The sequence below is a fragment of the Nocardioides caldifontis genome, from assembly GCF_008087345.1.
GTDB lineage: Bacteria > Actinomycetota > Actinomycetes > Propionibacteriales > Nocardioidaceae > Marmoricola_A > Marmoricola_A caldifontis.
The window spans coordinates 168615-223434 of sequence record NZ_VHIB01000001.1 but is presented as its reverse complement, the minus strand read 5'-3'; the positions used below and the strand labels follow the sequence as shown (position 1 = coordinate 223434).

Genomic DNA, 54820 nt, shown 5'->3' with positions numbered 1-54820 from the left:
CGCACCCCGACCGCCGGTTGGAGGGTGCGCCGTCACCGGCGCCGTTCCGGATCCGGGTGGTCGACGCCGCCCGGTTCCCCCAAGGGAAGAGCGGTGGAAGGAGCAAGGGCGTCGCGATCGGGGAGCTCCGTGAGCTCGTCGCGGCCGACCTGGCCGCGGACATCAAGGCGCTGCTCGCCTCCGACGCCACCTTCTGCGGCCGGCCGCTGCGGGCCGCCGACGTCGCGGTGCTCTGCGAGACACGCAAACAGTGCGAGGTCGCCCGCGCAGGGCTCGCCGCCGCGGGGATCCAGGCAGTGATCGCCGGGAGCGGCAGCGTCTACTCGACCCAGGGCGCCGACGAGTGGCTCTGCCTGCTCGAGGCGATGGAGCAGCCGCACCGCAGCGGGCGGGTGCGGGCGGCGGCCCTCACCACCTTCTTCGGCCACACCGCGGCGGAGCTCGACGAGGAGGGCGACGCGCTCACCCAGCGGGTCGGCGAGGTCCTGCGCGACTGGGCGGACCTGCTCCGGCTCCGCGGCGTGGCGGCGGTCTTCGAGACCGCGGTCGCCCGTCAGGGGCTGGTCTCGCGCGCCCTCGGCCAGGAGGGCGGCGAACGGCTGATGACCGACCTGCGCCACGTCGGGGAGTCGCTCCACGACGTCGCCTCCCGGGACCGGCTCGGGCTGGTCGCCCTGCTCGCGTGGATGCGCGAGCGGATGGCGCAGGCACGGCTCGACGTCACCGGCGAGCGGACCCGCCGGCTCGACAGCGACGCCGCGGCGGTGCAGATCCTCACCATCCACGGCAGCAAGGGGCTGCAGTTCCCGGTCGTCCACCTGCCGTTCGTCGCCGACCTTTACCCGCGCACCCCGGCCTACCCGCTCTACCACGACGACGACGGCACCCGGTGCCTCGACGTCGGCGGCAGCGGCTCCGGCTCCGAGGCGTGCCACCGCGCCACCGAGGAGGAGGCGGGGGAGGACCTCCGGCTGCTGTACGTCGCCATGACCCGTGCCCAGTCCCAGCTGGTCACCTGGTGGTTCCCGAGCGCGAAGAACACCGCGACCGCACCGCTGCACCGGATGCTCTTCGGACGCCGTCCCGGCCAGGCCGAGGTGCTCCGCTCCGCCCCGGTGCCCGGTGACGAGCGGGCCCTCGAGATCCTCCGCCACTGGGAGGCCGCCGGTGGTCCGAGCGTGGAGCCGGTCGGCGACCGTCCGGCCGTGCCCCCGCCGGCCCGCCCGGGTGCCGAGCGGCTCCAGGTGCGCCGGTGGACCCGCGCGGTCGACCCGGTGTGGCGGCGCACGTCGTACACCGCGCTGAGCAGCGCCGCAGCGGCGGCCGAGCCGGTGGCTGCCTTCGGCAGCGAGCCGGAGGTCGTCCCCAAGCAGGACGAGCCCGACGTGGTGGTGCCGCCGGTGGCGAGCGGTGGCGGGGTGCCGTCGCCGATGGCCGACCTGCCCGTCGGCGCGACCTTCGGGTCGCTGGTCCACGCGGTGCTGGAGACGACTGACCCCGCGGCGCCCGACCACGGCGGCGACCTCCACGCGGCGTTGCTGGAGCAGGTCCGCGCCCATCGGGTCCGGTGGCCCGTCGACGTCGACGAGGAGGCGCTCGCGTCGGCGCTCGTCGCGGTCCACGACTCGCCGCTAGGCCCGCTCGCCGAGGGGCGCACGCTGCGGACCATCGGGCTGCAGGACCGGATGGCCGAGCTCGACTTCGAGCTGCCGCTCGCCGGCGGGGACGTGCTCGACCACCCCGCCACCCGCGCCCGGCTCTCCGACCTCGGGCCGCTGCTGCGGGCGCACCTCCCCGAGGGCGACCCGCTGTTGCCGTACGCCGACGTCCTCGACGGGGAGGGCCACGCCGCCCAGCTGCTGCACGGCTACCTCACCGGCTCGGTCGACGTCGTGCTCCGGCTGGGCGAGCGGTTCCTGGTCGTCGACTACAAGAGCAACTGGCTCGGCGGACCGGACGAGCCGCTGACCTCCGACCACTACCGCCCCGAGCGGCTCGCCGCGGCGATGACGCACTCGAGCTACCCGCTCCAGGCCCTGCTGTACGCCGTGGTGCTGCACCGGTTCCTGCGGTGGCGGGTCCGGGGCTACGAGCCGGAGCGCCACCTCGGCGGCGTGGCGTACCTCTACCTCCGCGGCATGTGCGGTCCCGACACACCGCTGGTGGACGGCCACCCCTGCGGCGTGTTCTCGTGGCGACCGCCGGTCGCGCTCGTCGACGCGGTCTCGGGGCTGCTCGACGGTGTCCGTGGCGGCGCCGGAGCGCCCGGTCGACAGGGAGGGGTGGGCCGATGACCACGACCGAGCTCGCGCCGCCCGAGGACCCCCGCGACCGTCGACTCGCGCTGCGGGCCACGGGGCTGCTCCACGACCACAACGCCGCGGGGGTGCTGACCGCCGCCGACGTCCACGTCGCCCGGCGGCTCGGCCGGCTCGCCGGGGAGGACGACGAGGAGGTGCTGCTCGCGGCCGCGCTCGCCGTGCGGGCGGTCCGCTCCGGCTCGGTCTCCCTCGCGCTCGACCGGGTCGCCGAGGTGGCGCCCGAGCTCCCCTGGCCGGACCCCGACCGATGGGCGGCGACCGTCTCCGCGAGCCCGCTCGCGGGGTCGGCGCTCCGGGTCGAGGACGGGCTGCTCTACCTCGACCGCTACTGGCGGGAGGAGAGCCAGGTCGTCGCGGCCCTCGAGGCGCGGGCGGCCGCGCCACCGCCCGAGCCGGGGACCCGGCTGCCGCAGGGGCTCGAGGCGTACTTCCCCGGCGACTCCTTCACCGACCAGCGGGGCGCGGCCGAGGCGGCCTGCCGGCAGTGGACGACGGTGATGACCGGCGGCCCCGGCACCGGCAAGACCACGACGGTCGCGCGGCTGCTCGGCGTGCTGCTGAGCCAGTCGGACGAGCCGCTGCGGATCGCGCTGGCCGCGCCGACCGGGAAGGCCGCCGCCCGGATGGCGCAGGCGGTCCGCGAGGCGACGCAGCAGCCCACCTTCCCCGGCGCCCGGCCCGACGACGGCGAGCAGGAGCGCGCCCGGGTCGAGCGGATCCGTTCGCTCGAGGCGACCACGCTGCACCGGCTGCTCGGCAGCCGCCCCGACAACCGCACGCGGTTCCGCCACCACCGCGGCAACCGGCTCCCGCACGACGTGGTGGTCGTCGACGAGACCTCGATGGTGTCGCTGTCGCTGATGGCCCGGCTGCTCGAGGCGGTCCGCCCCGACGCGCGGCTGGTGCTCGTCGGCGACGCCGACCAGCTGGCGTCGGTGGAGGCCGGGGCGGTGCTCAAGGACCTGGTCGACGGCTACGCGGCGGCAGCCTCGACAGGCGCCGGCCCGGTCACCCGGCTCACCACCACCCGCCGCTACGGCCACGCGATCGGGGGACTGGCCGAGGCGGTGCGCACCGGGGACGCCGACGAGGTGCTGGCCCGGCTGGGGGCCGGCGATGAGCGCGTCCGGTGGGCCGACGCCGACGAGCTTCCCGGGCTGCTGGGCGAGCACGTCCTCGCGCTCGCGGCGGCGGCCGAGGCGGGGGACCACGCGGAGGCGCTGCTGCGGTTCGACCGCCACCGGCTGCTCTGCGCCCACCGCGAGGGGCCCTACGGCGTCGGCCACTGGAACCGGTTCGTCGAACGGCTCCTCATGGAGGGGACCGGGCGCGACTGGCTCCCCGAGTGGTACGCCGGCCGCCCGCTGATCGTGAGCTCCAACGACTACGGCCTCGGGCTGTTCAACGGCGACACCGGCGTGGTCTGCGCCGACCCGGCCGGCGGGGTGACCGCGGTGCTCGGGGACGGGGCGGTGCCGGGAGCGGTGAAGACCCTGAGCACCGCGCGGCTCGCCGACGTGTCGACCGCCCACGCGATGACGGTGCACCGCAGCCAGGGCAGCCAGTTCGACGAGGTGACGGTCCTCCTCCCCGAGCCCGAGTCACGGATCCTGACCCGGGAGCTCTTCTACACCGCGGTGACCCGCGCCCGCTCCGCCGTGCGCGTGGTGGGGAGCGAGGAGTCGGTCCGCGCCGCCGTCGAGCGCCAGGCCCAGCGGGCGACCGGCCTGGCCCGGCGGCTCGGCGGGTGAGCCGGGTGCGGACCGGTGCGGTGCAGGTGCGGGACCGGCTCCGCCGGGCCGCCGTCGCGAGGATCGCGGAGCTCGACGACGGGGACTACGCCGCCTTCGGGTTCGACCACCGGCCGTTGAAGGAGGCCACCGGCTACGTCGGCTGGCCGGCCTGCGCGCGCTGGCTGCCGGTCCTCAACACCGGGCCGGACCTCGCCGTGCTCGACGACAAGGAGGAGTTCCGCGCCGTGCTCGCGGCTCGCGGGCTCCCGGTCCCCGAGACGGTCGCGGTCTTCGACCCGCGCACCGACGACCCGCACGAGGTCCGGGCGGCGCTGACGGCGTACCGCGACGGGCTGGTGGTCAAGCCGGCCCGCGGCGGCCGGGGTCGCGGGGTGGTGATCTTCACCGACCTCGACGAGGACGCCCGGACCGGCACGACCGTGCGGGGCAAGAAGGTCCGGCTGGTGAAGGCGCTCGAGCGGAGCGCGGCTGCGGTGGAGGGCCCGGTGGTCGTGCAGCGGCGGCTCCGGCAGCACCACGCGATGGACCCGTACGCGCCGCAGGGCCACAGCACCGTCCGGGTCTACACGCTCCGCCGCGTGGACGGCACTCTCCGCCACGTCGGGGCCCACCTCCGGCTCGGGCGGCGCCACTCGATGACCGACCACGTCTGGGGCGGCTCGGTCGGGGCCGACATCGACGTCGACACCGGGCTGGTCGGGCAGGGCGTGCAGGTGAGCAAGGCCGGCTACGAGCCCACCGACCGGCACCCCGAGACCGGGGTGGTGTTCCGGGGCACCACCGTGCCGTGGTGGGGCGAGGTGCGCGCGCTGTGCGAGACGGTGGCGCAGCTGTTCCCCGAGGTCCGGTTCGTCGGCTGGGACGTGATGGTCACCGACGACGGCCCGCGGATGCTCGAGGGCAACCGCGACATCCGGCTCCGCACCCTCCAGGTGCTGCGCGGCGGGGTGCTCGACGACGGGCTCCGCGCCGACCTCGAGGAGCTCGGCGTCACCGTCCCGCGTGGGTGGCTGCAGCGGGCCGTCGGCAACTGACGGGTTGGGTCCGTCGGCCTGCTGGGCATGCTGCCCCCATGACGCACCCCGAGATCCGCTACTACTTCGACCCTGTCTGCCCCTTCGCCTGGATGACCAGCAAGTGGGTGCGGAAGGTGCAGCGGCTCAAGGAGTACGACGTGGAGTGGCGCACGATCTCGCTGCGCATGCTCAACGCCCACGTCGACTACGACGCGCACTTCCCGCCCGAGTACGAAGCCAGCCACACCGCCGGGCTCCGGCTCCTCCGGGTCGCCCACGCCGCCCGCGCCGACCACGGCCCCGAGGTCGTCGGCCGGCTCTACGAGGCGCTCGGCACCCGCATCTGGGACTCGCCCCCGCCGGAGGACGGGTGGGGAGCCACCGAGGACGGGCTCGACCCGCGTGGCACCCCCGCCTTCCTCCTGCCCGTGCTCGAGGAGCTCGGCCTCCCCGCCGGGCTCGCGGACCGGCTCGACGACGAGGCGCTCGACCTCGGCATCCGCGCCGAGACCGACGAGGCGCTCGCCCTGGCCGGCAAGGACGTCGGCACGCCGATCATCCACTTCGAGCCGCCGGAGGGGGTCGCCTTCTTCGGTCCGGTGATCTCCCGGCTGCCGAGCGACGAGGACGCCGTACGGCTGTGGGACCACGTCGTCGGGCTGGCGACCTTCGGCGGCTTCGCCGAGCTCAAGCGCAGCCTGCGCGAGCTGCCGCAGCTGCGGGGCCTGGGCGTGGAGGAGGACGAGACCGGCACCGAGGAGGACTGGCACGGCGGCAGCCGCCGGCAGAAGAAGTAGCCGTCACCCCGCCGTCTCGTGCGGCACCGAGAGCCGCGGGACGCCGCCGAGGCCGAGCCGGTACCGCGTGTGCGCGGCGAACTCGCCGAGGGTGTCCCACAGCGCCTGGTGGGCCGCCCACGGCAGCGGTTCGTCGCCCTCGCGCCAGCTGTCCCCGAACGAGACGAACACCGGCGTCCACTCCGCAGCGTCGTCCCAGGCACCGCGGCGCGCCAACAGCATCCGGCGGCGGATCTGGAACGCCATCCGCGGTCCGTCGGTGTACGTCGGCGCCGTCTCGACCGGCCACACCCACATGTCCCGGCCCATCAGCGCCAGCTCGAGCTCGCGCAGCACCGCGGGATCCACCAGCACCGTGGCGACGTTCTCGTGGGGCTGCCTCCGCACGCACGGCACGGTACGCCCGCCCGCCGACAGCCGTCACCCCTCCGGGGCCGGGGCAGCCCGGTTCACCGCTCGCCCGGGGTCAGCAGCCCGCTCTCGTAGGCGAACGCGATCGCCCGCGGCCGGTCCCGCAGCCCGAGCTTCTCCAGCACCTTGCCGAGGTGGGTCTTCACCGTCGTCTCCCCGAGGTACAGCTCCGCCGCGATCTCGGCGTTGCTCAGCCCCTTCCCGACCAGCGCGAGCACCTGGGTCTCCCGCGGGGTGAGCTGGTCGAGCGCCGGGTGCCGGACGGTCGCCGGCCCGGCACCGAACCGGGAGATCACCCCCGGCACCACCGCGGGGTCGATCACCCCCTGACCGCGGCTGGCCCGGCGGATCGCCTCGACCATGTCCTCCGGCGGTGAGCTCTTCAGCAGGAACCCGGCCACCCCGTGGCGCATCGCCTGGTCGACGACTGCGTCCTCGTCGAAGGTGGTCAGGATCAGCACGCGCGTGCCCGGCGCCGCCTCGACGATCCGCTCCGCGGCCGCGAGCCCGTCGAGCCGCGGCATCCGGACGTCCATCAGCACCACGTCGGGGCGCTGGGCGGTCACCACGCGGACGGCGTCCTCGCCGTCGACGGCCTCGCCGACCACCTCGAGGTCGGGCTCCCCGTCGATGAGCAGCCGGAGCCCGGCGCGGACCATCGCCTCGTCGTCGGCGAGCACCACCCGCAGCGTCGTCACGCCGTCGCCCCCTCGCGAGCAGCGACCGCCCGCGGAGCGGCGAGCGGCAGGACCGCCTCGACCGCGAACCCGTCGCCCCGGGGCTCCGCCGCGAGCGTCCCGCCGAGCACCGCCGCCCGCTCCCGCATCCCCGGCAACCCGTGGCCGCCGGCCGGGTGCGCGACCGCGGGACGGGTCGCGCGGCCGTTGACGACCGCGAGCCGGATCGCCTGCCGGTCGACCTCGACAGCCACCTCCACCGGGGCGCCCGGCGCGTGGCGGAGGGCGTTGGTGAGCGCCTCCTGGAGGATCCGGTACGCCGACATGTCCACCGCCTGCGGCACCTCCTCCAGGGGACCGGTCAGCGTCATGGCCACGGTCGTGCCGGCGGTGCGGACGTTGGCGACGAGCTCGTCGAGCTGGGCCAGGGAGGGGAGCGGGGCGAGGGCCGCCGGCTCGCCCTCGCGCACCAGCCCGACGATCCGCCGCAGCTCGTCGACCGCCTGGCGACCGAGCTCCTCGGCGCCGCGCAGGGCCTCCTCCTCGACGGGACGGTCCTGGAGCCGTCGCCGCACGACCCCGACCTGGAGGGTCATCACGCTCACCGTGTGGGCGACCGCGTCGTGCAGCTCCTGCGAGATCCGGGTGCGCTCGGCGGCGACCGCCACCTCGGCCTGCTTGCTCCGCTCCACACGGAGCGCCTCCGTCAGCCGGTGCAGCTCCGCGGACCGCTCGTGCTCGCGTCGAAGCAGGATCCCCACCACCCACGCCGGCCCGAGGACGAGGACGAAGAACGCGAACTCCCAGACCGTCTCCCCGGCCCAGACCAGCGTCGTCGCGGGGACCAACGCGCCGACCGCGTAGGCCAGCAGCCCCATCCTGGGGCCGAGCCGGTAGGCGGCGTTGCCGACGAGCAGCATCGCGGCGATCAGCTGGGTGCCGCCGGTCGGCGGGAGCTCCTGGAACAGCGGCGGGACGCCGATCGAGGCGACGAGGAGCAGCACGCCCGCGAACGGCGCCCACCGGGCGAGCAGCACGGACGCCCCGACGACCAGGGAGACCGAGACGTTGTGGACGGTGAACCCGGCCTCCGGACCGCCGTACCCGGACTCGAAGAGCGCCGCTGCCGTCATCACGACCGCGGCGCCGGCGTACGGCGCGGGGCCGGTCAGGAGGCGGTTCACCGGGCAAATGTAAGGGGCTCCGGGGCTGCCGAGGCTCCTCCCGGGACACGACGGGACCTCCTACCCCAGGAGGATCCCGGGACCCTCCGGACCGGCTCCGGGTCGCAACCAGGTCGGGCTCGCCGTCCGATCCGCCGGCTGGTCGCCGTCCCTAGCGTTCTGGTCACCGCAACAACAACTCGATCCGAAGGACGCTCACCATGACCAGCACCATCCTCGACCGCCCCGCCACCGGCCACGAGCAGGCGGCGCGCGGCGGCTCCCTCACCACCCTCGGCGGTGCCGCCTTCATCGCGGCCCCGCTGCTCTTCGCGGCCGGCGCGTGGACCTCGCCGCCGCAGGAGAGCGCGAGCGACGCCGACTACATCGCCTCGCTCGCGGAGGACCCGTCGCTCACCACGATCTCGGCGACCTTCTTCCACTACTCCTGGGTGCTCTACGCGTTCGGGGCCTTGGCGGCTCTCGGGCTCGTGCGTGGCCGGCGCGGGCGTGGGCTGACCACGGTCGGCGCGCTGGCCGGGGCGTTCGGCGCCATCCAGTTCACCGGGCTGCTGCTCAACGACTGGTTCCTCGCCGCGATGGGCAACGAGATCTCGATCGAGCAGTCGGTGGAGATCTTCCACGCCATGGGCGACCCGGGCTTCGTCAGCTGGCTCATGACCGCGAAGGTGTTCGGGCTGCTCGGCTTCCCGGTGCTCTACGCCGGACTCGCCCGCGCCGGGGTGATCAGCTGGTGGCTCGTCGTCCCGTCGCTGCTCCCGATGGTGGTCTTCGCGGTGGTTCCAGGCGTCCTCGGGATCGCCCTGGCCACCGGCTGCACCGCGGCGGCGTTCGTCACCGGGTGGCGGCTCGTCCAGCGGGGCCGGCTCGCGGCCTGAGGGGCCACTCGGACGGGCAGCTCGGCCGCCCGGCGCCCCTGGGAGGTGCCGGGAGGGCCGAGCTGCACGTCGTTCCGACCGGGGGATCAGCGCCAGGGGTCCTCGGGGTGCCACACCCGCGGCAGCCACAGCTCGACCCCGTCCCGGTCGGCGAGGGCGCCGAGGACCCGCATCGTCACGTCGAGATCGTCGCCGGCGTAGGCAGCGCGCGGAGCGGGCGGTCGAGCGGGCGGAAGAAGTCGTCCCAGTGGACCAGGACCGCCCGGCGGGCGCCGACGGTGCCGACGGTGTGGCGCCAGTAGTCGCGGAGGTACGCCTCGTCCTGGATCCCGAGCTGGCCGACCCCGAGGTACGCGACCTCCGCCGACCGCCCCTCCAGCGCGCCGGCCACGAACCCGGCGCTGCCCTGCACCAGCAGGCTCCGCCCGGTCGGCCGGTGCTCGACCAGCAGCGACCACGCCTCGCCGCACCGGTAGGCCGTCGCCTTCGCCGGCGGCACCACCGGCGCGGTGATCTCGCCGGGGTACCGGTCCGGCGGGCAGTGATCCGACTCCAGGAACGCCACGTCGAACGCGCCCAGCCGCACCTCGTCGCCCGACGAGACCTGGCGGAGCCGCTCCTCCGGCAGCCCGCCGCCCCGCCCCAGGTTCACCGCCGAGCGGCCGCCGACCAGCAGCGCACCGGTCCGCTGGGCCACCACCGCCGAGTCCAGCGCGTGGTCGAAGTGCGTGTGCACCGGCACCACCGCGTCGAGCCGGTCGATCCCCGCGCCGCGGAGGCACCCCGCCACGCGGCGGGTGTCCGGCGCGAGGCGGCGCAGCGCCACGGTGGCCAGCGACGGCCGGCTGAAGTAGCCGTCGGTGAGCAGCGCCGACTCCCCGTCGCTCACGTGCAGCGTCGCCACCCCGAGGAACGTCACGGTCAGCGGCGAGCCCGGTGTCACGGGCGGCACCGCGAACCGGTCGGCGTACGCGTCGATGTCGGGACGGCCGAGCCTCGCTCTCACGGCCACACCCTAGGAGCCTCGGGGTCCGGTGCCCTGCCGTCTCCTAGAGTCGCGCCCATGACCCAGATGCGGGAGCTCGTCGAGGAGCTGCGCGAGAAGACCGCCGCCGCCCGCCGCGGTGGCAGCGAGGCCGCACGGGCCAAGCACACCGCCCGCGGGAAGCTCCTGGTCCGCGACCGTGTCGACCGGCTGCTCGATCCCGGCAGCCCGTTCCTCGAGCTGAGCCCGCTCGCCGCCCACGACATGTACGGCGGCGACATCAACAGCGCCGGCATCGTCACCGGCATCGGTCGCGTCGACGGCCGGCTCTGCGTGGTCGTCGCCAACGACGCCACCGTCAAGGGCGGCACCTACTACCCGATGACGGTCAAGAAGCACCTCCGCGCGCAGGAGGTCGCCCGGGCCAACAAGCTGCCCTGCCTCTACCTCGTCGACTCCGGCGGCGCCTACCTCCCGATGCAGGACGAGGTCTTCCCCGACCGCGAGCACTTCGGCCGGATCTTCTTCAACCAGGCCAACATGAGCGCCGAGGGGATCCCGCAGATCGCCTCGGTGATGGGCTCCTGCACCGCCGGCGGCGCCTACGTCCCTGCGATGAGCGACGAGACCGTCATCGTGCGCGACCAGGGCACGATCTTCCTCGGCGGCCCGCCCCTCGTGAAGGCCGCGACCGGCGAGGTCGTCACGGCAGAGGAGCTCGGCGGCGGCGAGGTGCACGCCCGCCGCTCCGGCGTCGTCGACCACCTGGCCGAGGACGACGCCCACGCGCTGGAGATCGTCCGGTCGATCGTCGGGACGCTCCCGCGGGAGGAGGTCTCGGCGAGATCGACCACCCCGGTCCCCGAGGAGCCGCTCCTCGACCCGGAGGAGCTCGACACCGTCGTCCCGACCGACCCGCGGACGCCGTACGACGTGCGCGAGGTGATCCGGCGGGTCGTCGACGGCAGCCGGTTCCACGAGTTCAAGGAGCTGTACGGCGAGACGCTGGTGACCGGGTTCGCGACGATCTGGGGCCACCCGGTGGGGATCGTGGCGAACAACGGGATCCTCTTCTCGGAGTCGGCGCTCAAGGGTGCGCACTTCGTCGAGCTGTGCAACCAGCGGCGCATCCCGCTGGTCTTCCTGCAGAACATCAGCGGCTTCATGGTCGGCCGCGACTACGAGAACCGCGGGATCGCCCGGGACGGCGCCAAGCTCGTCACCGCCGTGTCCTGCTCGGTCGTCCCGAAGTTCACCGTGGTGATCGGGGGTTCCTTCGGGGCGGGGAACTACGGGATGTGCGGCCGCGCGTACGACCCGCGTTTCCTGTGGATGTGGCCCAACGCGCGGATCTCGGTGATGGGCGGCGAGCAGGCGGCCGCGGTGCTGGCGACCGTGCGTCGCGACGGGATCGAGGCGCGCGGGGAGAGCTGGAGCGCCGAGGAGGAGGCCGAGTTCAAGGCCCCGATCCTCGAGCAGTACGAGCGGCAGGGGTCGCCGTACTACTCCACGGCCCGGCTGTGGGACGACGGGATCATCGAGCCGGCCGAGACCCGGCGGGTCCTCGGGATGGGGCTCGCGGCCGCGGCGCACGCGCCGGTGGCCGAGCCCTCCTACGGCATCTTCCGGATGTGACCGTGGAGCCGACGAGGAAGGAGCCGGGCGTGCAGGTGACGTCGAGCAGTGCGGCGCGACCGGTCGGGACGTTGCTGGTCGCCAACCGTGGCGAGATCGCGCTGCGGGTGATCCGCACCGCGCACCGGATGGGGATCCGGACGGTGGCGGTGTACTCCGACGCCGACCGCGACGCGCCGCACGTGCGGGCCGCGGACGAGGCGGTGCACCTCGGTCCGACGCCGGCCAACGCGTCGTACCTGCGGGTCGAGGGGCTGCTGGACGCGGCCCGCCGCACCGGCGCCGACGCGGTGCACCCGGGCTACGGCTTCCTCTCCGAGCGCGCCGAGTTCGCCGCCGCGGTCGTCGACGCGGGGCTGACCTTCGTCGGCCCGTCCGCGCGGGTGATGGAGCAGATGGGGCGCAAGGACCGGGCGCGGGAGATCGCGGTGGCCGCCGGCGTGCCGGTGGTGCCGCGTGCCGAGCCCGGCGAGGCGGTCGACTTCCCGCTGCTGGTCAAGGCCGCGGCCGGCGGGGGCGGCAAGGGGATGCGGATCGTCCGCACCCCCGGCGAGCTCGACGCCGCCGTGGCGGCGGCCCGGCGGGAGGCGGCGTCGGCGTTCGGCGACGACACCCTCCTCCTCGAGCGGTACGTCGAGCGCGGCCGCCACGTCGAGGTGCAGGTGCTCGCGGACGCGCACGGCCACGTGGTCCACCTCTTCGAGCGGGACTGCTCCGCGCAGCGCCGTCACCAGAAGGTCCTCGAGGAGGCACCGGCCCCGGGGCTCGGCGAGGCGGCGCGCGAGCTGCTGCTCTCCTCGGCGGTGGCGCTGGCCCGCGAGGTGGGCTACGAGAACGCCGGGACCGTGGAGTTCCTGGTGGCCGGCGAGACCGGGGCCGAGGAGGTCTTCTTCCTCGAGATGAACACCCGGCTGCAGGTCGAGCACCCGGTCACCGAGTCGGTGGTGACCGTGGCCGGCGCCCCCCTCGACCTGGTCGAGCTGCAGCTCCGGGTCGCCGCGGGGGAGGAGCTGCCGTTCACCCAGGAGCAGGTGCGGTGCGAGGGGCACGCGATCGAGGCGCGGGTCTACGCCGAGGACGCCTTCGGCGGCTTCCTGCCGCAGGCTGGGCGGGCCACCGTCGTGCGCTGGTCACCGCGGGCCCGGATCGACGCCGCGCTCGAGCCGGGTGCCGAGGTGTCGACCGCCTACGACCCGATGCTCGGCAAGGTCATCGCCGAAGGTCCGGACCGCGAGGCCGCGCGCCGCTCGCTCGTCACGGCGCTCGACGACACCGCGATCCTGGGGCTGACCACCAACGTCGGCTACCTGCGCGCGCTGGCCGCCTCCGACGCCTTCCGCGACCACCAGGTCGACACCGCCTGGCTGGACCGCAACCCCGAAGCCGTCCGGCCGCCGGAGCCCGAGCTGCCGATGGTGCTCGCCGCGTGGGCGCTGGCCCGCGGCGGCGACGAACGCGGGGGCACCGGACCGTTCGACGTCGCCGACGGGTGGCGGCTCGCCGGACCGCCGGCCCCGGTGACCGTCGAGCTCGAGCACGCCGGCGACCGCCACGTGCTGGAGGTCGGCATGGACACCGTGGAGACGCCCACCGGCTCCCACCGGGTCCACGCGGTCGCCACCGACGTGGGGGTGCTCCGGCTCGAAGTCGACGGCCGGGTCCACGAGGCGTGCGTCGCGACGTCACGACGGCAGGTGCAGGTCGCCTACCGCGGCCACGTCCTCACCTTCACCCGGCCCGACGCGTTCGCCGCCGGCCGCCGGACCGCCGTCGGCGACGGGACGGTGACCGCGCCGATGCCGGGCACGCTGCTCGCCGTCGAGGTCACCGCGGGGCAGGTCGTGGAGGAGGGGCAGCTGCTCGGCGTGCTGGAGGCGATGAAGATGGAGCTCGCGCTGCGGGCTCCGTTCGCCGGCACGGTGGTCGAGGTGGGTGCGGCCGCGGGCGGCCAGGTCGCCCTCGGCGCGACGTTGTTCCACGTGGAACCGAGCGGCGAGCCGACCGGCTGACCGCAGGCCGGTGCGCTCGGCAGGGTGCGGCACAATCGCCCGCATGGCCGACGTCGTCTACCTCCACATCGGGGCGCCGAAGACGGGGACGACCTACCTGCAGGACCGGCTGCTCGCCAACCGCTCCTCGCTCGCGGAGCGCGGGATCCACTACCCGGTCGGGTCGGGCAAGGACATGTTCGCCCCGGCGCTCGACCTGATCGACCGGCACTGGGGCGGCATCCGGGACGAGGTCCGCGGGGAGTGGGACGCGCTGGTGCAGCGGGTCGCCGCCGTCCGTGGCACCGCGGTGGTCAGCCACGAGGTGCTCGCCGGGGCCCGCCCGGAGCAGGTCGAGCGTGCCAAGCGCGACCTCGCCGGTGCCGAGCTCCACCTCGTCTACTCCGCCCGCGACATCGCCCGGCAGATCCCCGCCGAGTGGCAGGAGTCGGTCAAGCACCGCGACGAGCGGTCGTTCGCGCAGTACCTCCGCCAGCTCCAGCGCTCCCACCGCCGCAGCGGCTCCCTCTGGTTCTGGCGCGTCCAGGGGCTCCCCGACGTGCTCAACCGGTGGGCCGGCGGCCTGCCGCCGGAGCGCGTCCACCTCGTCACGGTCCCGCGGCCGGGGGCGGCCGCCGACGAGCTGTGGCGCCGCTACTGCCGGGCCTTCGGGATCGACCCCGCCGCGGCTCCGGTCGAGGGCGGGCGGCCGAACGCCTCCCTCGGCATCGAGGAGACCTCCCTCCTCCGCGAGCTGAACCGCCGGCTCAAGGAGGCCGGGCTCGACTCCGCGTCGTACCGCGCCATCGTCCGCCACCTCGTCGCGCACGAGACGCTCGCGCACCGCGACGGGATGCGGAAGGTCACCCTCCCGCCCCGGGCCCGCGAGTGGGCCGCGGAGGTCGCCGACAGCTGGATCGACTGGGTCGAGGGAGCGGGGATCGACGTGGTCGGCGACGTCGACGAGCTCCGCCCGGTGTTCCGCGACGACGAGCCGTGGGTGGACCCGGACAAGCCGCGGAAGCGGGTGCTCGCCGACGCCGCCCTCGACGCGCTGGTCGCCGTCGTGCTCGAGGCCGCGGCACGGCCGGAGCCCAAGCCGCCGCTGGCGCTCCTCGGCCGCGCGGCACGGAAGCTCGCGGGCACGTGAGCGAGGGCGACCCGGAGTACTCGGCGGCCGCGGCCGGCTGGGTCGCCCACCTGCGCAGCGGTGGCACCACGCCGTGGCCGGAGTGGCCCCGCGACCCGGGCCGCCCCGTCGTGCCGGGGACAGCCTCCGGCGACGACCTCCCGGGCGCCGCGCAGCTCGAGCTGCTGCGCCGGCTCAACGCGCTCGGCCCGCAACCGGCGCGCGCCGGCCACGTGCTGCGCCGCTCGGCCACCGGCCGGGGTGCGGTCGACCTGCGGCTGCCGTGGCCGCCGGCCCGGCCGGCCGCCGACCGCGAGCTGCTGCGCGTCGCCGCCGGGGTGCTCGCCGACCTGGTCGCCGTCCTGCCCGACCCCGCCCCGCCCGTACGCCGCTGGCGCCCCCCGCCCCTCCGGCGCCGCGGCCCCGCCTGGGTGCTCGAGGGGCCGCCCTGCTCGGTGGCCGGGATGCGCGAGGGGCTCGCGGCCGCCGGCCGGCCGACGAGCTCCGGGCGCCGGTGGCCCTGGTCCCACCGCCGCGACCCCGACCTCGTCGTGATCGCCGTCGCGCCGCTCGAAGAGGGGCTGCACGAGGCGTGGACGCGACGGGCGGAGAAGGGGCCGGTCGGCACCTGGCTCCGGTTCCTCGCGAGCTGCGTCGAACGGGACCGGCTGCCTCCCGGCCTCGAGGTCGGTGCGCTGGCGCGGCGGTGGGCCGACCGGGTCGGGCCGGAGGCGGTGCACGTCGTCGCACGGTCCGCGGCCGCCGGTGCGTTCGAGCAGCTGCTCGGCGTGCGCGTCCCCGGGGCCCGGCTCGCCCCCGTCGTCCCGCTCGGTCCGGCACACACCGAGCTGCTCCGCCGGGTCAGCAACGTGATGCCCTTCGTCGTGCCCGCCGACGAGCTGCCCCGGCGTCGTGGCGCGTTCGTGGCCCACCTGCGGGAGGACGCGGCGGAGTGGGACCCGACGCTCGGCCCGCGCCGGCTGGCGCTGCCCGACGAGGTCGAGCCGTGGCTGGAGGGCGCCGGGCGCCGCCTGCGCGAGGAGCTCGACGCCGTCGGTTGCCGGGTCCACGGAGACGTCGGCGCGCTCCTGCTGGACCGGACCGGTGCCGCCGCTCCCGAGGCGCCGGCCGGGGCGGATCGGGAGCTGCGGGTGCGCCACGACCGCATCGTGGCCGCCGCCGTCCGTATGATCCACCGGGTCGGGCGGGTGGTCGACAGGGTCGGGGTCGGAAGGCAGGGCTGAGCGTGCGGAAGGTGCTGCTGCACGTCGGGGCGCCCAAGACCGGCACGTCGTTCGTGCAGGACCTGCTGTTCCAGAACCGCGAGCGGCTCGCCGCGGAGGGGGTCCTCTACCCGGCCGAGCGGTTCGACGCCCACTTCCTCGCCGCCCTCGACCTGATGCAGCTGCCGTGGGGCGGGCTCGAGCAGCAGGCGGTCGGCGCCTGGGACCGGCTCGCCGAGCAGGTCCGCGCCTGGCCGGGGACCGTGATCATCTCCCACGAGATCCTCGCGACCGCCTCGAAGGACAACGCCCGCCGGGCCGTGGAGTCGTTCGGCCCGGACGCCGAGGTCCACGTCATCGCCTCGGTGCGCGACCTGGTGCGCCAGATCCCGGCCGAGTGGCAGGAGAACGTCAAGCACCGGCGGACCCTGCGCTACCAGCAGTTCCTCCGCCAGATCATGGACCCGACCGCGACCGGCACCATCCCGACCTGGTTCTGGGGGGTGCAGGACATCCCGGCGATCCTCGACCGGTGGGGCGGCGACCTGCCGCCGCAGCAGGTGCACGTGGTCACCGTGCCCCGCCCGGGGGCGCCCCCGACGCTGCTGTGGGAGCGGTTCGCCTCGGTCTTCGGGCTCGACCCCGCCGCGTACGACACCGAGAGCGTGCAGCGCGCCAACCCCTCCCTCGGGGTCGCGGAGACCGCGATGGTGCGCCGGCTCAACCAGCGGGTCAACGGCCGGCTGGCGAACGAGCACTACCGCGAGTTCGTCCGCGAGCTGCTCGCCCACCGCACGCTGTCGCGGCGACCGGGGAAGGTGCCGCTCCGGCTCCCCGACGAGGTCCGCAGCTGGGCCGTCGACCTCTCGGAGTCCTGGATCCGCGACCTCGCCGCCCGGGAGTACGACGTCGTCGGCTCGCTGGACGACCTGCGGCCCGAGCCGGAGCACCTGCCGTTCTCCGACCCCGACCGCCCGCCGCACCGGCTGGTCGCCGACTCCGCGCTGCACAGCCTGGAGGCGTTGCTGATCCGCACCGCCGAGCTGCGGACGGAGACCGACGAGCTGCACCGCCGGATCCGGGAGCTCGAGGTCGAGCGCGACATCGCCCGCAGCGAGATCGGCTGGAGCCTCAAGGCGCGCCGCAGGGTGATCGCGAAGGCCGACGAGCGGGGCTGGTCCCGTGCGGTGCTCCGCGGCTACCGGGCGGTCAAGCGGGTGGTCCGGCGCTGAGCAGGGTCAGCGGCGGGGCCAGCGGCGCTTCGTGTCGGTGGTGAGCTCGGCGGGCTTGTTGCGGGACCGGAGCTCGCGGGCGGCGTACTTGCCGACCTGCCAGGTGGCGTAGCCGTCGCTGCCCGCGCCGTACACCCCGCCGGCGACCGGGATGCGCCGGGCGACCGTGCCTGCCGCACGCTTCCCGATGACGCGGTTGACGAGGGCGGTGGTCACCTCCGCGGCGACCACCTTGTCGAGCTCGGGGTCGTACGCCGGTGCGGTCGCGACGACCATCGGGGTGCCGGGGACCTTGTGCTGCTTCACGAGCTCCTTGACCGTGTCCTCGCCGAGGGTGCACAGCAGCACCGCGTTGCGGACCCGGCCGTCGGTGAGGTCGTAGCCGCGCAGGTAGGCGATGCCCGCGACCATCCGGCACTGCAGCAGCGCCATCCCGGTGATGTTGACGGGCACGGTCGCGGCCATCGTGACCAGCCCGCCGAGGTTGGTGACGAACCCCTGGGCCGCGGCCAGCGAGGTGTGGTTCTCGATCAGCTCCTGGATGGCCCGGTCGACGTCGCCGCCCTGCTCCTCGAGCTGCTTGTCCGCGGCGGCCGCGGCCGGCGGGAGCGGGCCGACGCCGTGGATCGCGCGCTGCACGGTCTGGTGCACGAAGCCGGCGTTGAGGTCGGGCGCGACGCGGTGCACGTCGGGCATGACCTTCTTGAGGATCGCCTGACGGATCATCGACCCACACCTCCTTCGCGCCGGGTGCGGCCGGCGGCCGCACGGTGACAGTGTGCCCATCCCGTCCAACGCCAGCCGTGAGGTGGGTCGCTCGACGGGTGCGGTGAGAATGGGCCCATGCCCGTGGAGCCGCCAGCGACGCCGTGGCGGTTCCCGGACCTCACCGACCCGGAGGTCGACGCCGCCCTTCCCGAGGACCTGGTGGGTGTCGGCGCGGACCTCGAGCCGGGGACGCTGCTCGCGGCCTACCGCGGCGGGCTGTTCCCGATGCCGGGGGAGCGGCTGGGGTCGCTGACCTGGTGGTCGCCGGTCGAGCGGGGCGTGCTGCCGCTCGACGGGTTGCGGGTCACCCGGTCGTTGCGGAAGTCGGCGCGCCGGATGGAGGTGCGCGTCGACACCGCCTTCGACGCGGTCGTCGAGGCGTGCGCCGACCCGTCGCGGGACGGCGGGTGGATCGACGGAGCGATCGCCGGCGCGTACGCCGAGCTCCACCGGCTCGGCTGGGCGCACTCGGTGGAGTGCTGGGCCGACGGCGAGCTCGTCGGCGGGTTGTACGGCGTCGCGGTCGGTGGGCTCTTCGCCGGCGAGTCGATGTTCCACCGCCGCACCGACGCCTCGAAGGTCGCCCTGCTGGGGCTGGTCGAGCTGCTCGCCGACGAGCACGCGGGGGAGCGGCTGCTCGACGTCCAGTGGCAGACCCCCCACTTGGCGTCCCTCGGGGTCGTCGCCGTCGACCGTCAGGAGTACCTCCACCGGCTCCGGCGGGCGATCGCCCTCCCGCTGCCGGCGCCCTGGCGCTGAGCTACTTCAGCAGCTTCGACAGCCGCCGGTCGGCGAGCGGCTTGCCGCCGGTCTGGCAGGTAGGGCAGTACTGCAACGACGAGTCCGCGAACGACACCTCTCGCACCGTGTCGCCGCAGACCGGGCACGGCTGGCCGGTCCGCCCGTGCACGTTGAGGTGCGACTTCTTCTCGCCCTTGAGCTCCGACATCGCCAGCCCCGAGGAGCGCTCGACCGCGTCCTTCAGGACGGTCCGGATCGCGTCGTACAACGTCCTGAGGTCGTCGGGCGACTCGACCACCGAGGCCGCGGGCTTGAACGGCGACATCCTCGCCGCGTGCAGCAGCTCGTCGGAGTAGGCGTTGCCTATCCCCGCGATCGTCGACTGGGAGCGGAGCACGCCCTTGAGCTGCGCCCGGCCGGCGTCGCGGAGGATCTGCTCGAACGCCTCGATCGTGAACTCGTCGGCGAGCGGGTCGGGGCCGAGCCGGGCGATGCCGGGCACCTCCTCCGGCGACCGCACGACGTAGATCGCGAGCCGCTTCTGGGTGCCGGCCTCGGTGATGTCGATCCCCGAGTCGTCGTCGAGCACGACCCGGGCCGCCATCGGCGACTTGCTGCTCGGCTTCGGCGGGGTGGCCGGGACCTTGTCGCGCCACCGGATCCAGCCGGCGCGCGAGAGGTGGATGACCAGGTGGAGCCCGGAGGCGGAGATGTCGAGGAACTTCCCGTGCCGCTCGACACCGTCGACCATCGTCCCGCTGAGCGCGGTGAGCGGCGGGTCATAGGTCTTCAAGGCGCTGAACGCCGCCAGGTCGACACGGACGAGTGCGCGGTCGGCGAGGCGACCGCGGAGGTCCTGCACGAGGGCCTCGACCTCCGGGAGCTCGGGCATGCGGTCAGTGTAGGGAGGTCGGTCCCTCGACGGAGGTGCGCGAGCGCGCCATCATGGAGCGATGCAGAGCGTCAACCCGGCGCGCGGCGAGGTGTTCCTCGACCCGCGCGGCGGCGACCGGAGCCTCCGGGTGACGTGGCACGGCGAGAAGGGCGTCGTCGTGCTGTCGCTCTGGCGCGACTCGGTGTGCGCCGGCTCGTTCCGGCTCGAGGCCGAGGAGCTGCCGCGGTTCATCCGGGCGCTCGCCGAGGGGCTGCCGGCCGGCCCGGCGCGGGCCGCCAGCTGAGGGTGGTCGAGCTCGTCGGAACCACCGCCCGCCCGAGGTGGGTGAGCTTGTCGAAACCACCGCTACGACACGCTAGGGCTGACTAGCGAAATCTAGGGCGGACGCTAGATACGCGGATACTGTCCTCGCGTGGACCCGATCAGGAACCCGTACGCCCCCGGAGCCGGCCAACGGCCGCCCGAGCTCGCCGGCCGCGACCGGGAGCTCGCGCAGTTCGAGGTGACCCTCGAACGGGTCGCCGCCGGCCGCCCCGAACGCAGCATGGTGGTCTCCGGGCTCCGCGGCGTGGGCAAGACCGTGCTCCTCAACGCGCTCCGCGGCCAGGCGGTGAACCGGGCGTGGGGGACCGGGAAGATCGAGGCCCGCCCCGACCAGTCGGTCCGGCTGCCGATCGCGCAGGCCGTCCACGCCGCCGTACGCGAGCTCGGCCACCGGCACCGCGACCCGGACCGCGTCGACGCGGTGGCCGGCGTGCTGAAGTCGTTCGCGCAGCGCACCGAGCTGAAGGACCGCAAGGGGTTCCGGTGGAACCCACCGTCCGACGTCCCGGCCACCAAAGGACGTGCGGACTCCGGCGACCTCGAGCTCGACCTGATCGAGCTGTTCACCGACGTCGCCGACCTCGCCCGGGACCTCGGCGTCGGGGTCGGGCTCTTCGTCGACGAGATGCAGGACGTCGCCCCGGCCGAGCTCGCCGCGCTGTGCGGGGCGGTCCACGAGATCAGCCAGCAGGGGTCGCCGCTCGTCGTCGTCGGCGCCGGGCTGCCGCACCTGCCGGTCGCGCTGGCCGCGTCGAAGTCGTACGCCGAGCGGCTGTTCCGGTACGTCGCCGTCGACCGGCTGCCGCGGGAGATGGCCGACCGGGCATGGCTGGTGCCGGCCGCCGAGGAGGGGGTCAGCTACGAGCAGGACGCGCTCGACGCGTTGTACGCGCTGACCGACGGCTACCCCTACTTCGTGCAGGCGTACGGCAAGGTCACCTGGGACGCCGCGGTCGGGTCCCCGATCCGGGGCGCCGACGTGGCCGAGGCGGCCCCCGAGGCGGAGGCCGAGCTCGGGGTCGGGTTCTTCGGGGCGCGGTACGAACGGGCCACCCCCGCCGAGCGCGACTACATGCGCACCATGGCCGACCTCGGGGCGAACAACGGCGACGAGTCGGTCACCACCGCCGAGGTCGCCAAGGCGCTGGGCCGCAAGCCGCAGTCGCTGAGCCCGGCCCGCGACGGGCTGATCAAGAAGGGGCTCGTCTACTCCGCCGAACGTGGAGCCGTGGCCTTCACCGTCCCGCACTTCGGCAAGTTCCTCCGCGCCCAGCGCACGTGAGTGTGTCGAGCCGCCCTTCGTGGCGCACGCTTCTGCGTTGAGCCGCCCCTCGTGGCGCACGCTTCCGCGTTGAGCCGCCCTTCGTGGCGCGCGTGGGCGGGCCGACCCTTGCAGGTGAACGAACTTCGGCCCCGACCCGCGCCGTACGACGTCGAAGTCCGCGCACCTGAACGATCCGGAACAGGGCGGACCGGTCACGGGCAAGCAGTCAGCCGATCGGTGTCACCAGGTGACACCAATCGTCGGTCCGCCGCGTCCGGACGCCACGAGGGGCGGCTCAACCCACCCAACGCGCGCCACGAGGGGCGGCTCAACACCAGAACGGACGCCACGAGGGGCGGCTCAACACCACATCGGCCGGGGACAACGGGTCAGCGGCGACGCAGGGCGAGTCCCCGGACGTACGCCGCCTGGCCGACGTGCTGGGTGATGTCGTTGACGACCGACACCAACCGGACGGCGGCGGTCACGGGCGGGTCCCACCGCTCGTCGACGACCCGGTCGAGGTCGTCGAGGTCGCGGACCACGTCGACGGTCATCGCGTGCACCGACTCGTGGTAGCCGGTCAGCAGGGAGGGGTCCGTCAGCCGGAAGGCGCCGACCTCCTCGCTGCTCTGGCCGTACCCGAGGGCGTCGGTCGGGTACGGCAGCCCGAACCGGTCGGCCCACCCGTCGGCGGTGTACCGCTGCTCGACCCCGCCGAGCTCGGCGAGGTGGTCGTCCTGGACCCGGGTCAGGTGCCAGACCAGCCACGCGATCGGGTTCGCGTCCGGGTCGGGTCGCCAGAGCAGCTCGTCGACGGTGAGCTCCTCGATCGCGGCGGGCACGAGGTCGTGCGCGCGGCCGAAGGCGTCCAGCAGGAGGTCGGTAGGGCTCGTCATGGGGCCAGTCTGCTCACCTGCGCCGTGCCGACACACCCTTGACGTGAGCGGGGGGAGTGGTTGGCTGGGCAGGTGGACGCGGTCCGCACGGCGTTCGAGGAGGTGCCTCGCGAGGGGTTCCTCCCTCGTCGAGCCCGCCGCCGCGCCGGTCACGACGGCCCGCTCGACATCGGCCACGGCCAGACGAACTCGCAGCCACGCACGGTCGAGGACATGCTGCGCCTCCTCGACGTACGCCGGGGGCAGCGGGTGCTGGACGTCGGGTCGGGATCGGGGTGGACCACGGCGCTGCTCGCCCACCTCGTCGGCCCCGAGGGGCGGGTGCTCGGCGTCGAGCGGGTCCACGACCTCGCGATGACGGGCGCGGCCAACGTGGCCGCCACCGGCCAGAGCTGGGCGACGGTCCACCTCGCCGGCCCCGGCGTGCTGGGGCTGCCGGACCAGGCGCCCTACGACCGGATCCTCGTGTCCGCCGAGGCCGACGCGCTCCCCGACGCGCTGGTGGAGCAGCTCGCCGAGGGCGGCCGGATGGTCATCCCGGTGCGGGGCCGGATGCTCCTCGTGGAGCGGACCGCCGACGGCGTGACCACCTCGGAGCACGGCCGCTACCGGTTCGTGCCGCTCGTCGAGTAGGAGCGGTCAGTCCGAGGCCTTCAGCGCCTCGCCCCAGCCGATCTTGCCGCCGGTCCGGAGCAGGGTGCGCTCGTACATCCGCGCCCCGATCCGGATGAACAGCACCATCGCGGCGACCGTCACGGCCACGGCGACGCCGATCTGCCACCACGGCACGTCGCCCTCCGCCATCCGTCCCGGCATCAGCATCGTCGAGACGATCGGCAGCATCGAGACCACGGTGCGCACGTCGTCGCTGCCGAAGGCGCCGATGAAGTAGGGCAGGAAGAGGAGCATCTGCCCCGGCAGCGTCGTCGAGCTCAGGTCCTCCTGCCGCGAGGCCAGCGCACCGGCGACCGACCAGAGCGCCGCGAGCGCGACGAAGCCGAGCAGGAAGAAGACGACGTAGGCGACCACGGCGCCGGAGATGCCGGAGAGGAAGTCGGTGCGGCCGGTGGCCACCAGGCCGAGCACGCCGACCACCGTGATCAGCAGGATCTGGCCCATCGCGAGCACGGTGTTGCCGACGACCTTGCCCCACAGCAGCGCCCGGACCGGGACCGCGGCGGCGAGGATCTCCACCACCCGGCTCTCCTTCTCCTGCGCGACACTCTGGGCGATCGTCATCCCGAACCCCATCGCGGTCAGCAGGAAGACCAGCGCGAACGCGAAGGCCACGCCCGAGCGGGCGTCCGCCTCGTCGGCGTTGGGGTCGAGCAGCCGCTGCTGCACCTCGGTGCCCTCCGAGAGCGCCGCGAGGTCGACACCCTGCTCCTCGGCGTTGTCCTGCAGCGCCTGCGACGCCACGGCGGAGGAGAGCCCCGCGGCGAGGCCGGCGTCGATCTCGTCGTCACCGACCAGCGTGTAGCCGCCGTCCGCCGGCAGCAGTGCGACGTCCACGTCGCCGTCGCGGACCAGCTGCTCGGCCGCGTCGGCGTCGTCGACCACCTCGGCGTTCAGCTCGGCGTCGGGCGAGCCGGACTCCCGCATCACCTCCTGCGCGGTGGCCAGCACGGTCTCGTCGGCGTCGGAGGTGACCGCGACGTCGTACTCGTCGGCGCCGCCACCGAGCAGCAGCATCACGACGAAGAACCCGACGACCAGCAGCAGCGAGACGCCGGTGGCGGCGAGGAACGTCTTGTCCCGCACGCGCGTCGTGACCTCCCGCTCGGCGACGACCCGCCAGACCGGGGTGGAGGAGCCGGCGGACCCGGAGCCTCGCCCCGGCGCGGCGGTCTGCGTGGTGGTGCTCATGCGATCACGTCCCGGTAGATCTGCGACAGCGGGCGTACGACGCGGCTGAACTCGCTCACCGGCGCCGCCCGTCGTACGGCGTCGAGGAGCTGGTCGGCGGGCTGACCGTTGCCCTCGACCACCGCCTCGGAGCCGTTGGTGGACAGCAGTGTGAGCCCCGCCGAGCGGAGCTGTTCGACGCCGCCCTCGGCCACCACGACCCGGTAGCGCGGCGCCTCCTGGTCACGGAGCGCCTCGACCGGTCCGGCCGCGACCACGCGCCCGCCGGAGAGGATGACGAGGTCGTCGCAGAGCCGCTCGACGAGCTCGAGCTGGTGGCTCGAGAAGAGCACGGGCAGGTCGGGGGACAGCTCGGAGGAGAGCAGCTCGACCATGGTGTCGACGGCCAGCGGGTCGAGGCCGCTGAACGGCTCGTCGAGGATCAGTGCGGTGGGGTGGTGCACGAGCGCGGCCGCGACCTGCACGCGCTGCTGGTTGCCGAGCGAGAGCGTCTCGAGCACGTCGTCGATCCGCTCGCCGAGCCCCAGCCTGGTGAGGAGGTCGGTGGCGCGGGCGTGCGCCTGCGTCGCGGTCATGCCGTGCAGCCGGCCGAAGAAGGTGAGCTGGTCGCGGAGCCTCATCTTCGGGTAGAGCCCGCGCTCCTCCGGCATGTAGCCGAAGCGGCGGCGCTGCTCCGTCGTGAGCTCCTCACCACCCCACGTGACGGTGCCGGACGTCGGGGCGAGGACGCCGACGATGATCCGCATCGTGGTGGTCTTTCCGGCTCCGTTGGCGCCGACGAACCCGGTCATCCTCCCGGGGCGTACCTCGAAGCTGACGTCGTCCAGGGCGGTCGCGTCGCCGTACCGGCGCGTGAGGTGGTTGACCTGCAACATGCAAGCGACGTTACCGGCCGGGCTAGGGCTCCTCCGCGGCGTCCCCGAGGCTCACCAGCAACCGCCGCAGCAGCCCGGCAAGCTGCTCCCGCTCGCGCCCCGACAGGCCGCTGAGGAGCTCCTCCTCGTTGGCGACGTGCGCCTCCACGGCCCGGTCGACGAGCCGTCGACCCCGAGGGGTGAGCGTCACGAGCACCGACCGGCGGTTGTCCGGGTCGGTCTCGCGGGTCACCAACCCCTTGGCCACGAGCCGGTCCAGCCGAGCGGTCACGGCGCCGGAGGTGACCATCGACGAGCGCACCAGCTGCCCCGGCGTCAGCCGGTACGGCGCTCCCGTCCGGCGCAGCGTCGCGAGGATGTCGAACTCGCCCCCGCCGACGCCACGCTGGTCGAGCACCCGGTCGACGCCGCGTTCGAGCAGCCTGGACGCGCGGGAGAGCCGGCCGATCACGCCCATCGCCGCCACGTCGAGGTCGGGGCGCTCCTGCTCCCACTGGGCCAGCACGGTGTCCACGTGGTCCCGCATGTGCCCAACCTCTCACCATTGAACTGTTTGACGGCAAGTTAGCACGGGCGTAATCTCTCAACATTGAAATATTGAGGAGTGAGAGATGAACCGCTCGAGCGCCGTCGCGACGGCCCTGCTCACGGGGGTCGGCCCCGTCACGTGGGGGACCACCTACGTGGTCACCACCGAGCTGCTGCCGCCCGACCGGCCGCTGTTCACCGCAGCGGTGCGGACGCTGCCTGCCGGGCTGCTGCTCGTCGCGTTCGCGCGCACCCTGCCGAAGGGCCGCTGGTGGTGGCGGGCGACGGTGCTCGCGCTCCTCAACATCGCGGCGTTCCAGGCGCTGCTCTTCGTCTCGGCGTACCGGCTCCCGGGCGGTGTGGCGGCGACCTTCGGCGCGGCGGGGCCGCTGGTGGTCGCCGGGCTCGCGGCCTGGCTGCTCGCCGAGCGCGCCACCGGCTGGCAGCTCGCCAGCGGGGTCGCCGGACTGATCGGCGTCGGGCTCGTCGTGCTCGGCCCGGCCGCGTCGCTCGACCCGGTCGGCGTCGCCGCCGGCGCCCTCGGGGTGCTCGCGATGGCGCTGGGCACCGTGCTGGTCCGTCGCTGGGGCCGGCCGGTCGGGCTACTGGCCTACACCGGGTGGCAGCTCGCGATCGGTGGCCTGGTGCTGGCGCCGCTGAGCCTGCTCGTCGAGGGCGCGCCCCCGGCGGTGGACGCGGCCGCCGTGTGGGGGTACCTCTGGCTGGGCGGCGTGGGGACGCTCGTCGCCTACGTCCTCTGGTTCCGCGGCCTCGCGCTGCTCCCCGCCGGCCAGGCCGCGTTCCTGCCGCTGCTGTCGCCGGTGGTCGCGACCCTGCTCGGGTGGCTGGTGCTCGCCGAGACCCTGACGCCCGTGCAGGCGGCCGGGTTCGTCCTGGCACTCGGAGCCATCGCCGCGGGGCAGCGCGCCGAAGCGCCGGTGTTGCTGACACGATGGCGGGCATGGACCGGCGTGGCGACCAGCACGAGCCCGCGCAGCCCCACCGACGTCCCCTCGTCATCGCCCACCGCGGAGCGACCGACACCGAGGCCGAGCACACCCTCGGTGCCTACGTCCTCGCCCTCGACCAGGGTGCCGAGGGGCTCGAGTGCGACGTCCGGCTCACTGCCGACGGCCACCTCGTCTGCGTCCACGACCGTCGCGTCGACCGCACCACCAACGCCCGAGGTGTCGTGTCGACGATGACCCTCGACGAGCTCGACGAGCTCGACGCGGCGTCCTGGAAGCGTCCGTGGGCGGACCTCGACGACGAGGCGGTGGAGATGGACCTGGAGTACAACCGGGTCCTCACCCTCCGCCGGCTCCTCGAGGTGGTCCGCGACTACGACCGGCCGGTGCGGCTGGCGATCGAGACCAAGCACCCGACGCGGTACGCCGGGCTCGTCGAGCGGAAGCTCGTGGAGCTGCTCCAGGAGTTCGGGTGGACCGGGAGCGACGCCCCGGTGACCGTGATGAGCTTCTCCGCGCTCGCCCTCAACCGGGTCGCCCGGCTCGCCCCCGACCTCGAGCTCGTCCTGCTCGTCGAGGGCGCCACTCCCTGGACGATGATCCACGGCATGCTCCGTCCCGGGTGGATCGTCGGGCCCGGCGTCGAGACCCTCCGCGAACGGCCCCGGCTGCGCCGCCGGCTGGTCGAGGGTGGCTACCGGGTGCACGTCTGGATCGTGAACACCGCCGACCAGCTGGCGCTCTGCCAGCAGCTGGGCGTGGAGGCCGTGATCACGGACCGGCCGGGCCACATCCGACGGCTGCTCGACGGGTGACGCGGGGGAACGACCGCCAGCCGACCAGCCCGCCGAGCAGCCCGCCGACCAGCCCACCGAGCAGCCCACCGAGCAGCCCACCGAGCAGCCCGCTGTGGGCCGCCGCACGGCGCCGCAGGTGTTTGGCGGCAGGTGCCCCGGGAAGCATTTGCAGGACCGGTGCGAGGAAGGCGGAAGGCGAGCCATGTGTGGGACGGAAACATGCCGGCGCAGCCTGATGCTGTGAACCTCAGAGTGCCCTTCCAGGCGCCCTCGGCCTCGGTCGTGCGGCGCGAGCTCCGCAATTGGCTGGAGTCGAAGGGGTTCGAGGGCGAGACCGTGGACGACGCCCGCGTCGTGGTCTCGGAGCTGGTCGGCAACAGCGTGCGCCACGCGGCGCCGCTGCCGGTGAACGACATCGCCGTCTCGTGGGCGCTTGAGGGCAGCGACCTGGTGATCTCGGTGAGTGACGGCGGGGGGACGACGAGCCCCCAGGTCGTGAGCACCGAGCGGTCGGCGATCTCAGGCCGCGGGCTGAGCATCGTCGAGGCCCTGGTCGACCGCTGGTGGGTCGACAGCGACCGTGGTCAGACCACGGTGCACGTCCGGATCCCCCTGCAGGGTTGATCCTGGCCGGATCCGAACCGGCCCCTGACGCGCCGCACCCCGGCCCACGGCCGGTCGGTAGGTTGCGGGCCATGGGCAAGCGCGCGCGTCAGAAGAACCGTCCTCAGGGTGCCGAGACCCCGGCCGGCGAGGTGGGTCCCCGGCAGCCGTGCCCGTGCGGCTCGGGCCGGCGGTACAAGAACTGCCACGGCAGCCCCTCCGGCCCGACCACCCGGCGGGTGGCCCGCCCCTTCGCGGGGCTCGCCTTCGAGCGCGACCTCGTCGCCCTCCGCGAGCTGGTGCCGGCGGCGACCGCCCCGCTGCCCCTCGCCGAGCAGGGGGAGAGGCCGGTGCTGCTCGCCACCCTGCTGCCGATGGCCGCACCGGCCCTGGTCCGCGCCGACGGCACCGTGTGGCTCGGGCTGCAGGTGCAGCACGGCTTCGGCGACCCGAGCCGCGAGCTCGCCGCCGTGCTGCAGCAGGCGCTCGAGGCCGAGCCCGGCGCGATGGTCGGACTGACCGAGGACCCGGGTGACGGGCCGCGGCTCCAGGACCTCGTCGACGACGAGCCCCTGACCGTGACCGTGCACGAGGGGTTCGAGTTCTGGATCGCCGACGTCGACGACCCGACCGGTTCGGTGGCGGCCTCGCTCGAGCAGGCCAACGCCGCGGCGTCCCCCTCGGCGAGGCTGACCTCCGCCGAGGCGGCGTACTGGACGAACGTCGGCACGAAGGAGCACCTGCGCTGGGTGCTCGGCGAGGACGAGGACACCGCGCTCGACGCGCTGGCCCGGCTGCACGCCGCCGGCCGCGACCGGCTCGTCGACGACGGCCGGCTGGTCGGCGCCTTCCGCGCCCACGGGTTGCTCGTCCCGGTGTGGGACCTCCCGGTCGGCACCGGCCCGGAGGCCCTGGAGGAGCCGCTCGACGCCCTCGCCACCGCGTTCGCGGAGGCGGTCACGGAGAACGCTCCGCTCACCACCGAGGAGCGCTCGGCGCGGCTCGGCCTCGCCAACCGGCAGGTCACGATCCGCTGATCCGGGGGGGCACTTCCGCCCTCGCCGCGCCGCCGGGCAGCGTGGTTGTGGAACGTGGACCCCGGTCATATAGTGGGCGCGCCCGGTCGTTGTTGTATCCCCCGTCAGCAGCGGCCGGGCATTGTCTTTCCCTGCTGTCACGACCGTGGCGACGGCCGTTCGGCGCCGCGCCCCAGGACACGGAACAGCCCCGACCGCTCAGGCGGTCGGGGCTGTCCTGCTGTGGTCGCCCGGGTCCTCGGAGCTCAGCTCCCCGCGGCCGGGATCGTCGCCCGGACCATCGGCACCCGGTGGTCGGTGATCTTCTTGACCAGCGGGTCGGCCTGGAACCGGAACTGCGAGAGCAGCACCTGCGGCGTGGTGAAGATCCAGTCGAGCCCGATGTTCTTCGGCGGCTGGCAGCTGTTGCCGTCGTTGGTGCCACCCGCCGCGGCGACCATGTCGGTCCGCGTGGTGACGTCGCAGAAGACCTCTTCGCGCTCGTTCATGTCACCGGTGAGGAACACCGGGATGCCGGTCGAGGCGAACGCCTGGGCCTGCTTGATCATCCGGTTGGTGCCGATGTTGCGCTCCTTCTCGCCGAAGCTCTTGTCCCGCTTGCGGACCGGCGTGAGGTGCACGTTGACGAAGCCGACCTTCTGGCCGGTCGTCTTGTGCTGGAGCACGATGGCCGCCTGGGGGCGCTTCTGGCCGAGGAACGGCACGACGAGCTCGTGGGTGGAGACCAGGGTCCACCACCGCTTCTTCCACACGATGGCGGTCGGCACGGCCTTCTTCGGGGCGTCCGGGCTCGGGTAGGAGGTGTACTTCCCCCCGCCGTACGCCAGGACCGTGCGGAGCTGGTCGGGCTGGATCTCGGAGAAGCCGACGACGCTGGTCTTGTGCGTCTTCAGCAGGTCGACCGCCCACCGGGCGCGGGTCACGCCGCTGGCGTAGCGGGAGCGCTTCTTCTTCTTCCCGTCGGTGTGGTTGGAGCCGAGGATGTTGAAGGACGCGACGTTGAAGCTGAGGTCCTTGACGACCGTCGTGCGCTTCTTCTTCGGCTTCTTGGCCTGGACGGCGGTCACCAGGTCCGAGGGGGAGCCCGCCGCGTTCGCGGGCAGCTGGGTGGCGACCGTGGTCAGCCCCGTGCTGAGGGCCGTGGTCGCGACGAACGTGAGGGCGAGGCTGCGGAACGCCTTGGGGATGCGCATGGGTCCTTCGGGGCGGTGGGGGGCAGTGACACTCTTGTTGTCGGCGGCGCGAGCGGGTTTCTGAAGGTTTCTCCGGCGTGTCGACGCCGGTCTGGACCAGCGGTGTGTTATGCGGGCACGCAGGGCTGGAGCCGTGTGGTTGGCTTCCACGCGTGATCCGCTTCGAGGGCGTGACCAAGGAGTATGCCGACGGCACCACCGCCGTGGGTGGGCTTTCGCTGAATGCGCCCACCGGGGCCATCACGGTGCTGGTCGGGCCGTCCGGGTGCGGCAAGACCACGTCGCTGCGGATGGTCAACCGGATGATCGAGCCGACCGCCGGCCGGATCACCATCGACGGCGAGGACACCGCGACGATGGACCCGGCCCGGCTGCGGCGAGGGATCGGCTACGTCATCCAGCACGCCGGGCTCTTCCCGCACCGCACCGTCGTCGACAACGTGGCCACGGTCCCGAGGCTGCTCGGCTGGGACCGGCGCAAGGCGCGCGACCGCAGCATGGAGCTGCTCGAGCGGGTCGGGCTGCCCGCCGAGCTTGCGCGCCGCTACCCCCACCAGCTCTCCGGGGGCCAGCAGCAGCGGGTCGGGGTCGCACGGGCGCTCGCCGCCGACCCGCCGGTGATGCTGATGGACGAGCCGTTCAGCGCCGTCGACCCGGTGGTCCGCGAACAGCTCCAGGACGAGTTCCTCCGGCTCCAGGCCGAGCTCGGCAAGACGATCCTGTTCGTCACCCACGACATCGACGAGGCGGTGAAGCTCGGTGACCAGGTGGCGGTGCTCCGGGTCGGCGGCAGGCTCGCGCAGCTCGACGCCCCCGGCCGGCTGCTCGCCGACCCCGCCGACGACTTCGTCGCCGAGTTCGTGGGCCGCGACCGCGGCTACCGCGGCCTCGCGTTCCGGCCGGCACCGCCGCTCGAGCCGCGCGAGGAGCCGACGGTGCCGCTCGGCGCCGCACCCGAGGAGGTACGCCGGGTGACCGCCGACTGGGTCCTCGTGGTCGACGCCGGACGCCCCGTCGGCTGGGTGGAGCCCCGGGCGATCGACGCCCCGGTGACCACCGACCGGCTCCACCGCGGAGGCACGGTGGCCCGGCTCGACGGGTCGCTCCGCGCGATCCTCGACGCCGCCCTCTCCTCGCCCAGCGGCCGCGGGGTGTTGGTGGACGACGACGGGCTGCTCCTCGGCACGGTCACCGCGTCGGCCGTCGTCGCCGCCCTCGACGGCGTGCCGCGGACCGACCCGGTCGAGCCCCCGGAGCCGGTGGAGCGCTGATGGACTGGATCCTGGGCCACCTCGACGACATCGGCGGCTACACCGTCCAGCACGCGTGGCTGGCCGGGCTCCCGCTGCTCCTCGGGCTGGCGGTCGCCGTACCCCTGGGGTGGCTGGCGCGGCGCCGGAGCTGGCTCTACACGCCGATCGTCGCGGGCACCGGGCTGCTCTACACGATCCCGTCGCTCGCGCTGTTCATCCTCATGCCGCTGGTGCTCGGCACCCGGATCCTCGACGAGGAGAACGTGATCGCGGCGATGACGATCTACACGGTCGCGCTGCTGACCCGGACCGTCGCCGACGCGCTCGGGGCGGTGCCGGACGACGTGGTCGCGGCGGCGACCGCCATGGGGCTCGGTCCGGTGCGGCGGCTGCTCACCGTCGAGCTCCCGATGGCGGTCCCGGTGATCGCGGCCGGGCTCCGGGTGGCTGCGGTGAGCAACGTCAGCATCGTGAGCGTCGCGGCGCTGATCGGGGTGCCGCAGCTCGGCGTGCTGTTCACCGACGGCTTCTACCGGGACTTCCTCGACCCGATCGTCGCGGGGCTCGTGGCCTCGGCGCTGCTCGCGCTCCTGTTCGACCTCGCGATCGTGGCGCTGGCCCGGGTGCTGACGCCGTGGCACCGGACACCGGCCGCCGCCCGCTCCGGGTCGGAGGCGCCGTCGTGACCCGCGACGTCCTCGACTGGCTCCTCGACGGCGCCCACTGGCAGGGCGGCGAGGGGATCCCGCTGCGGGTCTGGCAGCACGTCGCCTACTCGCTGATCGCGGTCGGCATCGCGGCGGTGCTCGCCGTCCCCGCCGGGCTGTGGGTGGGCCACACCGGGCGCGGGCGGTTCCTCGCGGTCAACCTGGTCGGGATCCTGCGGGCGGTCCCGAGCCTGGGGCTGCTCTTCGCCTCGCTGATGATCCTCGGCCCGAAGATCCCGGGGGAGCTCGGCGTGCACGTGCCGGTCCAGGTCGTCCTCGTCGTGCTCGCGATGCCTCCGGTGCTCGCCGGTGCGTACGCCGGCGTCGAGGCGGTGGACCCCGCTGCCCGCGACGCGGCGCGGGGCATGGGCATGCAGGGCCGCGACGTCCTGCTCCGCGTCGAGCTGCCGTGCGCGCTGCCGCTGGTCTTCTCGGGGCTCCGCTCCGCGGTGCTCCAGGTGGTGGCGACCGCGACGCTGGCCGCGACGGTCGGGCTGGGTGGCCTGGGCCGGTACCTGATCGACGGGCTCGCGGTCCGCGACTACGCCCAGATGGCCGGAGGGGCCGTGCTCGTCGCCGCGCTCGCGCTCCTCCTCGACCTCCTGGCCGCCACGCTGCAGCGCCTCGTGGTCTCGCCGGGGCTGACCGGCAAGACTGGCCGCAGGACCGCGGCGGGCGAGACCGCCGCCTCTTCAGACCCTCGGGACGTGGGGGTCCTCACGGAAGGCTCCACCAGATGAAGCGCCTGATGCTCCTCCCCTCGCTCGCTGCGGCGACCGCCCTGGCGCTCGTCGGCTGCGGCGACGACAGCGACCCGTTGGAGAGTGGCGGCGACGGAGGGAGCGGCGACACCGGCACGATCGTGGTCGGCTCGGCGAACTTCCCCGAGAACGTGCTGCTCGCCGAGATCTACGCCGGCGCGTTGAACGCGGCGGGCGTCGAGGCCGAGACGAGGCCGAACATCGGGTCCCGGGAGACGTACATCCCCGCGCTCGAGGACGGCTCCATCCAGATGATCCCGGAGTACACCGGCAACCTCCGGCTCTACTTCGACGAGAACGTGAAGGCCACCGAGCCCCAGGAGGTGTACGACGAGCTCCTCGAGGTGCTCCCCGAGGGGCTCGAGGTGACCGAGTACTCCGAGGCGGAGGACAAGGACGCCGTCGTCGTCACCTCGGAGACCGCGGAGGAGTACGACCTCACGACCATCGCCGACCTCGCACCCGTGGCCGGCGAGCTCAAGCTCGGTGGGCCTCCGGAGTGGAAGACCCGGTTCACCGGCGTCCCCGGGCTCAAGGAGGTCTACGGGGTCGAGTTCGCCGACTTCGTCGAGCTCGACGCCGGTGGCCCGCAGACGCTCGGTGCGCTCCGCGACGGGCGCGTCGACGCCGGCAACCTCTTCACCACCGACCCGGCGCTCGCCGAGGGCGACCTGGTGACGCTGGAGGACCCCGAGTCGCTGTTCGCCGCGCAGAACATCGTCCCGCTGCTCAGCAGCGACGTCGCCACCGACGAGGTGACCTCGACGGTCGACGAGGTCTCGGCCGCGCTCGACACCGAGCTGCTCGGCGAGCTCCTCGCCCGGGTGGTCACCGACAAGGAGGACCCGGCCGACGTCGCGGCCGACTTCCTCGCCGAGGCCGGCCTCGACTGACCGTGGGACGTCTCGCCTGACGCTGGGGGTTGTCGAGCCGCCCCTCGTGGCGCGCGGGGCCGTCCCGACCGGCGCCCCGCTCTCTGCGACGCTGGCCCCATGACCCAGCTGACGATCGGGCGCCGGTTCAACGGGCCCGCGCACTCCGGCAACGGCGGCTGCACGGCGGGGCTGCTGGCCGCGGCGTCCGGGCTCCCCGGCCCGGTCACCGTCCGGCTGCTCCGCCCGCCGCCGCTCGAGGAGCCGCTCGACGTGGTGCCGACCGGCGGCGGGGTCGGGCTCCGGGGCGCGGACGGCCCGGTCGCCACCGCGGCCACCGGGGAGGTCACCTGGTCGGAGGTCGAGCCGGTGGCCGTGGCGACCGCCCGCGCGGCGGAGGCGTCGTACGCCGGGCTCACCGGCCACCCCTTCCCGACCTGCTTCGTCTGCGGCCCGGACCGCGAGGTCGGGGACGGGCTCCGGCTCTTCCCGGGGCGGGTGGCCCCGGGGAAGGTCGCGGCGACGTGGGAGCCGGTCGGCGCTGTCGACGAGTCGCTGACCTGGGCCGCCCTCGACTGCCCGAGCGCGTGGTCCACCGACCTCGAGGCGCGGCCGCTGGTGCTCGGCGAGATGACCGCGCAGGTGCTGTCGACGCCGCAGCCCGGCACGTCGTACGTCGTGGTGGGGCAGCACGTGGGCGGCGAGGGCCGGAAGGTACGCACGGCCAGCGCCCTGTTCGACGCCGACGGCCGGCTCCTGGCGCGGGCCGAGCACGTGTGGCTCGAGATCGGCCCCGAGATGCTGGCCCGGCTGCGACAGGGATAGGTGTCTCGACGAGCTCGACCGGCCGAGGGTGAGCTCGACCGCCAGGAGCTAGCCGAGCGGGTCGCGCGCCACGGGGCAGGACATGCACCTCGGCCCGCCGCGGCCGGAGCCGAGCTCGGATCCGGAGATCGCGAGGACCTCGATGCCGGCCTCCTCGAGGCGGGCGTTGGTCTCGGTGTTCCGCTCGTAGGCGATCGCCACCCGCGGCGCGATCGCCAGCGTGTTGTTGCCGTCGTCCCACTGCTCACGTTCGGCGGTGACGGGGTCGAGCCCGGTGTCGATGCGGTGCAGGGTGTCGATCCCCATCGCCTTCGCGGCCGCCACCAGGAACGGCTCGGGCGGGGCGACGTCGAGGACCAGCCCGTCGTCGCCGTCGGGGTGGTCGGAGGTCGGACGGTCGGCGACGGTGACCGCGTAGGCGGTCAGGTGGTCGGCGATGTTGGGGTACATCAGCACCTTGTCGACGTCGACCATCGTGCAGATCGTGTCGAGGTGCATCGTCGCCCGCTCCTGGGCGATCGGCACCGCGAGCAGCGTGTCGACGAGCCCGGCGCCGAAGAGCTGGCGGGCGAGCCGCTCCGCACCGGCCGGGGTGGTGCGCTCCCCGACGCCGACCGCGACGACCCCGTCGCCGAGCAGCAGCACGTCGCCGCCCTCGACGTGCTCGCGGCGCCAGCCGTGCACGGTGGGGGTGCCGGCGAAGCGGGGGTGGCGGGTCCAGATCAGCTCGGTCAGCTGCGTCTCCCGCTCACGGGCCGGCATCGCGAGGCTGGTGATCGCGACGTGGTCGCGGACCCACGCGCTCGAGTCACGGGTGAAGAGCAGGTTCGGCAGCGGTGCGAGGAGGAAGTCGTCGTGCGCGAGCAGGCTGGTCACCAGCCCGTGACCGCCGCGGACCTCGTCGTTGCGGATCCCCTCGCAGAGCACCTGCGCGAGCCGCTCGGGGCTGTAGGTCGCCAGCTCGCCGGCCAGGTGGCGGCGGAGCGTGACACCGAGGTGCAGGTCGGCCAGCGCGGACTCGATCGCCTGCGCGCGGGCCTCCTCCGACGCCAGCGCCTCGACCAGGAGCTCGACGAGGTAGAGGACCTCGACCCCGCGCGACCGCAACACCTCGGCGAACGCGTCGTGCTCCTCCTGCGCCCGGCTGACCCAAGGGATGCCGTCGAAGAGCAGCCGGTCGTTGTTGCGCGGCGTGAGCCGCTTCAGCTCGGGGCCGGGGCGGTGGAGCACCACGGTGCGCAGGGCGCCGACCTCGCTGCTGACCCCGGGAGCCGTCATGGCCGCCACCCTAACCACGGCCACCGCAGGGGGCGGTCACCAGCGGGGGAGCCCCGGCACGTGCCAGCCGCCCCACTTCCAGGCCTTGGTCTCCGAGACCCTCTTCCGGTCGCGGTCGACGACCTTCCAGCCGCCCTTCCAGCGGTACGTCGTCAGCCGCACGTCGAACCGCTTCGTGCTGCCGATCCGCTCGCCCTGCCGGAGCTGCACGCGTCCGGCAGGCTGCTCCGCGGTGCGGTGCCAGCCGAGCGTCACCATGGCCGCCGAGTCGACCGCCCACTGCTTGCCGAACGCCGGCGCCGGCAGCGTCTCGAGCGCGCCCTTGCGCACGGTGAGGACCCAGTAGAACGAGGTGTGCGCGCCGGTCGTCGCGCCGACGACCACCTCGCGACCGCCGCGGCCGTCGAGGTCGCTGGTGCCGTGGAACGGCGCGCCGAACCAGTACGACGTCGTGCGGGTCGCCTTCAGGATGCCTCGGTCGGTCCTCACCCGGACGACCACGCGCCCCTCGGGCGCACCCTTCCCGCCGCGGCGGGCCACCCCGACGGCGTCCTTGGTGCCGTCCCCGTCGACGTCCACCCGGGCGACGACCTTGCACCCCCGGACCCCGTCGCAGACCCCCGGTCCCGCGGCGGCTGCGGGCGCCAGCGTGGCTGCTCCGGTCGTGCCGAGAACGGCGGCGAGCACCGCCCCTGTGGTCCGTGGTGCGCGCATCGTCGTTCCCTCTCCCTCGGTCGTCGGCGGACGGCAGCCTGTCACAGGCGGAGCGCCCGGGCGCGGGAACACGCGTCGGCGAGGACGTCCTTGCCGGAGCGGCCGGTCGTGCGGGCCACGGCGGCCACGTCGTCGTACTCCGGCTGGACGTTGACGACCTCGCCGTCGAGCCGCGCGACCTTCACCCGCACCTGGTGGCCGTCCACGTCGACGCGGTGCACCTCCCGGTCGAGGGCGGTCTTCGCGTAGCCGACCTCGCGCACCCCGATCGTCGAGGTGTGCCGGAAGACCTCCCGGCGCACGGCCGCCAGCCGGCCGGGAGCGACGAGCACCGAGAGGGTGTGGGCCGGGCGCCCCTTCTTCATCAGGATCGGGGTGAGCCACGCGTCCGACGCCCCCGCGGCGAGCAGCGCGGCCAGCACGTCGGGCCAGAGCCGCGGGTCGAGGTCGTCGACGTTGGTCTCCACGACGACGGCGGCCGGAGTCGCTCCCACGGGCTCGCCGACCAGCAGCCTGGTCACGTTGGGGTGCGACCCGGGGTCGCGACCGCCGGCCCCGGAGCCGACGGCGGCCACGGTCATCGGCGGCTGCGGTCCGAACCCGTCGGCGAGGGTCACCAGCAGGGCCGCGCCGGTCGGCGTGCACGCCTCCGCGGTCGCGGGTCCGGCGTACGACGGCACGCCGCGGAGCAGCCGGGCGACCGCCGGGACCGGGACCGGGAGGCTGCCGTGCTCGGAGTCGGTGCGGCCGGAGCCGACGGCGACCGTGGAGACGGTCAGCGCGGTGAGCCCGAGGTGGTGGAACCCGGCGCACACCCCGACCACGTCGGCGACCGCGTCGAGGGCGCCGACCTCGTGGAAGTGCACCTTCTCGACCCCGACCCCGTGCACCTCGGCCTCGGCGGTGGCCAGCCGGTCGAAGACCGCCTGCGCGGAGGCGCGCACCGGCTCGGGGAGGTCGGCGCCGTCGAGGAGCGCCCGCACGTCCGCGGGGGTACGCCGGGCCGTGGACGGCGCGGCCTCCACGTGGCACCGGAGGGCGGCCAGCCCGGCCCGGCGGACCTCCTCGACGTGGAGGCGCACCGGCTCGGGCGCGGCCGCGTCGACCGCCCGCTGCACGACCTCGAGCGGCACGCCGGCGTCGAGCAGCGCGCCGAGCAGCATGTCGCCCGACGCCCCGGCGGTCGCGTCCACCCAGCCGATCACGAGCCGCCCGCCCGCCGCGCGACCCGGGCCGCGAAGACGCCGGCGCCGTAGCCGTTGTCGATGTTCACCACGGTAACCCCCGGCGCGCAGGAGTTGAGCATCGCGAGCAGTGCGGCGAGCCCGCCGAACGAGGCTCCGTACCCGACCGACGTCGGAACCGCGACGAGCGGCACCCCGACGAGCCCGCCGACGACGCTGGGCAGCGCGCCCTCCATCCCGGCGACGACGACGAGGCAGTCGGCCGCCTCGAGCGTCGGGCGTACGGCGAGCAGCCGGTGGAGCCCCGCGACGCCGACGTCCTGCACCAGCTCGGCGCCCGCCCCGTGCACCCGCGCGGTGAGCGCCGCCTCCGCCGCCACCGGGGCGTCCGATGTCCCCGCCGACACCACCACCACGCGGCCGGTCGGGGTGGGCAGCGGTCCGAGCGTCGCGCAGCGGGCCACCGGGTCGAGCTCCGCGTCGGGGAGCGAGGTCCGCACCAGCGCGGCGGCCTCGTCGGTGAGCCGGGTCGCGAGCACGGCCCGCGTGGGGTGCGCCTCGTGGAGCCGACGCAGCGACTCGACGACTTGTTCCGGCGTCTTCCCGGCGGAGTAGACGACCTCCGGGTCGCCCGTCCGCGCCTCACGCTCGAGGTCCAGCCGTGCGAAGCCCAGGTCTGCGGTGCGCGGGTCGCGGTCGTCGGTCACCGCACCAGTGTGGCCCTCAGAGCTCGACGACCGGGGTCTGCGCCGCCGCCGGGTCGCTCAGCTCGAAGAACTCCTTGGTGCCGAACGAGAACATCGACGCGACCACGTTCGAGGGGAAGGTGCGGACCCGCGTGTTCAGCGCCCGCACGTTGCCGTTGTAGAACCGCCGGCCGGCGGCGATCCGGTCCTCGGTGTTGGTCAGCTCCTTCTGCAGCTGCAGGAAGTTCGCGCTGGCCTTGAGGTCCGGGTAGCCCTCGGCGACCGCGAAGAGCCCGCGGACCGCACCGCCGAGCTCCTCCTCGAACGGGCGCCGTTCGCCGGGGGTGTCGCTCTTGTGGGCCGCGGCGGCGTTGCGGGCGGCGGTGACCCGCTCGAGGACACCGGCCTCGTGCGCGGCGTACCCCTTCACGGTGTTGACCAGGTTCGGGATCAGGTCGTGGCGGCGCTGCAGCTCGACGTCGACCTGGCTCCAGGACTCGTCGACGAGCACGTTCTGCGACACGAACCGGTTGTAGGAGACCAGGACGAAGAGCCCGGCCAGGACGACGACCCCGCCGACGACCGAGAGCGCGACGATCACCGGAGCTCCTGGGTGCCCGCGATGCCGTGCTGCTCGCGCACGTAGTCCGGCACCATGTCGAGGATCGTGTCGAGCACCTGCACGCGCGGCATGATCTCGTGCGCGTCGTGCTTGCCGTTGTTGACGGTGAGCAGCCAGCCGTTGGAGGTGCGCCACGCGACGTCGCGGACGGTGAGGAGGTACTCCATCAGCCGCGGGTGGAGCATGTCGTAGGCGAACTTCCGGTCCGGCGAGGAGACCGTGAACGCGCGGTTGAACTCCTCGGACTCCAGCTCGATGTCCTTGTTGAGCAGCTTGCCGATCGCCCGGCCGAAGAACCCCTCGGGGGTCACCTCGAGCCGCGGGACCTGGGCGCCGATCTCGAGGCCGAGCACGGAGAACCAGTGCGAGACCTCCTTCTTGCGGCGGTGGCCGTTGGAGTCGGTGTCCCACTCGGTCGTGTAGTAGACGTAGTCGAACCCGACGAAGGGCCGGCCGTCGTGCCGGCCGGTCATCACGTTCCTCGCCTGCCGGTTGTGGCCGATGTTGAACGGCGCGCCCTCGAACGACGTCGTCCACCGGTCGTCGCGTTCGTCGATCGTCCAGCCGTTGGCGCCGGCCAGGCCTACCAGGGCCTCGCGGCGCTTCTTCTCGACGAACCAGGCGACGCCAGCGACGGCGATGACGAGTGCGATGCCACCGACGACGAGCAGCACGGTCGTTGTGTCCACCGGGGCAGCCTAGGTGGACCGTCGCGGTCCGGGAGAGTCCTGGGCCGGTCCCACGTCCGGGCGTCGGTCGCTGTCAAGAGCCCGGACGGGTGACCCCTCGCTTCACCGCCGGCCCAGCACCGCGCGCAGCGTCCCGCGGGTCGCCTTCCCGCGCAGGTAGCCGCGCTTCGGGCTGCTGCCGAACTCGACGGTGATCGCGGTGCCGGCGAACCGGGCGTTGAACCAGGAGGTCATCGTGCCGCTGCAGTGGCCGGTGCAGTTGAACGCCTTGATCGGCAGCCCGAGCCCGCGGGACAGCCGCCGCTGGAACGGTTTGCCGGTGCTGCTCCGCCCCACCCCGCGCAGCGGTTGGTGGAACGAGACCACGAACCTCGGGCGTACGTCGGAGAGGAACCGGCGCATCGCCCGGCTCTCCGGCTCGCTCCACCGCCGGGGACCGGAGTAGTAGCGGCCGGTCAGCCGCTCCCACTGGTGGCCGAAGTTCCGGTTGAGGTCGACGCCCCGGGCGTTCCCGCGCGTGCCGCGTGCGACCCCGTCCGGGTTCATCGTCGGGACGACCCAGAGGTCGACCCCCTTGACCGGGCGGCCGCGACGCAGCGCGTCGACCACCTGCATCCCGGCCCGCTCGTCGCCGTGCATCGAGCCGAGCACGACGGCCCTCACCTTCGCTTCGGGGTCGCCGAGCCGGAACGCCCGGATGGCGCGGCCCTTGACGCTCCGCCCGATCCGGCGCTTCTCCACGACAGCGCGGGTGTCGGAGGCCGCGGCGGTGTCGAGGGCAGCGACAGGGGAATGGACCGGCGTGCCCGCCGCGGCGGGCGCGGACAGGACGGCGGTCGGCACGGCGAGGCAGGCCGCGGCGAGGACAGCGGCACCGTGCATCGTGCGCGGTCGGCGGGAGGTGGGCGCATGGGTCACCGGTCCACCGAACCACGTCCGGACCCACGGACAGCGGAGCCGCCCTACATTGAGCGCGTGAAGCACTTCGTGACCGGCGGCGCTGGGTTCGTCGGTCGCCACCTCGTCCTGCGGCTGCTCGCCGACGGCCACGAGGTCCGCGCGCTGGCCGGCTCCGACGAGGAGGCCGCCGCCGTGACCGCGTTGGGCGCCACCCCGGTGCGCGCCGACCTCCCCGACCTCGACGAGGTGCTGCGCGGGGTGGGGATCGTCGTGAACGCCGCCATGGAACCCTCCGACCAGGGCCGGCCGGGGCGGCGCGAGCGGGACCCGGTCGCGGGGACCCGGGCGCTGCTCGACGCGGCCCACCGCTCCGGGGTACGTCGGCTCGTGCACGTGAGCACGGAGGCGGTGCTGGCCTCCGGCCGGCCGCTGAGGTACGTCGACGAGACCGCGGCGTACCCCCGCAAGCACGCCGGGGAGCACGCCCGGACCACCGCCCTGGCCGAGCAGGTCGTGCTCGCCTCCAACAGCCGCGAGCTCGTCACGGTCGCGGTGCGCCCCCGGCTGGTCTGGGGGCCGGGCGACACCGAGCTGCTGCCACAGGTCCTCGCCGCCGCCGAGCAGGGGCGCTGGGCCTGGGTCAACGGCGGCAACCACCTGACCTCGACCTGCCACGTCCGCAACCTGTGCGAGGGGATCGTGCTGGCTGCGGAGAAGGGACGCGGCGGTCAGGCGTACTTCCTCACCGACGGCGCCCCGGTCGAGCTCCGCTCCTTCCTCACCCGCTGTGCCGCGGCGTACGGCGTGACGCTGCCCGACCGCTCCGTGCCGTTGCCGGTGACCCGGACGACGACCACCGTGCTCGAGAAGGGCCGGCGGGTCCTGCAGGCGAAGGGCGAGCCGCCCGTCGCCTACGTGGCGGTGGCGCTCGGCGGCCGGGAGGTCACGGTCGACGACTCGCGGGCGCGGCGGGAGCTGGGGTACGTCCCCGTCGTCACCGTCGACGAGGGGATCGAGGAGCTGCGCGAGCTGAGCGGGCCAGCCGCTTCGTGAAGGTGCTGCCGGCGATGGAGTACTACACGCGGATGCCGCCCTCCGACAACGGGCCGGTCGAGCGCGAGCTCGGCGTCACCTTCCGCGACCCGGGGGAGACGCTGGCCGACACGGTGGCCGGCTTGCGCGCGCTCGGCCGGCTGTAGGCGGTGGCTCAGCCGACGGGCTCCGGCTCCTCGACCTCGTCCTGCGCCTTCTTGTCCGCGGTCAGGCTCGTCGCGACGGTGACCGCGAGGACGACGACGATGACGCCGAGCGACCAGAGCGTCGGGATCTCGGGCACCGCGTCCCACTGCAGGTGGCCCCAGTGCAGTGCGAGCTTCACGCCGATGAACGCCAGGATCGTCGCCAGCCCGTAGCCGAGGTGGCGGAGCTTGGAGAGCGCCCCGGCGAGCACGAAGTAGAGCGCGCGGAGCCCGAGCAGCGCGAAGGCGTTGGTGGCGAAGACCAGGAACGGGTCGCCGGTGATCCCGTAGACCGCCGGCACCGAGTCGACGGCGAAGACGATGTCGGTGGCGAAGACGGCGACCACCACGATCGCCAGCGGGGTCAGGGCGCGGCGGCCGTCGACCCGGGAGAGCATCCGCGGGCCGTCGTACTCGGGGGTGACGGGGAAGAGCCGGCGGACCAGCCGCACGCTGCGCATCCTGTCCACGTCGACGTCGTGGTCGCTGCCCTTCACGGCGTCGCGGAGGATCTTGACCGCGGTGGCGACCAGGACCAGCCCGAAGACCAGGAACATCCAGTCGAAGGCGGCGAGCGCCGCGGCGCCGAGCGCGATGAAGACCGCCCGGAGCGCGAGCGCGCCGACGATGCCGTAGAGCAGCACCCGCTGCTGCAGCGCGGCCGGCACGGCGAAGGCGGAGAGCAGCAGCATGAAGACGAACAGGTTGTCGACGCTCAGCGACTTCTCGACGAGGTAGCCGGTGAGGTACTCGACGCCGCGCTCGGAGCCGAACTGCGCCCAGACGTATCCGCCGAACGCCAGGGGGAGCGCGACGTAGAACGCCGACCACCCGACGGCCTCCTTCATGGAGACCTCGTGCGGCCGGCGGGTGAGCAGGAAGTCGACGACGAGCAGGACGACGACGGCGGCGATCACGCCCGTCCACAAGGCGGGGGTGCCGATGGAGTCGATAGAGCTGCTGCCGGCGGCAGCGAGCACAGGGGAAAGTGATGGCACGGAGGCTCCTCAGGTCGGTGGTGCGGCCTGAGGTCTCCTCCACCCGCGGTGCGGGCGCTGGCCGAGGTGCCGCGACGGCACCGGACTGACCGGCTCAGCTCGTGGGAGTACTCCCCTCGGGGTCAAGGGTACCGAGGTGGTCCAAGGGTGGCCTCCGCGCACCCCGGGTAGGGGTCTGGTCATGACGACGGACACGGCGCAGCGCACGGACGAAGGCACCGGGACGAGCTCGCGGAGGTGGCTGCTCGCGGCCGGCTTCGTGGTGGTCGTGGTGGTGTACGCCGGCCTCTCGCGCGTGTGGACCGACACCGAGTCGGCCTGGTACCGCGGGCTCGACGAGCCGCCGTACCAACCGCCGGACGCTGCCTTCGGGATCGTCTGGCCGCTGAACTACCTGGCGCTGCTCGTCGTCGGGGTGCTCGTGTCGCTGCAGCACCCGGCGCGTGCGCCGCGGCTGCTGGCGGTGCTCGCGGGGTCGGTGGTGCCGGCACTGGGGTGGGCGTACCTGTTCTCCCAGGAGCACCTGCTCGTCCCGCCGGCGGTGTCGCTGGCCGTTGCCGCGCTGATCACCTGGCTGCTGCTCGCACTCGCCTGGCGGGTGCGGTGGTGGTACGGCGCCCTGCTGCTCGTCTACGCCTGCTGGATGACGCTCGCCTCGGCGCTGTCGATCGGGTTCGCGGTCCTGAACTGAGCAGGCTGGGACCCGGGCGGCCTCATCGACCGCCCGGGCCTCCGCAGGTCACGGCAGGTCGGCCGGGCGCAGCACGGCGTCGATGCCGTGCGCGATCTGCTTGTTGCCCTTGTTGAGGTTCGCCAGCGCGCGGATCACGGCGGGGTTGCGGTCGTCCTTGTCGGCGTCCCGGAGCCGCACGGTGCGGTGGTAGGTGTTGACCTCGATCGACGCACCCGCCGCGGTCTCCAGCACAGCACCGTCGGCGCCGCGCGCCTGCTTGTAGGTCACGGTCGCGCCGGGCACGACGTGGTAGAGCAGCACCGCCTCGAGGGTGTCGACGTCGACCGCCTTCGCGAGCGCCTTGAACGTTGCCTTCTCGGTGGCCGGGCGCTTGCCGGTCAGCTCGGTGGCGAGCTTGCGGAACGCCTTGTCGGTCGGGACGAACGCGGTCAGCCGGACCTTGCCGTCGGCGAGGACCGCGACCGGGCTGTTCTTCTTCGCGCCGAGGACCGTGGTGACGGCCTTCTCGAGGATGTCGAAGTCCTTCCAGCTCCGGTCGAGCTTGGTGCCGTCGGCGGCGAGCACCTTGGCGAGGCTGCGGTTGCCGGCCTGCTGCTCGGCGGTGGGGGCAGCGGTGGCGGGCGCGGCCGTGGTGGCGGTGACGGCGGCGGTGGCGACGGCGGCCAGGACGGTGGCGACCTTGCGGTTCCTCATGGAAGTCCTCCTCGTGGCAGAGGGCCCGGTGCCCTCCCTCACCGGGTCTTCGTGCGGACCGCAGGGGCGGATTGGCCTGACCTAGACATTCCTTCGAGGTTTTCCTGGGCGAGCTGAACAGGAGGGGTCGTGCTAGGAAGTGGACGTGCTGCCGACCCGAGGAGCTCGATGACCACCCTGACGATCGGCGGGCTCACCGCCGTGCCCGCCCTGTCCCGCCCCGACCTGCTCGCCGAGCCGGTGCTGACGGCGCTGACGCCGTGGAGCGACGCCGAGGCGGTCGGCGTCGTGGAGATCGACCCGTCGCTCGCCGACACCGCGGCGCTGACCGAGGCCTACGACCTGCCGCTGGAGGCGAGCGGCAACTGCGTGGTCGTCGGCGGCCGCCGCGACGGCGTCGAGCGGGTCGGGGCCTGCGTCGTGCGCGCGGACACCCGGGCGGACGTGAACAACCTGGTGAAGCGGCGGCTCGACGTGCGCAAGGCGTCGTTCCTGTCGATGGACGACGCGGTCGCGCGGACCGGGATGGAGTACGGCGGGATCACCCCGGTCGGACTGCCGGCGGAGTGGCGGCTCTTCGTGGACCAGTCGCTGACCAGCGCGCCGGTGGTGATCATCGGCAGCGGGCTGCGTCGCTCCAAGCTCCTGCTCCCGGGCGAGGTGCTGGCCGTGCTCCCGGGCGCCGAGGTGGTCGCGGACCTGGGGATCTGACGGGGCCGGTGTTCCCGGGGGTCAGCGCTCGAGCTCGGAGTGGACGACCACCCCGGTCACCGTGGCAGCCGCGGCGACCGCCGTCAGCAGGACCCCCATCGGCTTGCCGACCGCTCCGCTCCTCAGGGCCGTCAGCCCCGCGACCGCGTCGGCGGCGTCCACCGCGATCCCGGCCTTCACCAGCGCCAGCCGCTGTGACGGCGGGGCGACGAGGGTCAGCGCCCCGAGGGCCAGGTCGCGGGCGCCGAACAGCCGGAACAGGTACGCCGCCTGCCCCTCGCCCTTGAACGTGAGCGCCTTGAGCCCGAGCGACGGAGCGGCGTAGGCCACCGCGCCGAGGGCGACGCGGCCGAGCGAGAGACCGGTGAGGTTGTCCATGCCCGGTGACCCTAGCGGTGCGTGGAACATGTTCCGGTGGGAGTTCGACTCACCTGGTGCGTCGGAGTCCCACCAGAGCCGTTCTCCACAGGCCACAGCAACCCCGTGGACCTAGGGCGACGGGTCGACCACCCTCACGCCGCATGCAGCCGCTGCTCGCGCCCTACCTCGTCGACCAGTCCGGCGTGGTCTCCCGTCGCCAGGCACTCGACGCCGGGCTCCGTCCGCACGACCTCGCCAGGCTGGTGCGCCGTCGCGAGCTCACGCCCCTCCACCCCGGCGTCTACCTCGACCACACCGGGCGGCCGTCATGGCTCCAGCGGGCATGGGGCGGCGTGCTGCTCTGCTGGCCCGCCGCGCTCGCGTCGACGTCATCGCTCCGCGCGGTCGAGGGGCCGGGTTCGCGACCGGACGAGACGATCCACCTCGCCGTGGCTCACGGGCGTTCACCGCGCACACCGGCCGGCGTCGTCGCCCGGGGGTGTCGGCACCTCGAGAGCAGGGTGCAGTGGAACACCGGGCCGCCGCGGGTGCGGTACGACGAGGCGGTGCTGGACGTCGCGGCACAGGCGACGTCCGACCTCGCCGCGCTCGACGAGCTGGCTCGCGCGGTGCAGGGGCGCCGCACGACCGCCGACCGGCTGCTGCTCCGGCTCGCCGATCGCCGCCACATCGCGCGCCGTGCCTGGATGGTCGGTGTGCTGGAGGACGTGGCGTGCGGCGTCTGCTCGGTGCTGGAGCACGGCTACCTGACGCGCGTGGAACGGCCGCACGGGTTGACCGGTGCCCGTCGGCAGGTGCGCGACCGGGTCGGCGCGGGCGTCGTCTACCGGGACGTCGAGTACGCCGGCGGATTCGTGGTCGAGCTCGACGGCCGGCTCTTCCACGACACGGCGAGGCAGCGCGACCGTGACCTCGACCGGGACCTGGTCACCGCGGTTGCCGGGAAGGACACCGTGCGGCTGGGGTACGGCCAGGTGTTCGACCGGTCCTGCTGGACTGCCGGCCACATCGCCGTGCTCCTCGACCGGCGGGGGTGGACAGGTCAGGCCCGGCCGTGCGGTCCCACGTGCCTGGTCAGGTGACTCTGGTGGGGTCCCGACTCACCTGGTGAGTCAGAGTCCCACCAGAACTCACCGGCCGGCGAGGGAGAGGGCCCGGCGGGCAGCAGGTTCGGCGGCGGCGCGGTCGGCGGCGACGAGCCCCACGCGCGTACGCCGGTCCAGCAGGTCGTCCACGTCGAGAGCACCCTCGTGGGTCACCCCGAAGAGCAGCTCGGCGAGGGTGACCGGCACCCCGTCGGCGACCGGGGCGAGCAGCTCGTCGTCGGCCAGCCCCGTGGACCGTGCGGCCTCCAGGACCACGCCGGCCTCGGCGCCGTACCGACGGACGAGCCGGGCGGGCGCGTCGGCCGGAGGCGCACCGGTGGCCCCGACGAGCGGGAGGGCGCGGGTCCGGCACGGGCCGGCGTGCAGGGAGCCCTGCGCCAGCACGGCATCGACGGCGTCGGAGGCCATCTTCCGGTAGGTCGTGAGCTTCCCGCCGACCACCGTGACCACGCCGTCGGGGGAGGTGAGGACCGCGTGCTCCCGGGACAGGTCGGCCGTCCCGCCCTGCGCGGAGATCAGGGGCCGGAGCCCGGCGTAGGCCCCCACCACGTCCGCACGGGTCAGCGGGCGCTCGAAGGCGGTGCTCGCGGTGGAGAGCAGGAAGTCGATCTCCTCCTCGCTCGGCACCGGTACGTCGGGCACCGGGCCGTCGACCGGCTCGTCGGTGAGCCCGAGGTACACCAGCCCGTCCGGCTGGGGGAGCGTGAAGACGAACCGGTTGACCGACCCCGGCACGGGCGCGGTCACCGCGACGCTCGCGGGCACGGCGGTCCCCCGGAGCACCAGGTGGGTCCCCCGGCTCGGGCGCAGCGAGAGCCCGTCGACGAGCCGGTCGGCCCAGACCCCGGTGGCGTTGACGACCGCGCGGGCGCGGACCGACAGGGAAGTCCCGCTCACCGTGTCGGACAGGACCGCCCCCGTCCCGGTCACCGACGAGGCGCGCACCCGGGTGGCGACGCGCGCGCCGTACCCGACCGCCGTGCGGGCGAGCGCGACGACCAGCCGGGCGTCGTCCTCGAGCTGACCGTCGTACGACAGCAGCCCGCCACGGACCGACGGGTGCACGCCCGGGACCCGCGCGGCGGTCTCGGCAGCGGTGAGCCGGCGGGGACGGGGGAGCAGCGACGACGGGGTCCGCGCGCCCCGCCGGAGCAGGTCGCCGGCGCGGAACCCCTGCATGGCCAGGGCTCCTTGCGCGCGGCCGACCGCGGAGGTCAGCGGCAGCACCATCGGCAGCGAACGGGTCAGGTGCGGGGCGGTGCTGGTCATCAGCACGTGCCGCTCGACGGCGCTCTCGTGCGCGACCCCGAGCTGCCCCTTGGCCAGGTAACGCAGCCCGCCGTGCACCAGCTTCGAGCTCCACCGCGAGGTGCCGAAGGCCAGGTCGCGGGCGTCGACGGCGAGCACCGTGAGCCCGCGCGACGCGGCGTCGAGTGCGACGCCGGCACCGGTCACCCCGAGCCCGACCACCAGCAGGTCGACGGTCTCCTCGGCGCCCCAGGTCAGCGCGCTGTCACGGTCGAGCCGGGTCATGGTGCGAGGTACCTCTCCACCAGGTCACGGAGCTCCGCGTCGAGCTCCTCGACCGGCACCTCCGGCACGGTCGGGGTCGACAGCAGGAACCCGTGCAACGCGAGCATCAGCGCCGCCGCCATCCGTGCGGCGTCACCGGCGCGGACGGTCCCCTCCTGCTGGCCGCGCTCGACGGCGGCCGTCAGCAGCGCGAGCACGCGGTCCTGGTTCCGGCCGCGCCGGACGAGCACGTAGGGGAGCAGCACCTCCGGGTCCACCTCGACGATCCGCCGGAACAGCGGCTCCTCGCGCAGGGCAGAAATTGTCACCACGACACCATCGGCGAGGTCCCCGCTCTCCAAGGCGGGATCGACGACCTTCCGCCACTCCCGCACGAGCAGGTCGGCGAGCAGCGTCTGCATGTCGGGCCAGCGGCGGTAGATCGTCATCCGCGAGACGCCGGCCCGCTTGGCCACGTCGGTGAGGGTCGTACGACGCCAGCCGACGGCGAGGATGTTCTCCCGCGCGGCGTCGAGGTACCGGTCCTCGGCGTTGTGACGGATGGACGGCATGTGTCACAGTGTACCGCGTGAGCGAGATGCACTGGTCCAGGTGGGGCGACCCCGCCAAGGCCCGCCCCGTGTCCGACGAGCTGCGCGGCCTGGTGGAGGCGTTCCTCGGCCCGGTGGTCGAGCGTCCCTCGGTCGAGCTGGCCGAGGTGGAGCTCGCGCCGGTAGCGCTCTCCGACGAGCACCTGGCGGCGCTGGGCGCCCTGGTGGAGCGCGAGCACGTGCACACCGGGCACGAGTGGCGGGTCCGGCGTACCCGCGGGAAGTCGACGCCCGACCTGCTCCGGATCCGCGCCGGCGACGGCGCCGACGCCCCCGACGCGGTCGTCCGCCCGGGCAGCCACGACGAGGTCGCCGCGGTCGTGGCCTGGGCGTCCGAGCACCGGGTCGCCGTCGTCCCCTTCGGTGGTGGCACCTCGGTCGTCGGCGGGCTTGTCGCCCGGCGGGACGGGTACGCCGGCGTGGTCGCCCTCGACCTGCGGCGGATGACCCGGCTCCTCGCCGTGGACGAGGTGTCCGGCACGGCGACCCTCGAGGCCGGGCTGCTGGGGCCGGAGGCGGAGGAGCTGCTCGCGGAGCGGGGGCTGCTGCTCGGCCACTACCCGCAGTCGTTCCCCCACGCCACGATCGGCGGCTTCGCGGCCACCCGGTCGAGCGGCCAGTCGTCCGCCGGCTACGGCCGGTTCGACGCGATGGTGCTCGAGCTCCGCGTCGCGACGCCGGTCGGCGAGCTCGCCCTCGGCACCTCCCCCGCGAACGCCGCCGGCCCCGACCTCCGCGAGCTGGTGCTCGGCTCCGAGGGCGCGTTCGGCGTGGTCACCGAGGTGACCGTGCGGGTCCGGCCGCTGCCGGAGCGGAAGCACTACGAGGGCTGGCGGTTCGCGTCGTTCGCGGCGGGCGCGGCGGCGATGCGACGGCTGGCCCAGGAGCTTCCGCAGGGGCGCGGGCTGCCGACCGTCCTCCGGCTCTCCGACGAGGCCGAGACCGCCGTGAACCTCGCCAGCCCGGACGCGGTCGGTGGCGGTGCGAGCGGCGGGTGCCTGATGGTCGTGGGCCACGAGGGAACCCCCGACCAGGTGGAGGTCGCGCAGGGGCGCACGGCTGCGCTGCTGGCCGACGCCGGCGGCGAGCGCCTCGGCGAGGAGCCGGGCACCCGTTGGGCGGAGGGCCGCTTCGACGGCCCCTACCTCCGCGACTCGCTGCTCGACATCGGCGTGCTGGTCGAGACCTTCGAGACCGTCACCTGGTGGTCCCGGCTCGACGAGCTGTACGCCGCGGTGAAGCAGGCCGTGGAGGCCGACCTCACCGAGCAGGGCACGCCGCCGCTCGTACTGTGCCACGTCTCGCACGTCTACGAGACCGGGGCGTCGCTCTACTTCACCGTCGCCGCCCGCGAGCTCGACGACGGGGTCGCGCAGTGGAGCCGCACGAAGCGTGCCGCCACGGATGCGATCGTCGCGTCGGGCGGGTCGATCACCCACCACCACGCGGTCGGTCGCGACCACCAGCCGTGGCTGGAGCAGGAGGTCGGTCCGGTCGGCGTCGAGCTGCTGCGGGCGGTCAAGGAGCGGGTCGACCCGGCGGGGGTCATGAACCCGGGCGTGCTCGTCCCGTGACCTCCTACCGGTTTCTCGTCAACCCGACAGCAGGGTCTGGCTCAGCAGCCGGGCTGGTCGACCAGGTCGCTGCGAGGCTCCGCGCGGCCGGCGCGACGGTCGCTGTCGAGACGAGCCTGAGCCCCGAGCACAGCAAGGCGTCCGTCGCCGAGGCGGTCGCCGCCGGCCAGGTGGTGGTCGCGGCCGGCGGTGACGGGATGCTGGCCTCGGTCGCGGGCTCGGTGGTCGACGCCCGCGGCGTGCTGGGCGTCGTCCCCGGTGGCCGCGGCAACGACTTCGCCCGGATGCTCGGGCTCCCGAGCGAGCCGCCGGCGATCGCCCAGCGGCTGCTGGAGGCGCGTTCCACCCCGGTCGACGTCATCGGCGTCGACGACGGCCACGTGGTCCTCGGCAGCATGTACGCCGGCGTCGACTCGCTCGCCTCCGAGATCGTCGACGCCTCCCGGCGGCTGCCGTCGGCGGTGCAGTACCCCTACGCCGCCGTCCGCTCGCTCCTCACCTACAAGCCGGGTCGGTTCACCGTCACCGTCGACGGGTCGACCACCGAGCACGACGCCTACACGGTCGTCGTCGCGAACTCCGCCTACTACGGCAAGGGAATGCGCATCGCGCCGGCCGCCGACGTGCGCGACGGGCTCCTCGACGTGGTGGTGCTCCCGGCGGGGTCACGGTTCGGGATGGTCCGCCGGCTCCCCAAGGTGTACGACGGCTCGCACGTCGACCTCCCGGGCGTGGTCGTCCTCCGGGGCCGGTCGGTGACGGTCGCCGCCGAGCACGAGGTCGTGGCCTACGGCGACGGCGAGCGGCTGGGCCCGCTGCCCCGGACCGCGACCGTGCGCCCGGGTGCCCTGCAGGTGCTGGCGTAACGCTCGTGTGGTGGCCGTGACGTCCCATCAGCGTCACCGCCACCGCACGAGCACCGTCACGCCGTGGCCAGCTCCCAGAGCAGCAGCTCGGCGTCGTCCACCGCGGTGACCCGGGCCCCGCCCTCGGTCGCCCGCAACGCGTCGCCGGTGGTCAGGACGCCCGCGCCCTCCACCTCGACGCCCCCGCGGGCCACGAACAGGTGGAGTGCTGGCGCCTCGGGCAGCGTCACCGAGCGACCGGTCCCGAGCCGGGCGACCCGCAACGTCGCGCCGGGGTTGGCGATCGGGACGACCGCGTCGCCCGTGCCCGCGATCGTCGTCCAGCCGTCGACGTCCACCGACGCCGGCGCGTGGACGTAGGACGGTGGCAGCCCGGGCTCCGCCGGTCGTACCCACATCTGCACGAAGTGCACCGGCTCCGGCCCCTCGTTCACCTCCGCGTGGATCACTCCGCTCCCGGCGCTGAGCCGCTGTACCGTCCCCGGAGTCACGACGGTGGAGCCTCTCGAGCCGTCGGAGTGACGCAGCGCGCCGCCCAGCACCCAGGTCACGATCTCCAGGTCGCGGTGCGGGTGGTCGGGGTACCCGTGCCCCGGCAGCACCAGGTCCTCGTTGTGGCAGACCAGGAAGCCCAGCCCCACGTTGCTCGGGTCGTAGTGGCGGTCGAACGAGAACGAGTGGCGGGTGGTCCGCCCCTCCGCCTCGGTGACGAACCGGTCCGCGCTCCGCCGCACCTCGAGACTCATGCCGCCGTCGTCCCGAACGGGAACCGCGCGACCACCTCGACGACCTCCTCGGCCGTGCCGTCCACCCACACCAGCTGCGCCTCCGAGGCCAGCGCACGCACCGGCCCCTGCGCGTCGAGGAGGTGCTGCAGGTCGTCGAGCTGCTCGTCCTCCCGGAGCGGCACGGTGAGGTGCGGCACCACTCCGTCGAACCGCCCCTCGTCGGGCGGGTGCTCCGGGAACGCCCGGGCCAGCTCCATCACGAGGTGGCGGAACGGCGCCGCCGGGTCGGGCGCCAGGTACACCGGCCCGTCCGGGAACCGGCTCGCCCGCGCCAGCTCGAAGGAGAACGGCACGACGTCACCGAACAGCGCCTCGAGCTCGGTGAGGACCCCGTCGGTGAGCTCGTCCCGGGGCACGAAGGGGACCAGCAGCGTGACGTGCGCGGGGACGACCAGCCCCGCGGCGTACCCGTCCGTCATCGCCCGCCCGGCCACCAGCCAGTCCGCGACGGGGACGGGGAGCAGCAGGGCCGAGAACGGCGACCGGGCTTCGGGCATGCCTCTTGATACCCCGTCGCGGCCCCCGCGCACGCGCCCGGTCCTACGCTGGCGCCATGGGTCACGGCCACGGGCACGGTCATGCGGCCGGCCGTGCGCACGACCGCTCGCGGCTCCGCTGGGTGCTCGGGCTCACCTCCGTCACGCTGGTCGCGCAGCTCGTCGGCGCGTGGTGGAGCGGGTCGCTGGCGCTGCTGGCCGACGCGGGGCACATGGCCACCGACGCCGGGGCGGTGCTGCTGGCGCTGGCCGCGGGGTACATGGCGACCCGGCCGTCCACCGACCGCCGTACCTTCGGCTGGCACCGCGCCGAGATCCTCGCCGCGCTCGCCAACGCCGTGGTGCTGCTGGTCGTCGGCGGCTACCTGCTCGTCGAGGGCGTACGCCGGCTCACCGACCCGCCGGCCGTCGAGGCCGGCCCGATGCTGTGGTTCGCGCTGGTCGGCCTGGCGGCGAACGCGGTCTCCCTCGGGCTGCTGCACGAGCGCAAGGACGAGTCGCTCAACGTCCGCGGTGCCTACCTCGAGGTCCTCTCCGACCTGCTCGGCTCGGTGGCGGTCGTGGTCGCCGCCCTCCTCGTCCTCACCGCCGACGCGCTCTGGGCCGACCCCGTCGCGACCCTGCTCATCGCGCTGGTGATCCTGCCGCGGGCGCTGCTGCTCGCGAAGGAGGCGGCCGAGGTGCTCCTGGAGTCGACGCCGTCCCACGTCGACCCCGAGGAGCTGAGGCGCCACCTCGGCGAGGTACCCGGCGTCGTCGACGTCCACGACCTGCACGTGTGGACGATCACCAGCGGGATGCCGTCGATGTCGGTGCACGTCTCGGTCGACGACCGGACGCTCGCGCAGGAGGGGGTCGGCCGGCTGCTCGACCGGTTCAGCGATTGCGTGAGCAGCCACTTCGACATCGAGCACACGACGTTCCAGATCGAGCCCGTGGCGCACCGGGACCACGAGGAGCTCGGCGAGCCGCACCCCTGACGAGGGAGGTCAGGGGTACGCCCGAGAACAGCTCGCCGAGCCCCGGCTCGTGGTCAGCGCGCGACGTGCGGGGCCGGGGAGGAGGTGGTGGGCGCGGCCGGCGACGCGGTGGCCACCGGGCCCGTGCCGCCGAAGAGAGCGACGCTCAGCACGGCGCCGGCGGCGGCGTACTTCAGGACGTTGTTCATGCTTCCTGCTCCCGGAATCCCCGTGCGCGGGCGACCGCGCGCCCCGCGGCCTCCCTGCCGCAGCTGCTTGAATAGTTTCGCACGAATCAGGACGAATGGGCCTGACGAACCAGGACTTTTTGCCTTATGGCCCGGGCCCGGGCCGGGAGCAGCCGTCGGGTGAGCCGTCACTAGGCTGACCGCCATGCGTCGTCTGCCCGCCCTGCTCGTCACCCCCCTTCTGCTCGCCGCCGTGGCGTGCGCGCCGCAGGAGGAGGAGTCCGACGGCGGCTCGTCCACGGCCGCCGACCCGTGCGCCCCCGGCGAGCTGCCGGTGAAGCAGGAGGGCACGCTGACGATCGGCACGGACTCGCCGGCGTACGAGCCCTGGTTCGTCAACAACGACCCCGCCAACGGCGAGGGGTTCGAGTCGGCCGTCGCCTACGCGGTGGCCGAGGAGCTCGGGTTCGAGGCCAAGGACGTCGACTGGGTCAAGGTCCGGTTCAACAACAGCTACAAGCCGGGGCCCAAGGACTTCGACTTCGACATCAACCAGATCTCGATCACCCCCGAGCGCGAGGAGGTCGTCGACTTCTCCGACGGCTACTACTCCGCGGCGCAGGGCGTCATCGCGCTGAAGAAGTCGCCGGTCGCCGAGGCCGGCTCCGTCGCCGAGCTCGCCGACTTCAAGCTCGGCGCGCAGACCGGCACCACCAGCCTCACCGCGATCCGCGACGTCATCCAGCCCTCCGAGGAGCCGCTGGTGTTCACCGACACCAACGCCGCCAAGCAGGCGCTCCTCAACGGCCAGGTCGACGCGATCCTCGCCGACGTCCCGACCGCGTTCTACATCACCGCGGTGGAGATCCCGGAGGCGAGCATCGTCGGGCAGTTCCAGCCCGAGACCGGGGAGCAGGAGGAGTTCGGGATGCTCTTCGAGAAGGGCAGCGACCTGGTCCCCTGCGTCAACGAGGCGCTCGCCACCCTGCGCGACAACGGCAAGCTCGCCGAGATCGAGCAGCAGTGGCTCTCCGACGTGGTCGACGTCCCGGTCCTGGAGTGAGCCTGGCCGCCTGGGAGCCGTCGCCGGCGCAGCAGGAGCGGCTCCGGGTCGCCCGCCGGATGCGGCTCCGTTCGTGGAGCCTCGCGACGGTCTCGGCGCTCGTCGTCTTCGGGATCCTCGTCGTCGGGGTCGTCTCGTCGCCGGGGTGGGAGACCGTCCGTACGACGTTCTTCGACTGGTCCGCCGCCCGTGACGCGCTCCCCGACATCCTCGGCGGGTTCTGGGAGTACAACATCCGGCTCTTCCTCATCGCCGAGCCGCTGATCCTCGTCCTCGGGCTGGCCGTCGCCGCCGCCCGGGTGAGCACCTCGCCGCTGCTGATGCCGGTCCGGCTGCTGGCGATCGCGTACACCGACCTCTTCCGCGGCCTGCCGACGATCCTCGTCGTCTTCCTGGTCTGCTTCGGGGTGCCCGCGCTGAACCTCCAGGGCGTCACGAACTCGCTGTTCTGGCTGGCGCTCG

At 74.1% G+C, this 54820-nt stretch carries 58 protein-coding genes and 1 pseudogene (2 of these 59 only partly in view); 33 read left to right on the top strand and 26 right to left on the bottom strand.

The window, feature by feature from the left end:
- The 4 genes in view from FIP57_RS09220 to FIP57_RS09205 are tightly spaced (at most 38 nt apart) and all read left to right on the top strand, a layout consistent with a single transcriptional unit that may run on beyond the window.
- On the top strand, window positions 1-2294 hold the 3' portion of the coding sequence (locus tag FIP57_RS09220; protein ID WP_148573240.1) for a UvrD-helicase domain-containing protein. 1102 nt of this gene lie to the left of the window's left edge; only the last 2294 of its 3396 coding nucleotides appear in the window; its start codon lies beyond the left edge, outside the window; it ends in the stop codon at window positions 2292-2294.
- Window positions 2291-4072 carry an exodeoxyribonuclease V subunit alpha gene (gene recD / locus FIP57_RS09215; protein WP_148573239.1) on the top strand — a complete coding sequence of 594 codons (1782 nt, stop codon included), beginning with the start codon at window positions 2291-2293 and terminating at the stop codon, window positions 4070-4072. The genes FIP57_RS09220 and recD overlap by 4 nt, the downstream gene beginning before the upstream one ends.
- Window positions 4069-5109: a sugar-transfer associated ATP-grasp domain-containing protein gene (locus tag FIP57_RS09210; protein WP_148573238.1), complete on the top strand. Its 1041-nt coding sequence runs from the start codon at window positions 4069-4071 to the stop codon at window positions 5107-5109. The genes recD and FIP57_RS09210 overlap by 4 nt, the downstream gene beginning before the upstream one ends.
- A gap of 38 nt (window positions 5110-5147) precedes the next feature.
- Window positions 5148-5888: a mycothiol-dependent nitroreductase Rv2466c family protein gene (locus FIP57_RS09205; protein ID WP_148573237.1), complete on the top strand. Its 741-nt coding sequence runs from the start codon at window positions 5148-5150 to the stop codon at window positions 5886-5888.
- Between the two features lie 3 nt (window positions 5889-5891).
- Here FIP57_RS09205 and FIP57_RS09200 read toward each other — a convergent pair whose 3' ends face one another.
- The 3 genes from FIP57_RS09200 to FIP57_RS09190 all read right to left on the bottom strand — a co-directional run bounded on the left by FIP57_RS09200 (window position 5892) and on the right by FIP57_RS09190 (window position 8160).
- Entirely contained in the window at window positions 5892-6275 is a 384-nt protein-coding gene (locus FIP57_RS09200; RefSeq protein ID WP_148573236.1) for a hypothetical protein, read from the bottom strand.
- A gap of 62 nt (window positions 6276-6337) precedes the next feature.
- Window positions 6338-6997: a response regulator transcription factor gene (locus FIP57_RS09195; RefSeq protein ID WP_275266159.1), complete on the bottom strand. Its 660-nt coding sequence runs from the start codon at window positions 6995-6997 to the stop codon at window positions 6338-6340.
- Window positions 6994-8160 (bottom strand): sensor histidine kinase, encoded by a 1167-nt coding sequence (locus FIP57_RS09190; protein WP_148573235.1) that lies wholly within the window; start codon window positions 8158-8160, stop codon window positions 6994-6996. Before FIP57_RS09190 ends, FIP57_RS09195 begins: the two co-directional genes overlap by 4 nt.
- Before the next feature lie 200 nt (window positions 8161-8360).
- Between FIP57_RS09190 and FIP57_RS09185 the strand changes: the two genes are divergently transcribed.
- Window positions 8361-9038, top strand: a complete 678-nt coding sequence (locus tag FIP57_RS09185; protein ID WP_148573234.1) for a hypothetical protein — start codon at window positions 8361-8363, stop codon at window positions 9036-9038.
- A gap of 175 nt (window positions 9039-9213) precedes the next feature.
- Here FIP57_RS09185 and FIP57_RS09180 read toward each other — a convergent pair whose 3' ends face one another.
- Window positions 9214-10044, bottom strand: a complete 831-nt coding sequence (locus FIP57_RS09180; protein WP_203231143.1) for an MBL fold metallo-hydrolase — start codon at window positions 10042-10044, stop codon at window positions 9214-9216.
- A 57-nt stretch (window positions 10045-10101) separates the two neighbouring features.
- On the opposite strand from FIP57_RS09180, the gene FIP57_RS09175 reads away from it, so the two are divergent.
- The 5 genes from FIP57_RS09175 to FIP57_RS09155 are packed head-to-tail and all read left to right on the top strand — an operon-like array spanning window position 10102 to window position 17230.
- Window positions 10102-11658: a carboxyl transferase domain-containing protein gene (locus tag FIP57_RS09175; RefSeq protein WP_148573233.1), complete on the top strand. Its 1557-nt coding sequence runs from the start codon at window positions 10102-10104 to the stop codon at window positions 11656-11658.
- A gap of 29 nt (window positions 11659-11687) precedes the next feature.
- A complete protein-coding gene (locus FIP57_RS09170) occupies window positions 11688-13667 on the top strand; it encodes an acetyl/propionyl/methylcrotonyl-CoA carboxylase subunit alpha (RefSeq protein ID WP_238993372.1) in 1980 nt (659 codons plus the stop codon).
- A gap of 43 nt (window positions 13668-13710) precedes the next feature.
- Complete coding sequence (locus FIP57_RS09165; RefSeq protein ID WP_148573232.1) at window positions 13711-14796, top strand: hypothetical protein; 1086 nt, start codon at window positions 13711-13713, stop codon at window positions 14794-14796.
- A complete protein-coding gene (locus FIP57_RS09160; RefSeq protein WP_148573231.1) occupies window positions 14793-16019 on the top strand; it encodes a hypothetical protein in 1227 nt (408 codons plus the stop codon). The genes FIP57_RS09165 and FIP57_RS09160 overlap by 4 nt, the downstream gene beginning before the upstream one ends.
- A gap of 11 nt (window positions 16020-16030) precedes the next feature.
- Window positions 16031-17230 (top strand): hypothetical protein, encoded by a 1200-nt coding sequence (locus FIP57_RS09155; protein WP_148573230.1) that lies wholly within the window; start codon window positions 16031-16033, stop codon window positions 17228-17230.
- 6 nt (window positions 17231-17236) lie between these two features.
- On the opposite strand, the gene FIP57_RS09150 is transcribed toward FIP57_RS09155, so the two are convergent.
- A complete protein-coding gene (locus FIP57_RS09150; RefSeq protein ID WP_148573229.1) occupies window positions 17237-17956 on the bottom strand; it encodes an EcsC family protein in 720 nt (239 codons plus the stop codon).
- 117 nt (window positions 17957-18073) lie between these two features.
- On the opposite strand from FIP57_RS09150, the gene aat reads away from it, so the two are divergent.
- Window positions 18074-18757, top strand: coding sequence for a leucyl/phenylalanyl-tRNA--protein transferase (aat, locus tag FIP57_RS09145; protein WP_148573228.1), 684 nt, complete (start codon window positions 18074-18076; stop codon window positions 18755-18757).
- Between the two features lies 1 nt (window position 18758).
- Here aat and FIP57_RS09140 read toward each other — a convergent pair whose 3' ends face one another.
- Window positions 18759-19631 (bottom strand): Fpg/Nei family DNA glycosylase, encoded by an 873-nt coding sequence (locus tag FIP57_RS09140; protein WP_148573227.1) that lies wholly within the window; start codon window positions 19629-19631, stop codon window positions 18759-18761.
- Window positions 19632-19692: 61 nt separating this feature from the next.
- Between FIP57_RS09140 and FIP57_RS09135 the strand changes: the two genes are divergently transcribed.
- Together FIP57_RS09135 and FIP57_RS09130 are read left to right on the top strand one after the other, a co-directional pair.
- Window positions 19693-19917, top strand: a complete 225-nt coding sequence (locus FIP57_RS09135; RefSeq protein ID WP_148573226.1) for a hypothetical protein — start codon at window positions 19693-19695, stop codon at window positions 19915-19917.
- A gap of 129 nt (window positions 19918-20046) precedes the next feature.
- Window positions 20047-21240: an ATP-binding protein gene (locus FIP57_RS09130; RefSeq protein ID WP_148573225.1), complete on the top strand. Its 1194-nt coding sequence runs from the start codon at window positions 20047-20049 to the stop codon at window positions 21238-21240.
- 371 nt (window positions 21241-21611) lie between these two features.
- Here the strand turns inward: FIP57_RS09130 and FIP57_RS09125 are convergent, their stop codons facing one another.
- Window positions 21612-22121 carry a mycothiol transferase gene (locus tag FIP57_RS09125; RefSeq protein WP_148573224.1) on the bottom strand — a complete coding sequence of 170 codons (510 nt, stop codon included), beginning with the start codon at window positions 22119-22121 and terminating at the stop codon, window positions 21612-21614.
- A 72-nt stretch (window positions 22122-22193) separates the two neighbouring features.
- Between FIP57_RS09125 and FIP57_RS09120 the strand changes: the two genes are divergently transcribed.
- Entirely contained in the window at window positions 22194-22754 is a 561-nt protein-coding gene (locus FIP57_RS09120; RefSeq protein ID WP_148573223.1) for a protein-L-isoaspartate O-methyltransferase family protein, read from the top strand.
- 6 nt (window positions 22755-22760) lie between these two features.
- On the opposite strand, the gene FIP57_RS09115 is transcribed toward FIP57_RS09120, so the two are convergent.
- Genes FIP57_RS09115 through FIP57_RS09105 form a run of 3 tightly spaced genes read right to left on the bottom strand, consistent with a single transcriptional unit; the run spans window position 22761 to window position 25388 of the window.
- The gene (locus FIP57_RS09115; protein ID WP_148573222.1) at window positions 22761-23987 is read right to left on the bottom strand and encodes an ABC transporter permease; all 1227 of its coding nucleotides are present in this window, start codon (window positions 23985-23987) and stop codon (window positions 22761-22763) included.
- Entirely contained in the window at window positions 23984-24862 is an 879-nt protein-coding gene (locus FIP57_RS09110) for an ABC transporter ATP-binding protein (RefSeq protein WP_148573221.1), read from the bottom strand. The genes FIP57_RS09115 and FIP57_RS09110 overlap by 4 nt, the downstream gene beginning before the upstream one ends.
- A gap of 22 nt (window positions 24863-24884) precedes the next feature.
- Window positions 24885-25388 (bottom strand): MarR family winged helix-turn-helix transcriptional regulator, encoded by a 504-nt coding sequence (locus tag FIP57_RS09105; protein ID WP_148573220.1) that lies wholly within the window; start codon window positions 25386-25388, stop codon window positions 24885-24887.
- Window positions 25389-25473: 85 nt separating this feature from the next.
- Between FIP57_RS09105 and FIP57_RS09100 the strand changes: the two are divergent.
- The 4 genes and pseudogenes from FIP57_RS09100 to FIP57_RS09085 form a co-directional block, all read left to right on the top strand.
- Window positions 25474-26292, top strand: a pseudogene (locus FIP57_RS09100) (EamA family transporter); the annotation flags it as partial.
- Between the two features lie 50 nt (window positions 26293-26342).
- Entirely contained in the window at window positions 26343-27173 is an 831-nt protein-coding gene (locus tag FIP57_RS23185; protein WP_338039900.1) for a glycerophosphodiester phosphodiesterase family protein, read from the top strand.
- Window positions 27174-27395: 222 nt separating this feature from the next.
- Window positions 27396-27779, top strand: coding sequence for an ATP-binding protein (locus FIP57_RS09090; protein ID WP_162529735.1), 384 nt, complete (start codon window positions 27396-27398; stop codon window positions 27777-27779).
- A gap of 71 nt (window positions 27780-27850) precedes the next feature.
- Complete coding sequence (locus FIP57_RS09085) at window positions 27851-28795, top strand: DUF5926 family protein (RefSeq protein WP_148573217.1); 945 nt, start codon at window positions 27851-27853, stop codon at window positions 28793-28795.
- A 245-nt stretch (window positions 28796-29040) separates the two neighbouring features.
- Here FIP57_RS09085 and FIP57_RS09080 read toward each other — a convergent pair whose 3' ends face one another.
- Window positions 29041-29988 carry an endonuclease/exonuclease/phosphatase family protein gene (locus tag FIP57_RS09080; protein WP_148573216.1) on the bottom strand — a complete coding sequence of 316 codons (948 nt, stop codon included), beginning with the start codon at window positions 29986-29988 and terminating at the stop codon, window positions 29041-29043.
- 152 nt (window positions 29989-30140) lie between these two features.
- On the opposite strand from FIP57_RS09080, the gene FIP57_RS09075 reads away from it, so the two are divergent.
- From FIP57_RS09075 to FIP57_RS23180, 5 genes are all read left to right on the top strand, one after another.
- The gene (locus FIP57_RS09075; RefSeq protein WP_148573215.1) at window positions 30141-31259 is read left to right on the top strand and encodes an ABC transporter ATP-binding protein; all 1119 of its coding nucleotides are present in this window, start codon (window positions 30141-30143) and stop codon (window positions 31257-31259) included.
- On the top strand, window positions 31259-31927 hold the full coding sequence (locus FIP57_RS09070; protein WP_148573214.1) for an ABC transporter permease: 669 nt from the start codon (window positions 31259-31261) through the stop codon (window positions 31925-31927). Before FIP57_RS09075 ends, FIP57_RS09070 begins: the two co-directional genes overlap by 1 nt.
- On the top strand, window positions 31924-32688 hold the full coding sequence (locus FIP57_RS09065; protein WP_148573213.1) for an ABC transporter permease: 765 nt from the start codon (window positions 31924-31926) through the stop codon (window positions 32686-32688). Before FIP57_RS09070 ends, FIP57_RS09065 begins: the two co-directional genes overlap by 4 nt.
- Window positions 32685-33602 carry an ABC transporter substrate-binding protein gene (locus FIP57_RS09060; protein ID WP_148573212.1) on the top strand — a complete coding sequence of 306 codons (918 nt, stop codon included), beginning with the start codon at window positions 32685-32687 and terminating at the stop codon, window positions 33600-33602. Before FIP57_RS09065 ends, FIP57_RS09060 begins: the two co-directional genes overlap by 4 nt.
- 99 nt (window positions 33603-33701) lie before the next feature.
- Window positions 33702-34406: a hypothetical protein gene (locus FIP57_RS23180; RefSeq protein ID WP_162529724.1), complete on the top strand. Its 705-nt coding sequence runs from the start codon at window positions 33702-33704 to the stop codon at window positions 34404-34406.
- A gap of 48 nt (window positions 34407-34454) precedes the next feature.
- On the opposite strand, the gene FIP57_RS09050 is transcribed toward FIP57_RS23180, so the two are convergent.
- The 7 genes from FIP57_RS09050 to FIP57_RS09020 all read right to left on the bottom strand — a co-directional run bounded on the left by FIP57_RS09050 (window position 34455) and on the right by FIP57_RS09020 (window position 40497).
- Window positions 34455-35684 (bottom strand): arginine deiminase, encoded by a 1230-nt coding sequence (locus FIP57_RS09050; RefSeq protein ID WP_148573210.1) that lies wholly within the window; start codon window positions 35682-35684, stop codon window positions 34455-34457.
- Between the two features lie 36 nt (window positions 35685-35720).
- Window positions 35721-36398: a hypothetical protein gene (locus tag FIP57_RS09045; protein ID WP_148573209.1), complete on the bottom strand. Its 678-nt coding sequence runs from the start codon at window positions 36396-36398 to the stop codon at window positions 35721-35723.
- Window positions 36399-36439: 41 nt separating this feature from the next.
- The gene (larC, locus tag FIP57_RS09040) at window positions 36440-37603 is read right to left on the bottom strand and encodes a nickel pincer cofactor biosynthesis protein LarC (RefSeq protein ID WP_238993370.1); all 1164 of its coding nucleotides are present in this window, start codon (window positions 37601-37603) and stop codon (window positions 36440-36442) included.
- On the bottom strand, window positions 37600-38289 hold the full coding sequence (gene larB, locus FIP57_RS09035) for a nickel pincer cofactor biosynthesis protein LarB (RefSeq protein ID WP_148573208.1): 690 nt from the start codon (window positions 38287-38289) through the stop codon (window positions 37600-37602). The genes larC and larB overlap by 4 nt, the downstream gene beginning before the upstream one ends.
- Window positions 38290-38305: 16 nt before the next feature.
- Window positions 38306-38869, bottom strand: a complete 564-nt coding sequence (locus FIP57_RS09030; RefSeq protein WP_148573207.1) for a LemA family protein — start codon at window positions 38867-38869, stop codon at window positions 38306-38308.
- Window positions 38866-39579: a DUF3137 domain-containing protein gene (locus FIP57_RS09025; protein WP_148573206.1), complete on the bottom strand. Its 714-nt coding sequence runs from the start codon at window positions 39577-39579 to the stop codon at window positions 38866-38868. The genes FIP57_RS09030 and FIP57_RS09025 overlap by 4 nt, the downstream gene beginning before the upstream one ends.
- A gap of 102 nt (window positions 39580-39681) precedes the next feature.
- The gene (locus FIP57_RS09020; protein WP_162529734.1) at window positions 39682-40497 is read right to left on the bottom strand and encodes a M14 family metallopeptidase; all 816 of its coding nucleotides are present in this window, start codon (window positions 40495-40497) and stop codon (window positions 39682-39684) included.
- A gap of 57 nt (window positions 40498-40554) precedes the next feature.
- Between FIP57_RS09020 and FIP57_RS09015 the strand changes: the two genes are divergently transcribed.
- Window positions 40555-41532: an NAD-dependent epimerase/dehydratase family protein gene (locus FIP57_RS09015; protein WP_162529733.1), complete on the top strand. Its 978-nt coding sequence runs from the start codon at window positions 40555-40557 to the stop codon at window positions 41530-41532.
- Window positions 41529-41678, top strand: coding sequence for a hypothetical protein (locus FIP57_RS23175; protein WP_162529732.1), 150 nt, complete (start codon window positions 41529-41531; stop codon window positions 41676-41678). Before FIP57_RS09015 ends, FIP57_RS23175 begins: the two co-directional genes overlap by 4 nt.
- 8 nt (window positions 41679-41686) lie before the next feature.
- Here the strand turns inward: FIP57_RS23175 and FIP57_RS09010 are convergent, their stop codons facing one another.
- A complete protein-coding gene (locus tag FIP57_RS09010; RefSeq protein WP_148573203.1) occupies window positions 41687-42715 on the bottom strand; it encodes a TerC/Alx family metal homeostasis membrane protein in 1029 nt (342 codons plus the stop codon).
- Between the two features lie 181 nt (window positions 42716-42896).
- Between FIP57_RS09010 and FIP57_RS09005 the strand changes: the two genes are divergently transcribed.
- Window positions 42897-43406, top strand: a complete 510-nt coding sequence (locus FIP57_RS09005; RefSeq protein WP_148573202.1) for a TspO/MBR family protein — start codon at window positions 42897-42899, stop codon at window positions 43404-43406.
- Between the two features lie 48 nt (window positions 43407-43454).
- Here the strand turns inward: FIP57_RS09005 and FIP57_RS09000 are convergent, their stop codons facing one another.
- Window positions 43455-44102, bottom strand: a complete 648-nt coding sequence (locus tag FIP57_RS09000) for a fasciclin domain-containing protein (protein WP_148573201.1) — start codon at window positions 44100-44102, stop codon at window positions 43455-43457.
- A gap of 168 nt (window positions 44103-44270) precedes the next feature.
- Here FIP57_RS09000 and FIP57_RS08995 point away from each other — a divergent pair, with 168 nt between their 5' ends.
- Window positions 44271-44813 (top strand): YbaK/EbsC family protein, encoded by a 543-nt coding sequence (locus tag FIP57_RS08995; RefSeq protein ID WP_148573200.1) that lies wholly within the window; start codon window positions 44271-44273, stop codon window positions 44811-44813.
- A gap of 21 nt (window positions 44814-44834) precedes the next feature.
- Here FIP57_RS08995 and FIP57_RS08990 read toward each other — a convergent pair whose 3' ends face one another.
- Window positions 44835-45191, bottom strand: coding sequence for a hypothetical protein (locus FIP57_RS08990; RefSeq protein WP_148573199.1), 357 nt, complete (start codon window positions 45189-45191; stop codon window positions 44835-44837).
- Window positions 45192-45334: 143 nt separating this feature from the next.
- On the opposite strand from FIP57_RS08990, the gene FIP57_RS08985 reads away from it, so the two are divergent.
- Complete coding sequence (locus tag FIP57_RS08985; RefSeq protein WP_148573198.1) at window positions 45335-46276, top strand: type IV toxin-antitoxin system AbiEi family antitoxin domain-containing protein; 942 nt, start codon at window positions 45335-45337, stop codon at window positions 46274-46276.
- Between the two features lie 48 nt (window positions 46277-46324).
- Here FIP57_RS08985 and FIP57_RS08980 read toward each other — a convergent pair whose 3' ends face one another.
- Both FIP57_RS08980 and FIP57_RS08975 read right to left on the bottom strand, forming a co-directional pair.
- On the bottom strand, window positions 46325-47833 hold the full coding sequence (locus FIP57_RS08980) for a glycerol-3-phosphate dehydrogenase/oxidase (protein WP_148573197.1): 1509 nt from the start codon (window positions 47831-47833) through the stop codon (window positions 46325-46327).
- The gene (locus FIP57_RS08975; protein WP_148573196.1) at window positions 47830-48384 is read right to left on the bottom strand and encodes a TetR/AcrR family transcriptional regulator; all 555 of its coding nucleotides are present in this window, start codon (window positions 48382-48384) and stop codon (window positions 47830-47832) included. The genes FIP57_RS08980 and FIP57_RS08975 overlap by 4 nt, the downstream gene beginning before the upstream one ends.
- Window positions 48385-48410: 26 nt before the next feature.
- Here FIP57_RS08975 and FIP57_RS08970 point away from each other — a divergent pair, with 26 nt between their 5' ends.
- Window positions 48411-49997 carry an FAD-binding oxidoreductase gene (locus tag FIP57_RS08970; RefSeq protein ID WP_148574113.1) on the top strand — a complete coding sequence of 529 codons (1587 nt, stop codon included), beginning with the start codon at window positions 48411-48413 and terminating at the stop codon, window positions 49995-49997.
- A complete protein-coding gene (locus FIP57_RS08965; protein WP_148573195.1) occupies window positions 49994-50863 on the top strand; it encodes a diacylglycerol/lipid kinase family protein in 870 nt (289 codons plus the stop codon). The genes FIP57_RS08970 and FIP57_RS08965 overlap by 4 nt, the downstream gene beginning before the upstream one ends.
- Window positions 50864-50919: 56 nt before the next feature.
- On the opposite strand, the gene FIP57_RS08960 is transcribed toward FIP57_RS08965, so the two are convergent.
- Window positions 50920-51609 carry a pirin family protein gene (locus FIP57_RS08960; RefSeq protein ID WP_148573194.1) on the bottom strand — a complete coding sequence of 230 codons (690 nt, stop codon included), beginning with the start codon at window positions 51607-51609 and terminating at the stop codon, window positions 50920-50922.
- Window positions 51606-52148 carry a 2'-5' RNA ligase family protein gene (locus tag FIP57_RS08955; protein ID WP_148573193.1) on the bottom strand — a complete coding sequence of 181 codons (543 nt, stop codon included), beginning with the start codon at window positions 52146-52148 and terminating at the stop codon, window positions 51606-51608. The genes FIP57_RS08960 and FIP57_RS08955 overlap by 4 nt, the downstream gene beginning before the upstream one ends.
- 56 nt (window positions 52149-52204) lie before the next feature.
- Here FIP57_RS08955 and FIP57_RS08950 point away from each other — a divergent pair, with 56 nt between their 5' ends.
- Entirely contained in the window at window positions 52205-53128 is a 924-nt protein-coding gene (locus tag FIP57_RS08950) for a cation diffusion facilitator family transporter (protein ID WP_148573192.1), read from the top strand.
- A 53-nt stretch (window positions 53129-53181) separates the two neighbouring features.
- Here the strand turns inward: FIP57_RS08950 and FIP57_RS24310 are convergent, their stop codons facing one another.
- Entirely contained in the window at window positions 53182-53316 is a 135-nt protein-coding gene (locus tag FIP57_RS24310) for a hypothetical protein (protein ID WP_275266158.1), read from the bottom strand.
- A gap of 184 nt (window positions 53317-53500) precedes the next feature.
- Here FIP57_RS24310 and FIP57_RS08945 point away from each other — a divergent pair, with 184 nt between their 5' ends.
- Window positions 53501-54358, top strand: a complete 858-nt coding sequence (locus tag FIP57_RS08945; RefSeq protein WP_148573191.1) for an ABC transporter substrate-binding protein — start codon at window positions 53501-53503, stop codon at window positions 54356-54358.
- Window positions 54355-54820, top strand: the 5' portion of a protein-coding gene (locus FIP57_RS08940) for an amino acid ABC transporter permease (protein WP_238993369.1). 392 nt of this gene lie beyond the right edge of the window; 466 of the gene's 858 nt are visible here — the first part of the coding sequence; the start codon lies at window positions 54355-54357; its stop codon lies off the right edge, out of view. The genes FIP57_RS08945 and FIP57_RS08940 overlap by 4 nt, the downstream gene beginning before the upstream one ends.

Bases quoted from the DNA above. Each gene is read 5' to 3' on its own strand.
- FIP57_RS09060 (WP_148573212.1), top strand. From the start codon at position 32,685: ATGAAGCGCCTGATGCTCCTCCCCTCGCTCGCTGCGGCGACCGCCCTG.
- FIP57_RS23185 (WP_338039900.1), top strand. From the start codon at position 26,343: ATGGCGGGCATGGACCGGCGTGGCGACCAGCACGAGCCCGCGCAGCCC.
- FIP57_RS23180 (WP_162529724.1), top strand. From the start codon at position 33,702: ATGACCCAGCTGACGATCGGGCGCCGGTTCAACGGGCCCGCGCACTCC.
- FIP57_RS09140 (WP_148573227.1), bottom strand. From the start codon at position 19,631: ATGCCCGAGCTCCCGGAGGTCGAGGCCCTCGTGCAGGACCTCCGCGGT.
- recD (WP_148573239.1), top strand. From the start codon at position 2,291: ATGACCACGACCGAGCTCGCGCCGCCCGAGGACCCCCGCGACCGTCGA.
- FIP57_RS08975 (WP_148573196.1), bottom strand. From the start codon at position 48,384: ATGCCGTCCATCCGTCACAACGCCGAGGACCGGTACCTCGACGCCGCG.
- FIP57_RS08945 (WP_148573191.1), top strand. From the start codon at position 53,501: ATGCGTCGTCTGCCCGCCCTGCTCGTCACCCCCCTTCTGCTCGCCGCC.
- FIP57_RS09175 (WP_148573233.1), top strand. From the start codon at position 10,102: ATGACCCAGATGCGGGAGCTCGTCGAGGAGCTGCGCGAGAAGACCGCC.
- FIP57_RS08980 (WP_148573197.1), bottom strand. From the start codon at position 47,833: ATGACCCGGCTCGACCGTGACAGCGCGCTGACCTGGGGCGCCGAGGAG.
- FIP57_RS09070 (WP_148573214.1), top strand. From the start codon at position 31,259: ATGGACTGGATCCTGGGCCACCTCGACGACATCGGCGGCTACACCGTC.
- FIP57_RS08990 (WP_148573199.1), bottom strand. From the start codon at position 45,191: ATGGACAACCTCACCGGTCTCTCGCTCGGCCGCGTCGCCCTCGGCGCG.
- FIP57_RS09185 (WP_148573234.1), top strand. From the start codon at position 8,361: ATGACCAGCACCATCCTCGACCGCCCCGCCACCGGCCACGAGCAGGCG.
- aat (WP_148573228.1), top strand. From the start codon at position 18,074: ATGCCCGTGGAGCCGCCAGCGACGCCGTGGCGGTTCCCGGACCTCACC.
- FIP57_RS08995 (WP_148573200.1), top strand. From the start codon at position 44,271: ATGACCACCCTGACGATCGGCGGGCTCACCGCCGTGCCCGCCCTGTCC.
- FIP57_RS08985 (WP_148573198.1), top strand. From the start codon at position 45,335: ATGCAGCCGCTGCTCGCGCCCTACCTCGTCGACCAGTCCGGCGTGGTC.
- FIP57_RS09045 (WP_148573209.1), bottom strand. From the start codon at position 36,398: ATGCGCGCACCACGGACCACAGGGGCGGTGCTCGCCGCCGTTCTCGGC.
- FIP57_RS09150 (WP_148573229.1), bottom strand. From the start codon at position 17,956: ATGATCCGTCAGGCGATCCTCAAGAAGGTCATGCCCGACGTGCACCGC.
- FIP57_RS09205 (WP_148573237.1), top strand. From the start codon at position 5,148: ATGACGCACCCCGAGATCCGCTACTACTTCGACCCTGTCTGCCCCTTC.
- FIP57_RS09000 (WP_148573201.1), bottom strand. From the start codon at position 44,102: ATGAGGAACCGCAAGGTCGCCACCGTCCTGGCCGCCGTCGCCACCGCC.
- FIP57_RS09050 (WP_148573210.1), bottom strand. From the start codon at position 35,684: ATGACGGCTCCCGGGGTCAGCAGCGAGGTCGGCGCCCTGCGCACCGTG.
- FIP57_RS08955 (WP_148573193.1), bottom strand. From the start codon at position 52,148: ATGCCCGAAGCCCGGTCGCCGTTCTCGGCCCTGCTGCTCCCCGTCCCC.
- FIP57_RS09005 (WP_148573202.1), top strand. From the start codon at position 42,897: ATGACGACGGACACGGCGCAGCGCACGGACGAAGGCACCGGGACGAGC.
- FIP57_RS09115 (WP_148573222.1), bottom strand. From the start codon at position 23,987: ATGAGCACCACCACGCAGACCGCCGCGCCGGGGCGAGGCTCCGGGTCC.
- FIP57_RS24310 (WP_275266158.1), bottom strand. From the start codon at position 53,316: ATGAACAACGTCCTGAAGTACGCCGCCGCCGGCGCCGTGCTGAGCGTC.
- FIP57_RS09080 (WP_148573216.1), bottom strand. From the start codon at position 29,988: ATGCGCATCCCCAAGGCGTTCCGCAGCCTCGCCCTCACGTTCGTCGCG.
- FIP57_RS08960 (WP_148573194.1), bottom strand. From the start codon at position 51,609: ATGAGTCTCGAGGTGCGGCGGAGCGCGGACCGGTTCGTCACCGAGGCG.
- FIP57_RS08970 (WP_148574113.1), top strand. From the start codon at position 48,411: ATGCACTGGTCCAGGTGGGGCGACCCCGCCAAGGCCCGCCCCGTGTCC.
- FIP57_RS09085 (WP_148573217.1), top strand. From the start codon at position 27,851: ATGGGCAAGCGCGCGCGTCAGAAGAACCGTCCTCAGGGTGCCGAGACC.
- FIP57_RS09165 (WP_148573232.1), top strand. From the start codon at position 13,711: ATGGCCGACGTCGTCTACCTCCACATCGGGGCGCCGAAGACGGGGACG.
- FIP57_RS09135 (WP_148573226.1), top strand. From the start codon at position 19,693: ATGCAGAGCGTCAACCCGGCGCGCGGCGAGGTGTTCCTCGACCCGCGC.
- FIP57_RS09125 (WP_148573224.1), bottom strand. From the start codon at position 22,121: ATGACGAGCCCTACCGACCTCCTGCTGGACGCCTTCGGCCGCGCGCAC.
- FIP57_RS09110 (WP_148573221.1), bottom strand. From the start codon at position 24,862: ATGTTGCAGGTCAACCACCTCACGCGCCGGTACGGCGACGCGACCGCC.
- FIP57_RS08950 (WP_148573192.1), top strand. From the start codon at position 52,205: ATGGGTCACGGCCACGGGCACGGTCATGCGGCCGGCCGTGCGCACGAC.
- FIP57_RS09105 (WP_148573220.1), bottom strand. From the start codon at position 25,388: ATGCGGGACCACGTGGACACCGTGCTGGCCCAGTGGGAGCAGGAGCGC.